Genomic DNA, 44,375 nt, shown 5'->3' with positions numbered 1-44,375 from the left:
TTTTGTGGCCTTGTTGGTGTTGGGCGGGGGGTGGGACCGGCTCGAGGGGGGTTTTGTGTTCGCGCCCGTGATAGTTGGTGCTGGCCCGCCCCGCCCCCCGCCCCCGCCCGGGCAGCGGGCCCGGCCGCCCCGGCCCCCCCCCGCCGGGCCCCCCCGGACCGGGGGGCGCGGGGGCGTCAGGCGGAGGCGGGGGCGGTCCCGGTCCGCCGGCGCCGCTCCCAGGCCAGGGCCAGGCCGGTGAGCACGGCGCCCACGCCCTCCCAGATGCCGACGCCCAGGAAGCCGGACGGCGCCCGGCCGGTCACCACGGCCACCGTGAACACGGTGAAGGTGAGCAGCCGGAAGGGCACGGTCCAGAGGAAGAACGCCTTCCAGTCGGCCATCGCGGCCAGGACGTAGTAGGCGCCCATGTTCACCGCGGCCATCGAGGAGGCCGTGATGAAGGTCAGGGTGCCATCGTTGTCGGCGCGCTCTGCGGCGGGCACCGGGTCGAAGCCCATGCCCGAGATCATCGTGTCGGGGGAGACGAGCCCCACGACGCCGAGCGCCGCGGCGATCACGCCGAAGACGGCCATGGTCCAGCCGGACAAGGAACGGGGCAGCCGCACTGAAGTTCTCCGTACGCAAGGGACTTTGACGTGCCCCTGCATATCGTGCGCGCCGCCCCGCCCCGTCACCGGGGTCCGGTTGAAGCTTCTACTTCCGCCGGATTCCCCCGGTTCGGTCCCGACTTGGGACGGGCCTACTTGAGGTAGGCCTTCATCATCTTCTGGGCGACCGGCGCGGCCAGGCCGTTGCCGCTGACCTCGGCGCGGGCGGCGCCGGAGTCCTCGATGAAGACCGCCACCGCCACCTCCTTGCCGTCCGAGCCCTTGGCGTACGAGGTGAACCAGGCGTACGGCGTGTCCTTGTTGTTCACACCGCGCTGGGCCGTACCCGTCTTGCCGCCGACCTCGGCGCCGTCGATCTTGGCGCTGGATCCGGTGCCCTCGTTGACCACCGTCTGCATCGCGCTGCGCAGCTGCTCGGCGGTGCCCTCGGAGACGATCCGCTTCTCGCCGGTCTTCTCCTGCTCGACGGTGTCCCCGTCGCCGTCCAGGACCTTCTCCACCAGGTGCGGGGTCTTCATGACGCCGCCGTTGGCGATCGCCGCGGAGACCATCGACATCTGCAGCGGGGTCGCCGTGACGTCGAACTGGCCGACGCCGGTGAGCGCGACCTGCGGGCGGTCGGCCTTCTCCGGGTAGACGCTCGCGTAGGCGCGGATCGGCACGTCCTGCTTCTGGTCGTTGAAGCCGAACTTCTCGGCCATCGCCTTCAGCTTCTCCTTGCCCAGGTCGTCGGCCATCTTGGCGAAGACGTTGTTGCAGGAGTACTGCAGGCCGACGCGGATCGTGGCGTTCTCGCAGGGTGCCGACTTGTTCTCGTTCGTCAGCGGGGTGCGGGTCGTCGGGAGCATGTACGGCAGCGGGCTCTTGGTGGGGGTGTTCACGTCCTTGTAGAGCCCGTCCTCCAGGGCGGCCGCCGCGACGACCAGCTTGAAGGTGGAGCCGGGGGCCACCGGCTGCCGGATGGCGCGGTTGACCATCGGCTTGTCCTTGTCGGTGGTCAGCTCCTTCCACGCCTTGCCGTCGTTGATCGAGGCGATCTTCGACGGGTCGTACGAGGGGGTGCTCACCATGCCGAGGATGCGGCCGGTCTTGGGGTCGATGGCGACGGCGGCGCCCTTCTTGTTGCCGAGCGCCTTGTAGCCGGCCTTCTGGACCGCCGGGTCGATGGTCGTCAGGACGTCGCCGGGGGAGGCCTGCTTGTTGGTGAGCAGGTCCAGCGGGTCCTTGGTCTTGTTGTCGGTGCCGTCCAGGATGCCCGAGTAGATGCCTTCCAGCTGGGTGGTGCCGAAGGCCTGGGAGCTGTATCCGGTCACGGCCGCGTACAGGTCGCCGTCCTTGTAGACGCGCTTGTACGCGAGGTCGCTGCCCTCCGTCTTCTTGGAGCCGGTGACCGGTGAGCCGGCCACGATGATGTCACCGAGCGGCTGCGCGTACTGCGCGATGATCTTCCGCCGGTTGTGGTCGTCGTCCGCGAGGGCCTGGGCCTGGTACGCCTGCACCCAGGTCGCACGCACCAGCAGGGCGAGCACCAGGAGCAGGCAGAAGACCGAGGCGTTCCTGATCGTCTTGTTCATCCCACAGGTGGGACGAGGGAGGCGGGGTGAATCGTTCCGCTCTCCGGCCCCTTCTTAGGAAATCCTCAGAGTGTGCAGGTCAGGGGCGTGCGTGGGCTATGTCACTTACCGGCCCCGTGTCCGGTTTCCGGCCCCCGTGCGGGCCGTCCGCGGGCCGTGCACCGGACCCGTGTCCCCGTGTCCCGGGCCCGCGCCTCAGAGCCGCCGGGTCGCCAGCGTCAGCCGGTCGCGGGCGTCGAACAGCGCGTCCTTGATCATCTGCTCGTGGCCCGGGGTGAGTCGCGCCACCGGCACCGAGCAGCTGATCGCGTCGCGCGCCGGGGTGCGGTAGGGCACCGCCACGCCGAAGCAGCGCAGCCCGAGGGTGTTCTCCTCGCGGTCCACCGCGAAGCCCTGCTCGCGCACCAGGCGCAGCTCCTCGATCAGCCGCTCGCGGTCGGTGATGGTGTGCTCGGTGAGCGCGGGCAGCGTCTCGGGCAGCATCTTGCGCACCTGCTCGTCGGTGTGGGTGGCCAGCAGGGCCTTGCCGAGCGAGGTGGAGTGGGCGGGCAGCCGCCGGCCGACCCGGGTGAAGGGCCGCAGGTAGTGCTGCGACTGGCGGGTGGCCAGGTACACCACGTTCGTGCCGTCCAGGCGGGCGAGGTGGATGGTCTCGGTGGTGTCGTCGGAGAGCCGGTCCAGGGTCGGGCGGGCCGCCGCGACGACCTCGTCGCCGTCGATGTACGAGGTGCCGACCAGCAGCGCCCGCACGCCGATCCCGTACCGCGTCCCGGTCGCGTCCGTCTCCACCCAGCCCAGCTCCACCAGGGTGCGCAGCAGCATGTACAGGCTGGACTTGGGGTAGCCGACGGCTTCCTGGACCGCGGCGAGGGAGTGCATCCCGGGGCGCCCGGCGAAGTACTCGAGCAGTTCCACCGTCCGTACCGCGGACTTGACCTGTGCTCCGCCAGAATCGGTAGCAGACATCGCCCTTGACCCCTTCGAACGCCCGTTAATAGAGTCCCCACGCATTCATCAACAGGAACCGTGTTCAGAATAGCGAACAAGGGGCGTCGCGGTGGCAGCAGAACCAGTGTGGAGTGTGGACCCCCGGACGGGGAAGCCGCGGGAACAGGTCGCGATCGAGGCCACGGCCGCCGAGGTCGACCGGGCCGTACGGGCCGCGCACGCCGCGCTGCCCGCGCTGGCCGACCGGCCGGTGCGCGCCGCGTTCCTGCGCACCGCCGCCGACCTGCTCGACGGGGCGCGCGCCCACGTGATCGAGGCCGCCGACGCCGAGACCGCCCTCGGGCCCACCCGGCTCACCGGTGAACTCGCCCGCACCACCGCCCAGTTGCGGGCCTTCGCGGACGCCGTCGAGGAGGGCGCCCACCTCGACGTGCGCATCGACCACGCCGACCCGGCGCGCACCCCGCCGTGGCCCGACCTGCGCCGCTGGAAGGTGCCGCTCGGCGTCGTCGCCGTCTACTCCGCCGGCAACTTCCCGCTGGCCTTCTCGGTGCCCGGCGGCGACACCGCCAGCGCCCTGGCCGCCGGGTGCCCGGTCGTGGTCAAGGCCCACCCCGACCACCCGGCCACCTCCGAGCTCTGCGCCTCGGTGCTGCGCCGGGCCGCCGCCCGCCACGGGCTGCCCGAGGACGTGGTCTCGCTGGTGCACGGCTTCGCCGCCGGGGTCGAGCTGGTGCGCCACCCGCTGGTGTCCGCCGCCGGGTTCACCGGCTCGGTGCGCGGCGGCCGGGCGCTGTACGACGCGGCCTGCGCCCGCCCGGTGCCGATCCCGTTCCACGGCGAACTCGGCTCCCTCAACCCGGTGGTGGTCACCGGGGCCGCCGCCGAGGAGCGCGCCGCGGAGCTCGGGGCCGGGCTCGCCGGGTCGATGACCCTGGGCGCCGGGCAGTTCTGCACCAAGCCCGGCCTCGTCCTGGTACCGGACGGCGAGGCGGGCGAGCAGCTGCTCAAGTCCCTCGCCGACGCGGTCAGCCAGGGCGAGCCCGCGGTGATGCTGGACCACCGGATGCGCGACGCCTTCGTCGAGGGCGTACGGGAACGGGCCGCGCTCCCGGACGTGGCGGCGCCCGTCACCCCCGGGGCCGGTGGCGAGCACACCGTCAGCGCCGGGTTCCTCACCGTCCCCGCCGCCCGCCTGACGCGCGCCGGGCGCCACGACGCGCTCCTGGAGGAGTGCTTCGGCCCGGTCACCGTCGTCGCCCGCTACGCCTCCCGCGAGGAGGCCCTCGCCGTCCTCGCCCGGCTGCCCGGCAACCTCACCGCCACCCTGCACGCCGCCGACGGCGAGCCCGGCGCCCCCGAGCTGCTCGCCGCGCTCACCCCGCTCGCCGGGCGGGTCCTGGTCGGCGGCTGGCCCACCGGCGTCGCGGTCGCCCCCGCCCAGCACCACGGCGGCCCCTACCCGGCGGCCACCTCCACCGCCACCTCGGTCGGCATCACCGCGATCGAGCGCTGGCTGCGCCCGGTGACGTACCAGAGCACGCCCGAGTCCCTGCTCCCGCCGGAGCTCCACGACGCCAACCCGCTGCGGGTGCCGCGCCGGGTGAACGGGGTCCCGGACCCGGCACGGTGAGCGGCGGTGCCACGGGCCCCGGCCTCCTCAGCTGGCGGTGACGGCCCCGGCCTCCTCAGCGGCGCGGCAGCCGCGTCGAGGCCAGGGCCGTCACCGCCAGCAGCACCGCGCTGACCAGCAGGCTCGCCCGCACACCGGTCGCGAACCCGCCCGCCACCAGGGACCCGAACACCGCGATGCTCAGGCCCCCGGCCGTCTGCCGCACCGCGTTCAGCAGGCCCGCCGCCGTGCCCGCGCGCTCGGCCGGGACGGCCTCCATCATCGCGGCGATCAGCGGCGGCAGCGCGAAGCCGACGCCCAGCGAGAGCGGCACCATCAGCACCGCGAGCAGGGGGCGGGACAGGTCCGGGTCCCCGTAGTCCACGCCGAGCAGGGCCAGCAGGCCGAGCACCGCGACGGCCTGCCCGGTGACGATCGGCAGGCGCGGGCCGCGCCGGGCGGCCACCCGCGCCGACAGCAGGTTCACCCCCGCGAGGAGCGCGGTCATCGGCAGGAACATCAGCCCCGCGCCCAGCGCCGACAGGCCGAGCACCTGCTGGAAGTAGAGGCCGAGGACGAAGACCATGCCGTAGAACGCCACGCTCGCCGCCGCCCCGGCCGCCAGCGGCACCGCCACCCCCGCCGAGCGCAGCAGGCCCGGCGGCACCAGCGGGTGCGGGCTCCGCGCCTCGGCCACCAGGAACGCGGCGAACGCCACCACGGCCACCCCCAGCGCCCACAGCCCCGCGGTGCCGCCCTCGATCGCGGCGTACGTCAGCGCGCCCAGCCCCACCACCGCCGCCAGCTGCCCCGGCACGTCCAGCGGCGCGGGCCTGCGCTCCGAACGGGCCACCCGGCCCAGCAGCACCAGTGCCAGCAGCCCCAGCGGCAGGTTGATGAAGAAGATCCCCCGCCAGCTCCAGGCGCTGGTCAGCGCCCCGCCCGCGACCGGCCCCAGGGCCACCGTGACGGTGCCGCCCGCGGCCCACAGCGACACCGCGCGCCCGCGCCGCGCCGGATCGGCGTACGCCTCGCGCACCAGGGCGAGCGACGCGGGCAGCATCACCGCCGCCGCCACGCCCTGCACCACCCGGGCCGCGACCAGCGAGGACAGCCCGGGGGCCAGGCCGCAGGCGGCCGAGGCCAGGGTGAAGACGACGACCCCGGCCGCGTACGCCCGGCTCGCGCCGACCCGGTCGGAGAGCGCGCCGGTGGACAGCAGCAGCGCGGCGAACGCCAGGGTGTAGGCGTCCACCACCCACTGCAGCCCGCTGAGGCCGGTGCCCAGGTCGGCGCCGATCGCCGGCAGCGCCACGTTCACCACGGACGTGTCCAGGGTGATCAGGGCGAAGCCGAGCATCGCGGTGGTCAGCGCGACGGCGGGGGAGCGCCCGCCGGGGGCGGGAGCGGGAGCGGGACGGTTGCGGGCGGTCGTCGTAGGCATGACACCCACCCTCGCGATCCTGGCGGCCGTACAGTAGTGGCCCGAATGCCAGATGACCGGAGGTTCTGGCCATGTCACGTCCACAGCGGGTCGCGGTGATCGCCGCGCCCCCCGTGTCGATGTTCAACCTGTCCATCCCGGAGATGCTCTTCGGCAAGGCCGAGACCGGTGGGCGGCCGGGGTACGAGACCGTCATCTGCGCGCCCGAACCGGGCCCCGTCGCCACCACCGGCGGCCTCGACCTGGTCGTCCCGCGCGGCCTCGACGCCGTCGACGAGGCGGACACGGTGATCCTCGCGGGCTCCGGCGCGCAGCCGGGGGAGCCGGACCCGCGCATCCTCGACGCGCTGCGCCGGGCCGCCGCGGCGGGCAAGCGGATCGCCTCCATCTGCACCGGGGCCTTCGCGCTCGCGGCGGCCGGGCTGCTCGAAGGGCGGGCCGCGACCACGTACTGGACCTACCGCGACGCGCTCGGCGAGGCGCACCCCGGCGTGCGGCTCCAGGGCGACGTCCTCTACGTCCAGGACGGCCCGATCCTCACCTCCTCCGGCTACGCGGCGGGCATCGACCTGTGCCTGCACATCATCCGCACCGACCACGGCGCCGCCGTCGCCAACACCGTCGCCCGGCTCGCCCTGGTCGCCCCCGTGCGTCCCGGCGGCCAGACCCAGTTCACCCAGACCCCGCTGCCGCCCGAGCGCGGCGCCTCCTTCGCCGCCACCCGCGCCTGGACGATGGAGCACCTCGACGAGCCGCTCACCCTCACCGACCTGGCCCGGCACGCGGGGGTGTCGGTGCGCACCCTCTCGCGCCGCTTCCACGCCGAGACCGGCGTCAGCCCGCTGCAGTGGCTGCTGCACCAGCGCGTCGAGCGGGCCAAGGAACTCCTGGAGACCACCGGTCTCGCGATGGACCGGGTGGCCCGCGCCAGCGGCCTGGGCACCGCGGACTCGCTGCGCCTGCACCTGCTGCGCCGCTCCGGGCTGACCCCGAGCGCCTACCGGGCGCAGTTCAGCCGTCTGGTGCTCCCGGTCACAGCCGGTGCCGGGGCGGAATGAGGCGGGGCGGGGCGGTGTTGCCAGGGGCGTAGGAGCGTACGAAGGAGAAGAGCTGACCATGCGCGTCGAGATCTGGAGCGACATCGCCTGCCCCTGGTGCTACATCGGGAAGGCCCGCTTCGAGAAGGGCCTCGCGGCGTTCGCGCACCGCGACGAGGTCGAGGTGGTGCACCGCTCCTTCGAGCTCGACCCGGGCCGCGCGAAGTCCGACACCGGGCCGGTCCTCGAGATGCTGGCGAGCAAGTACGGCCGCACCCTGGACGAGGCCCGCGCCATGGAGGAGCACGTCGCCTCCAACGCCCGCTCGGAGGGGCTCGGCTACCTGACCGAGGGCCGCGACCACGGCAACACCTTCGACATCCACCGCCTGCTGCACTTCGCCAGGGAGCGCGGCCTGCAGAGCGAGCTGCTCGACGTCGCCTACCGGGCGAACTTCGCCGAGGAGCGCTCCGTCTTCACCCCCGAGACCCTCCTCGCCCTCGGCGTCGAGGCCGGTCTCGACGAGGCCGAGGTCCGCGCGGTGCTCGCCGACGAGGACGCGTACGCCGACGCGGTGCGGGCCGACGAGCGCGAGGCGGCCGAACTGGGCGCCAACGGCGTGCCGTTCTTCGTCCTCGACCGCCGCTACGGGGTCTCCGGCGGCCAGCCCGCCGAGGTCTTCACCCAGGCCCTCGAACAGGCCTGGCAGGGCCGCGCCCTCCAGCCCGTCACCGGGGACGCCGCCGCGCCCGCGTGCGACGTGGACGGCAACAACTGCTGAGTGCCGGGCCGGGCCGAGGAGCGCCGGGCGCCGTACGGAGACGTGCGGCGCCCCTCAGCGGCAGCCGGCGTCCTCCGCCGCCTCCCGGCACAGGTTCCCGGCCGCCTTGTCGAGCAGCCGGCCGAACTCCGCGCGCTCCCGCGCGGTGAAGCCGGCCAGCGTGCGGTCCTCCAGCTCGGCCCAGGCCGCCTCCACCTGGCGGTGCAGGTCGCAGCTGTCCTCGGTCGCCTCCACCAGGACCGCGCGCCGGTCGGCCGGGTCCGGGGTGCGCCGCAGGTGTCCCGCCTGCTCCAGGCGCTGCACCATCTTGGTCACCGTGGACGGGTCCAGGTCCATCGCCTTGATCAGCTCCGACTGGCGCACCGGCCCGGCCCCCCACAGGCGCATCATCAGCAGTTCCTGCCCGGGGTACACGCCCAGCTCGCGCAGCAGCCGCCCGGCGGCGATGCGGTGCAGCCGGGCCGCCACGGACAGCGAGTAGCTGACGGGCCCGCCCCGCGCGGTCTCGGGCAGCCCGCTACAGAGGGGGTCCGGCGAGGCGGTGGCCTCGGCGCGCTGCACGGTCATGGCGGGCTCCTCGGTGCTTCCGCGGCCGACGGTGAACGGCCGTGTCCCCCAGCGTACGTCTGCCCCGGGCCGCCAGACGAGATGCTCCTTGGTCGGCCAAGGAACTTAATTGGCCGACCAAGGAATGAGCTACAGTGGCCGCGCGTTGAATGCTTGGCCGACCACACATCGGCGAGCGCACATCGACGACCACCTAGCGCCCCGGGAGCCCTCATGACCACCGCCTTCGACCCCCTGGACCTCTCCGGCACCCCGCTCGCCAACCGCATCGTGATGGCGCCGATGACCCGCAGCCGCGCCTTCGGCCCCGGCCTGACGGTCACCGACGACACGGTGGAGTACTACGCCCAGCGCGCCGGCGCCGGGCTCATCGTCACCGAGGGCGTCCAGCCCTCCGAGATCGGCCAGGGCTACCCCGACACCCCCGGCCTGCACACCGACGCGCAGGTCGAGGCCTGGCGCAGGGTGACCGACGCCGTGCACGCCGAGGGCGGCCGGATCTTCGCCCAGCTGATGCACGCGGGCCGCATCGGCCACCCCACCCTGTGGCCCGAGCGCGAGCTGGTCAGCGTCGCCCCCTCCGCCGTCACCCCGGCGGGCAAGCTCTACACCACCGGCGGCATGGTGGAGTTCCTGGAGCCGCGCGCGCTGAGCGCCGAGGAGGTCCGCGCGACCGTCGGCGACTTCGCCGACGCCGCCCGGCGGGCGATCGAGGCGGGCTTCGACGGCGTCGAGCTGCACGGGGCCAACGGCTACCTGATCCACCAGTTCCTCACCGAGGCCACCAACCGGCGCACCGACGAGTGGGGCGGCTCCGTGGAGAACCGCATCCGCTTCGCCGTCGAGGCCGCCACCGCCGTCGCCGAGGCCATCGGCGCCGACCGCACGGCCATCCGGATCTCGCCCGGGAACCCGTACAACGACATGGCCGAGACCGACACCGAGGCGCTCTACCCGGCGCTGGTCGACGCCCTGGAGCCGCTGGGCCTCGCCTACCTGCACGTCACCGAGAACGTGCCGGACCACCGCGACCTGACCCTCGCCCTGCGCAAGCGCTTCTCGGGCACCTTCGTGCTCAACCCGTACACCGAGGGCCGTCCCACCGGCCACCAGGAGCTCTCGCTCGTCGAGGACGGCACCGCCGACGTGCTCGCCTTCGGCGCGCTCTTCCTGGCCAACCCGGACCTGCCGCGGCGCCTGGCGTCCGAGGGCCCGTACAACGCCCCGGACCCGGCGACGTTCTTCGGCGGCGGCGCCAAGGGCTACACGGACTACCCGGCGCTGTAGGGGAGTTCGTACGCGTACGGGGAGGGGCCCCGCCGGACGATTCCGGCGGGGCCCCTCCCCGTACGACCTCTCACCACCGGCTCACCGCACGGGAGTGAAGTCCCGCGCCCCGATGAACTCCGGTCGGCGCACCGGCGCCGCGAACGGCTCCCGCGCCTCGTTCTCCACGCTGTTGAACACGATGAAGACGTTGCTGCGCGGGAACGGGGTGATGTTGTCCCCCGAGCCGTGCATGCAGTTGCAGTCGAACCAGGTGGCCGAGCCGGCCCGGCCGGTGAACAGCCGGATGCCGTGCGCGTCCGCCAGCTTCGTCAGCGCCTCGTCCGACGGCGTGCCCGCGTCCTGCATCTGCAGCGAGCGCTTGTAGTTGTCCTTCGGCGTGGCGCCCTCGCAGCCCAGGAACGTGCGGTGCGAGCCGGGCATGATCATCAGCCCGCCGTTGGTGTCGTGGTTCTCGGTCAGCGCGATCGACACCGACACCGTGCGCATCCGGGGCAGACCGTCCTCGGCGTGCCAGGTCTCGAAGTCGGAGTGCCAGTAGAAGCCGCTCGCCCCGAAGCCCGGCTTGACGTTGATCCGCGACTGGTGGACGTACACGTCCGAGCCCAGGATCCGGCGGGCCAGGCCCACCACGCGCTCGTCGCGCACCAGGCCCGCGAACACCTCGCTCATCCGGTGCACTTCGAACACCGAGCGCACCGCGCCGCTGCCCGGCTCCACGACGGAGCGGTCGTCGGCGCGGACCGCCGGGTCGGCGACCAGCCGGTCCAGCTCGCGCCGGTAGACGTCCACCTCGTGGTCGGCCAGCAGCTCCGGCTGGACCAGGAAGCCGTCCCGCTCGAAGGACTCCAGGCCCGCCGGGTCGCCCCAGAGCACCGGGTCCTGACGGGGCGTCATCACCTCGGAGGCGCCGCGTGAGGGGTAGAGGTCGACAGCGGTGGCCATCTCAGTCCTCCTCCGTCAGCAGCGGGTAGACGCCGTTCTCGTCGTGGTCCTCCCGCCCGGTGACCGGAGGGTTGAAGACGCACACGCAGCGGAAGTCCGTCTTGGGCTTGAGCGTGTGCCGCTCGTGCCCGTCGAGCAGGTACATCGTGCCCGGCTCGATCCAGTGGGTCTCGCCCGTCTCGTGGTCGGTGAGCTCGGCCTCGCCCTCCACGCAGAGCACGGCCTCGATGTGGTTGGCGTACCACATGGACGTCTCGGTCCCCGCGTACAGGGTCGTCTCGTGCAGCGAGAAGCCGACCTTCTCCTTGGCGAGCACGATGCGCTTGCTCTCCCAGGTGCCGGACGCGGCCTTCACGTGCCGGTCGGTGTTCTCGATCTCCTTGAACGAACGGACGATCACGGTGGTGCAACTCCCTTTATCTGTTTGCCTGTTCGAGGTCGGGTCCCGGGTTCACCGGGCCCCGGTCAGGCGGTCTCGCGGACGGCGCGGGCCAGCGTGCGCAGGCCCTCGTCCAACTCGTCGGGGGTGATGGTCAGCGACGGCAGCAGCTTCACGACCTCGCTCTGCGGGCCCGAGCTCTCCACCAGCAGCCCCAGGTCGAAGGCGCGGCGGCAGACCGCGTTCGCGCGGGTCTTGTCGGCGAACTCCAGGCCCCAGACCAGGCCGCGGCCGCGGTAGTGGGCGCCGTAGGCGGAGTTCTCGTCGCAGATCGACAGCAGGGCCTGCTCGACCTGCTCGCCGCGCACCAGGGTCTGCTTCTCCATCTGGCCGTCGGCCCAGTAGGTGTCCAGCGCGGCGGTCGCGGTGACGAAGGCCGGGTTGTTGCCGCGGAAGGTGCCGTTGTGCTCACCCGGCTCCCACACGTCCAGCTCGCCCTTGAACAGGCAGAGGGACATGGGCAGTCCGTAGCCGCTGATGGACTTGGAGACGGTGACGATGTCCGGCACGATCCCCGACTCCTCGAAGGAGAAGAAGGCGCCGGTGCGGCCGCAGCCCATCTGGATGTCGTCGACGATCAGCAGCATGTCCTGCCGGTCGCACAGCGCGCGCAGGGCGCGCAGCCACTCGGGCCGGGCCACGTTGATGCCGCCCTCGCCCTGCACCGTCTCCACGATCACGGCGGCGGGCTTGTTCAGGCCGGAGCCCTGGTCCTCCAGGAGCCGCTCGAACCACAGGAAGTCCGGGGTCTGGCCGTCCAGGTAGTTGTCGAACGGCATCGGGGTGCCGTGCACCAGCGGGATGCCGGCGCCCGCGCGCTTGAAGGCGTTGCCGGTGACGGCCAGCGAGCCCAGCGACATGCCGTGGAAGGCGTTGGTGAAGGACACGATCGACTCGCGGCCCTTGACCTTGCGGGCCAGCTTCAGCGCCGACTCCACGGCGTTGGTGCCCGTCGGCCCCGGGAACATGACCTTGTACGGCAGGTCCCTCGGGCGCAGGATCACGTTCTGGAACGACTCCAGGAAGGCGCGCTTGGCGGTCGTCGCCATGTCGAGCCCGTGCGTGATCCCGTCGCGCTCCAGGTAGTCGATGAGCGCCCGTTTCAGGACCGGGTTGTTGTGGCCGTAGTTGAGCGAGCCGGCGCCCGCGAAGAAGTCGAGGTAGCTGTGGCCGTCCTCGTCGGTGAGGCGGGCGCCCTGCGCGCGGTCGAACACGGCGGGCCAGCCGCGGCAGTAGCTGCGGACCTCGGACTCGAGGGACTCGAAGACGGACAGGGCGGGCGGGGTGATGGTCACTTGGTGTCTCCCGTGCGGTGGAGGGGGCCGATGCGGTAGAGGACCTCGGGCTGGTGCGCGCCGTCGGGGAACAGCCCGCCGTCGAAGAGGACTTCGCGGGTGAGCGGTACGTCATGCCGCCGCGCGTACGCCCGGAAGAGCCGGTCGGAGGCGGTGTTGTCCGGGGTGACGGTCGTCTCGACGGTGTGCGCCCCGCGCTCGGCGGCGCGCATGGTCAGCGCGTCGAGCAGGGTCCCGGCGAGGCCGGTGCCCCGCTGGGCGGCGTCGACGGCGATCTGCCAGACGACGAGCGTGTGGGGCCGCTCGGGCCGGATGTAGCCGGTGACGAACGCGACCGGCTGCCCGTCCGCCCCGCGCGCCACCAGCGAGGTGGCGGCGAAGTCGCGGCACCACAGGAGGTAGCTGTACGAGGAGTTCAGGTCCAGGACCTCGGAATCGCGCGCGATCCGCCAGATCGCGGCGCCGTCCTCCACTCCTGGGCTTTCGAATACGAGGGCTGCTTGTGCGGCGGTCATGGGGATGCCACTTGCCCGGGGGAGATCGAATATGCGTGGGGGTGGGGGGTGGGGGAGGAGGTGCGGATGTGTTATCCGCGCGAGCGCGGGGTGACCTGAAATGCCCCTTTCGGGGTGGTCATATGGGGGTAAATCGCCTTCGATGTGGGGTCGGTCACAGGGGTGCTGGTCGGGGGCGACTTTGTTTGGGGCGGGGGAGGGGCGGGAAGCAGCGCCTCGGGAATGTGGGGGAATGTGGGTGGGGGGTGGGGGTGTTAAGGGTGCGGGAATTCGGGGTGAAGGGGGTTTACGGAAATGGGGCGCGGGTTTCTCGCCGCTGCGGCTCTGGAATCCCCCACCCCACCCCTTCCCGAAAGCCTCCGGCGGTGGAAGGCGGAAGGATGTTCCGGGGGCTTCGCCCCCGAACCCCCGGCGGGGCTGCGCCCCTGCACCCCACTTCGGGGCTCCGCCCCGGACCCAGCTCCTCAAGCGCCGGAGGGGCTGGAAAGTCAGGCTGAGGCAGATGAATCCAGCCCCGCCGGCGTTTGAGGCGCGGGGGTGCAGGGGGCGGAGCCCCCGCAAGGCCCGCACCGCACGGTGTCGCCCCCCGCCGCCGGAGGCTTTCGGGAAGGGGTGGGGAGGGGCGCCGAAGCCCCGCACCCCGAGCCGGGTGCCGTAAAGGGGACGGGGGCCGCAGGGACCCGGGTCCCAAGGGGGCGGGCCCCCATGCCCCCGGGGTCAGGAGGTCCAGGCTTCGCCGGCCGTGCGGAGGGCCGCCTCCAGGTCCACCCGCACCCCCGCCTCCCCCAGCGCCGCCCCCAACCCCGTCAGCGACGACAGCACCGCCCCCCGCGTGGCATCCACCCCGTAGTGGTTCACCCGGATCATCGTCCGCGACAGCGCCCCACCCCCGGCGATCAGCGGCAGCGACGGGTCCGCCGCCAGCGCCTTCGCCACCAGAGCCGACGCGTCCTGCCCGAGCGACTCCGGCACGCGCAGCGTCGTCGCGACCGGAGCCGCGTCCGCCGCCTCGTACACGTACGGCTCAAGACCGCCCAGCGCCCGCGCCCCCGCCCGGGTCGCCGCCGCCGCGGAGGCGTGCCGCGCCATCAGGGCCGGCAGCCCCTCCGACTCGATCCGGTCCAGGCACGCCTCCAGGGCCAGCATCTCCAGCTGCGCAGGGGCGTGCAGCAGCGCCTTGCGGCCGCCGTCGATCCAGCGCTCCTTCCAGTCCAGGAGGGAGAGGTACGAGCGCCGGGGCGCCGCCGGGTTCGCCGCGAAGCGCTCCCAGGCCCGCTCGCTCACCGACACCGCCGAGACGCCCGCCGGACCGCCCATGGCCTTCTGCGCGCCGATGATGCACATGTCCACGCCCCAGGCGTCGGGCAGCACCGGCTCCGCGCCGATCGAGGCGACCGCGTCCAGGTAGAAGAGCGCGCCGTGCGCCCGCACGACCTCGCCGATCTCCGCGACCGGGTTGGTGTTGCCGGTGGCCGCCTCCGCGTGCACCAGCGACACGAAGTCGATCTCGGGGTGCTCGGCGAGCGCCCGCTCCACCTGCTCGGCGGTGACCGCCGCGTGGAAGGGCACCTCCAGGTCCACCACGGCCGCCCCGCAGTCGCGCAGCCAGTTGCCGAAGGTCTGCCCGTAGGGGCCGGTCACCACGTTCAGCGCGGTGGACCCGGCGCGCGCGCCGCTGCGGATGCACCCCTCCAGCGGCAGCAGCGCCTCGCCCTGCGTGATGATCACGTCCTGTCCGGTGCCGAGCAGGGCGGCCACCCGGCGCTCGATGTCCGCGAAGTGCGCGGCGGTCAGCGGGGCGAGGTCGAGGAACGGGTGCGTCACGGCGGTGCCTCTTCAGTCTGGTCCAGAAGCCCGTGTTCGGGCTGGTGCTCGAACACGAGCGTACCCAGCCCTTCCGGCCACCCCCGGGACCCGCCCCGCACCCCCCTCGTACAGTGCTGCCCATGAGCGATCACGTGGTGCTGCGGGTGAAGGGGCGGGTGCTCGCCGGTCCGGGGGACGTGCGGGGCGAACTCTGGTGCGTGGACGGGCGGATCACGTACGAGCGGCCGCCGGGGGCGCTCGCCGACGGCGCCGTGACCGTCACCGGCTGGGCGCTGCCCGGCCTGGTCGACGCGCACTGCCACGTCGGGCTCGACCAGCACGGCGCCGTGGACGCCGCCACCAGCGAGAAGCAGGCGCTGACCGACCGCGACGCGGGCACCCTGCTGATCCGCGACGCGGGCTCGGCCGCCGACACCCGCTGGATCGACGACCGCGAGGACCTGCCGAAGATCATCCGGGCGGGCCGGCACATCGCCCGCACCCGCCGCTACATCCGCAACTACGCGCACGAGATCGAGCCGGGCGACCTCGCCGCGTACGTCACCCGGGAGGCCCGGCGCGGCGACGGCTGGGTGAAGCTGGTCGGCGACTGGATCGACCGGGCCGAGGGCGACCTGACCGCCTGCTGGCCCCGCTGGGCGGTCGAGGAGGCGATGGAGGCCGCGCACCGCGAGGGCGCCCGGGTGACCGCGCACTGCTTCGCCGAGGACTCGCTGCGGGACCTGGTGGAGGCGGGCATCGACTGCGTCGAGCACGCGACGGGGCTCACCGAGGACACCATCCCGCTGTTCGCGGAGCGGGGCGTCGCGATCGTGCCGACGCTGGTCAACATCGCCACGTTCCCGCACCTCGCGGACGGCGGCGAGGCCAAGTTCCCCCGCTGGTCGGCCCACATGCGGCGGCTGCACGAGCGCCGTTACGACACCGTGCGCGCCGCGTACGACGCGGGCGTCCCGGTCTTCGTCGGCACCGACGCGGGCGGCTCGCTGGCCCACGGCCTGGTGGCCGCCGAGGTCGCCGAGCTGGTGAAGGCGGGCATCCCGGCCCTCGACGCGCTCTCCGCCACCGCCTGGGGCGCCCGCGCCTGGCTGGGCCGCCCGCTCCTGGAGGAGGGCGACCCGGCCGACCTGGTCGTCTACGACAGCGACCCGCGCGCCGACGTGCGGGTGCTCGCGGCCCCGGCCCGGGTGGTCCTGGCGGGCCGGGTGGTCGCCTGAGCCCGGCCCGGCCCGGGCGCCCTCACGGGCCCGCCGGCTCCCGCGTCAGGAAGGTGAGCCGGGCCCGCTTCGCCGGGATGTGGACCTCGGGCAGGTCCACCTCGGGCAGCACCACGAGCGGCCCCAGCGTGAAGCCGCAGCGCACCAGCCGGGCGATCGCCTTGGCGTTGGCCGCGTCCGGCTCCGCCACCAGCCGGGTGCGGTCGCGCAGCGCGAAGGCGAACAGCGCCCCGAGCAGCGCGCCCGAGTAGCCGGGGCGCGGCGTGGCGGCGGGCCCGACCATCAGGTGCACCCCGAGGTCGCCGGGGAGCGGGTCGTAGCACTCGCTGACCCGGTCGGCCTCCGGTTCGTACGTCTGGAACAGCGCGGCCGGCTCCCCGTCGAGCCGGGCCAGGAACCCGTGGTGCGTGTCGAGCGAGTCCAGGTGGGCGTACACCTCGCGGACCTCGTCCGGGCTCGCGCCGCGCATGCCCCAGAAGCGGGCCCGCTCGGCGCTCACCCAGGAGTGGATCAGCGGGGCGTCGGCATCGGGGTCGACGGGGTCGACCCGGACCGTGCCGAGGCCCTCGACCTCCTGCACGTACAGCGGTCCGGCGGCGTACCGGGGGTCAGAGGCCATCGTGGTGCTCCTCGCGCAGTCGGTTCCAGTCGGTGACCACCGGGGCGAGTCCGCCCCGCAGCCACAGCGGCAGCTGATCGCGCCGGTGCGGGTCGCCGGGCACCCCGGACGCCCCGAACGGCACGATCCACGCACTGTTCTGACGGTCCGCCAGGTCCCAGACCCAGCGCGCCGCCGACGCCCGGGCGGCCCGGTCGGTGAGCCCGGGCACGCTGGACGCGGACATCACGCAGTCGTGGTCGCCGGGCAGGGCGGGCCACCGCGCGTCGTCCCCGTCGGGCAGCGCCTGCCACGGGGCGAGGCGGTGGGTGGCGCCCCAGACGGCCGCCGGGGCGGCGGCCGCCTCCTCCAGCGCCGCGCGGACCAGGGCGGTCCGGTCGGCGGCGGGCAGCAGGTCCGCGGTCAGCAGCGACTCCACCGCGTAGGCGACCCGCGCGGTCAGCGACAGCCAGGGGCGCAGCACGGAGGGGTACGCGGGCGGGTCGGCCAGCTCCGCGAACGCCGGGTGCGCGGCCAGCCGCCGTACCACCCCGGACCGCAGGGCCGCGTACGCCGCAGCGTCCGCGCTGTCCGGCTCCATCGTCCGGTCCCAGGCGAGCAGCCGGTCGCGCAGCCCGGCCGCCGCGGCGCCCAGGTCGTCGAGGGTGCCCAGGAGTCCGAGCAGCGGACCTGCGGAGGGCAGCCGGGTGTCGCGGTGCACGGCGGCCATGTCGGCGACGGTCGCCGCCCGCGCGCCGGCGAGTAGCGCCCCGATCCGCTCGGCGCGGTACGGGGGAGCGAACTCCACGCCCAACTCGCCGGCGATCCCGCGTGCGTTGGCCATCACGGCGACCTCGCCGACCACCGCGCGCGGCATCTCGTGCCAGCCCCGCCAGGCGTGTCCGGCCTCCCAGGCGGGCACCACCCGCAGCCGGTTGTCCCGGTGGCGCACCGGCACCCGCCCGGCCACCCGGTGCAGCAGCCCGCCCGAGGTGTCGGCGGCCAGCACCACGTTCACCGGCTCCACCCAGGCGTCGAACGCCCGGTCCACGTCACCGACCGTGCGGGCGGCCAGCAGCGCGGGCAGCGCCTCGAAGCCCGACTCCCCGGTGACGCGCGGCGGGTAGCGCAGGCTGAGCGCCTCGATGCCGTTGCCGTCCACGACCACCGGGCCGCGTTCGGTCTCCACGACCTCCACGGACACCGGGGCGCCGCCCGCCACCTCGACCGTCTCGGTGTGCGCGCTCGCGGGCCGCCAGCCGTCGGGGCCGAGCGCCTCCACGCCGTCGGCGGTGCGCCGCAGCCGCTCCCGGTAGAGGTCCTGGTAGTCGGCCATCGCGTTGGTGATGCCCCAGGCGACGGCGCCCGCGTGGCCGAAGTGGCCGAGGCCGGGCACCCCGGGCACGGCCAGGCCGAGCACGTCGTACTCCGGGCAGGACAGCCGTATCTGCTGGTAGACGCCCGGGTCCTCGATGAACCGGTGCGGGTCGCCCGCCAGCAGCGCGGCCCCCGTGGCGGTGCGCGCGCCGGACAGCAGCCAGCCGTTGGAGCCCGCCGTGCCGGGGCCGTCCGTGGCGAACAGCTCCACCGCCGCGTCGCCCAGGACCCGGGCGACCTCCTCGCGCCAGAGCTTGGCCGGGAACCCGGCGAACAGGATGTGGGTGGCGAGCCAGACGCCCAGCGGGGTCCACGGCTCCCAGCGGCCCGGAGCGAGGCCGGTGGCCGCGAACTCGGGTGCGCGGGCGGCCCCGCGGGCCAGCCCCGCGTTGACCCCGTCGACGTACGCCGCGAGCCAGCGGGCCGTGCCGGGGGAGAGCGAGGCGTGGCAGCGCCGGGCGGTGTCGTCGAGCCGGGCGCGCCGCGCGAACACGTCCCAGTCGACGGCCCCGGGCCCGAGGAAGGCGGCGGTGGTGCCGCGCGAGCGGTGCCGCTCGACCTCCAGCTGCCAGGCCCGGTCCAGGGCGGTGACGTACCCCTGGGCGCGGGCGAGTCCGAGCGGGTCGTCCGCCTTCACGTGCGGGACGCCCCAGGCGTCCCGGTGGACCTCGATGCTCACTCTGCGACGCTCGCTCTGCACACGGTGACCGCCCTCGGGATCGGCGGACCACACTCCGGAGCCCTTCCCTTTTTTAGGTTAGGCTGACCTAACTTATACGGGTCGGGGCGGCCGGGGAGCAATCCCGGGCCCGAGGGAGGGAGACCGCGGTGGGGCATGGCTGGGAGGGCGTCGTCCTCAAGCTCTTCAGGGGCAAGGACTTCACGTTCACGGTGACCGGCGCCGAGCAGGTGACCGAGCACTTCCGCCGGGTGGAACTGACCGACGGCGGACTGCTCGCCGCGGCCGGCACGCACCCGACGATGTGGGTGCGCCTGTGGTTCGACGACGGCGGCAAGCCGCACCAGCGCGCCTACACGCTGGTCGACCCGGACCCGGAGAAGGGCACGTTCGGCCTGGAGTTCGCGCTGCACGACGGGGTCGCCAGCGACTGGGCGCGCACCGTGGAGCCCGGCGCCACCATCGACGCCACCCTCCAGGGCACCGGCTTCAGCGCCCCCGACCCGGCGCCCGGACGGCTCTTCGTCGTCGGCGACCCGGCCTCGCTGCCCGCCGTCAACTCCCTGCTCGCCGCGCATCCCGGGGTGCCCGCCACGCTCTGGTTCGAGACCCGGCACCCCGGCGACGCCGACCTCCCGCTGCGGATCGACCCCGAGCTGCACCAGCTGCGCACCGTGCCGCGCGGGGACTCCGGCGGCGCACTGGTCCGCGACGTGCGCGAGACGCTGCCCGGGCTGCTCGACGGGGTGGAGCGGCCGTACGTGTGGATCGCCTGCGACACCGCGACCACCCGCGCCCTCTCCGCGTACGTCCGCAAGGAACTCGCGCTCCCCAAGGACCGGGTGAACGCGCTCGGCTACTGGCGCGCCGCGTGACGCCGGAGCCCTCACGGGACGGCTGGGGCGCGGGAATCGAATGAGCGGGCGGTAGTGCCCCGTTGGGGTGAACTCACGTTGGGCGCACGCCGGTTCACTCATTGTGCGTAAGGATTCCGGTGTCCCGGTCGCCGCCGACGACGAACGCGTGTCCCCGCGTTCCCCCGTGCGCGGCGGCGACACCGTGCCTCTCGTGGGGGTTCCACCACCTTGAACAGCAACACCTTCCGCACGCCCGCACGCCGTCTCGCCGCCACCTCGGCGGCCGCGGCACTCGCCACCGGGCCCCTCCTCCTGTCCGCCCCCGCGGCGCACGCCACCGGTGGCGAGGGACGCGCCAGTGCGGTCGTCCTGCGCACCGGGCTCGACGTCGACCTGCTCAACAAGACCGTGCAGGTGCCCCTGAAGGTCACCCTCAACGAGGTCCAGGCGCCCGCCAGTTCGGACAGGACCGCGCTCACCGTCAAGCTCGACGGCGTCGACCAGGGCCGTCCCGTCAGCGTCCTCAAGGCCGACGTCGCCACGGCGCGCGCCACCGTCGGCGGCGGCCGCGCCGAGGGGTACGCCAACCTGGCCCGGGCCCGGCTGCACGTCCCCGGCCTGCCGCTGCTCTCGCTGGTGGAGGTCGAACAGGTCACCTCCAAGGCGGTCTGCGTCGCCGGGAAGAAGCCGGTCGCCGAGTCCAACCTGCTCGGGCACGTCACCGTCCTGGGCAAGAAGGTCACCCTGAGCGCCGGCGGCCCGACCCGCGTCGAGGTCCCGGGCGTCGGAGAGGTCCGGCTCGACCTCTCCACCACCCGCACCACCTCCACCACGGCGGCGGCCACCGCGCTGCGGCTCGGCGTCGCGGTCAACCCGCTGAAGCTCAACGTCGCCGAGGTGAACGGCGAGGTCACCCTCGCCGAGGCCACCTGCCGCACCCCGGAGGAGAAGCCCGAGGTCCCCCGCGAGGAGAGCTCCGGCGGCACCGGGCCGAAGACCCAGGTGGAGGCCGCCCGCCCGGCGGAGGCCAACCTCGCGGAGACCGGCGGCAGTTCCACCACCCCGTACCTGGTGGCGGGCGCGGCGGCGCTGCTCGCGGCGGGCGGCCTGACGCTGACGGTGCTCCGCCTGCGCGCGCGGCGCTAGCGGCGACGGGGGCAGGGGGGACCGGGCGTCGGCCTCCGGGCCGGCGCCTCGTAGACCGGGGGAACGCCCCCGAAGGGCCGGGCCGCCCGTGCGACTGGGGAGGAACGCGGGCGGTCCGGTCCGGGGGCGGGGGAAGACGGGGGCGGGGGGAAGAGGCGGGGGAGTACGGGGACACGGGGGATCCGGGGGGATCCCGAGGGGGGATCGAGGGGGCAGGGGGGCAAGGGGGGCGGGAGAGCGGTGCTCACACGTACGAGCACCGCTCTCCCGCCGTGCGGTGCCGTGCCGCGCTCTGCGGTGCCGCCCCACGGCCCACCGCCCCGAGCCGCCCCACCAAGCCGAGAGCGGCGCTCACTTGCGCGAGCGCCGCTCTCACTTCCTCCGCCGCTTCCGCCGCTTCCTCGACGGCGCCGCGCCTCAGCCTCGTCCGCAGGGCCCGCAGGGCCCGCGTCCCGCCCTCAGCGCGTCGCGTACCCCGAAGCCACCAGCGCCTGGTCCAGCGCCTGCAGGAAGCGGTTCGTCGTGGCCCGGTCCCGCACCGCAAGGCGCAGCCAGTCGCGGTCGAGCCCCGGGAAGGTGTCCCCGCGCCGCGCCGCGAACCCCAGCGCCCGCAGCCGCTCCCGCACCACGTCCGCCCGCTCCACCCGGATCAGCACGAACGGGCCCTGCGCCGAATCCACCGCGCGGACCTCCTCGAACTCCGCGAGCCCCGCGAGCAGGTGGTCCCGCTCCACCCCGATCCGGTACGCCGCGTGCTCCGCCTCCGCCAGCGCGGCCCGCGTCATGCACGCCTCCGCCGCCGCCAGCGCGGGCGTCGACACCGGCCACAGCGGCTGCGCCCGGCCGAGCAGGGCGATCGTCTCCGGGTGCCCGAGCACGTACCCGATCCGCAGCCCGGCGAGCCCCCAGGTCTTGGTGAGGCTGCGCAGCACCACGAGCCCCGGCACGTCGGTGCGCCCGGCCAGCGACTCCCGCTCGCCCGGCACCGCGTCGATGAACGCCTCGTCGACCACCAGCGTCCGCCCGGGCCGCGCCAGCGAGGCGATCGTCCCGGCCGGGTGCAGCACGGACGTCGGGTTCGTCGGGTTGCCGACCACCACCAGGTCCGCGTCCTCGGGCACCGCCGCCGGATCGAGCCGGAAGCCGTCCGCCTCCCGCAGCAGCACCCGCTCCACCTCGTGGCCCGCGTCCCGCAGCGCCGACTCCGGCTCCGTGAACTGCGGGTGCACCACCACCGGGCGGCGCACCGGCAGCGCCCGCGCGAGCAGGACGAACGCCTCGGCCGCGCCCGCCGTCAGCAGGACCCGGTCGGCGGGCAGTCCGTGCCGCTCGGCCACCGCGGCCCGGGCGGTCCGCCCGTCGGGGTAGGCGGCCAGGCCGGTCAGCGAGTCGGCGATGCGCTCGCGCAGCCAGTCCGGCGGGGTGTTCGCGCGGACGTTGACCGCGAGGTCGGTCAGCTTCTCGTCCCGTACCTCCGCGTCGCCGTGGTGGCGCAGGTCGTGGGGTGCGGGGTCGTGGACGTCTGGGTGCGTATGCATGGCCGCCGTGGTGTGGGTGAAGTGGGGGGTTGACGGTGCGTGCGGTGCGGATGGGGGCGGGGACCCGTGGGGTACGGGAGGGGACGCGTGAGGCGTCGACGGGGCGGGGGATCCGGTCAGGGGTGCGAAGGGTGCCTCCCCAGCGGTGTACCCGGGTCCCTCGGCCAACAACCGCCCGCCACCGCCCGGTTCACGGCCACCGGCCTCCCCGCACGGGGACCCGCCCGAGGACCCGCGGGAGCGCGCGCCGTCGCCGCCGGGCCCCTCGCCCGGGGCCGCCGCCGGGCCGCGGGCGTCCGCCGGTCCCGGCCCCGCCCCCGCCCGGTCGTCGTCCAGCCGCGCCACCGCGCAGGTGGCCCCGGCCCAGGCCGAGCGCCGCTTGGGCACCAGCAGGACGCCGCCGCGCACCAGCGCCGCCGCCTCCGCGACCGACGCCGTGCCGGCCGCCCGCAGCACCCGCTCCGACGGGTCCGGCACCGTGACGGCCGCCAGCTCCTCGGGCGGGTGCGCCCGCAGCGGCACGCCGAGCCGCGCCGCCGCCGCGACGATCCCCGGCTCCGCCGCCTTGGCCGCCGCGGTCGCCAGCTCCACGCCCTCGCCCGGGCGCGGCCCCGCCTCCCGCAGCGCCTCGCCCACCAGCTCCAGGACCTCCTCGGCCGACACGCCGCGCCGCGCGCCGACCCCCACCACCAGCGTGCTCACGGCACCTCCGTCCGCCGCGCCCGGACGTGCGGACCGGCATGATCATCGGATAGCAAGGGCCCATGGCCGTAATCGTCGCGCTCGGCGCGTTCCTCATGACGCTCGTCGGTGGCTGGACCGCCCAGCGCGTCACGGACCGGCGCCACCTGGTGCTCGGGCTCGCCGGCGGGCTGATGCTCGGCGTGGTCGGGCTCGACCTGCTGCCGGAGGCGGTGGACGCCGCCGGGGACGAGGTGTTCGGCGTCCCCCAGGCGCTGCTGCTGTTCGTCGGCGGCTTCCTCTTCGCCCACCTCGTGGAGCGCCTGCTGGCGGTCCGCCGGGCCGCCCACGGCGCGGACCCGCAGGAGCGGGTGCCCCAGGTGGGGCTCACGGCCGCGGCCGCCATGGTGGTGCACAGCCTGATGGACGGCGTGGCGCTCGGCGCGGCCTTCCAGATCGGCGGCGGCATGGGCGCGGCCGTGGCGCTCGCGGTGATCACGCACGACTTCGCGGACGGCTTCAACACGTACACGATCACGAGCCTGTACGGGAACGAGCGGCGCAAGGCGCTCGCCATGCTGTTCGCCGACGCGCTGGCCCCGGTCGTCGGCGCCGCCTCGACGCTGGTGCTCACCCTTCCGGAGCAGTTGCTCGGCAGCTATCTCGGGTTCTTCGGCGGCGCCCTGCTCTACCTGGCCGCCGCCGAGATCCTGCCCGAGGCGCACCACGACCACCCGGCCCGCTCCACCCTGCTGTGCACGGTGGCCGGTGCCGCCTTCATCTGGCTGGTGGTGGGCATCGCCGACTGAGCTCACGCGCTCACGCCCGGGAGCGCCCGCAGTGCTCGACGAACCGCCGCGCGGTGCCCGGCGCGCCCGCCCAGTGCGTGTGGACATAGCTCGCGTGCACCCCCTGCCGTACGAATCCCTCGACCCGGCGCTCCGGCTGGCGCAGCCCCCAGGCGGGCGCCTCCCCGGCGCCCGGTTCGATCACCGTACGGTGGAACTCGTGGCCGCGCATCCTCGTACCGGCCGCGGCCAGCGCGCTGTCACCGAGGGCGACGGCGTCCCGGTAGCCCAGGGTGAGCCGCTCGGTCATCCGCGCGTCGGCGTCCAGCACCCCGCACATGGGCCGGCCGTCCAGCGACCGCGCCAGGTACAGCAGTCCGGCGCACTCGGCGGCCACCGGGGCGCCGGAGCGGGCCAGTTCGGCGACGGCCTTGCGCAGCCGGGCGTTGGCGGACAGCGCCTCCCCGTACACCTCGGGGAAGCCGCCCCCGATGACGAGCCCGGCGGTGCCCTCGGGCAGCTCCTCGTCGCGCAGCGGGTCGAACGGCACCACCTCGGCCCCGGCGGCGGTGAGCAGTTCGGCGTGCTCGGCGTAGGAGAAGGTGAACGCGGCGCCGCCCGCGACCGCGACCACGGGCCGCGGCGTCCCGGCGGCCCCGGACGCGGCGTCGGACGCGGGCGTCCAGGGCTCGGCGTCCAGCGGGGGAGCGGACCGGGCCAGGGCCAGCAGCCCCTCCAGGTCGCACCCGGCGCGCACCTGCTCGGCCTGGGCCGCCACCGCCTCCACCGCGGCGGCCTGCCGCTCGGCCACCGGCACCAGGCCCAGGTGCCGCGACGGCGTGGCCACGGCCGGGGCGCGGCGCAGCACGCCGAGCACCGGCACCCCGGAGCCGCCGAGCGCCTCGCGCAGCAGGTGCTCGTGCCGGTCGGTGGCCACCTTGTTGAGGATCACCCCGCCGATCCGCACCTCCGGGTCCCAGGAGGCGAAGCCGTGCACCAGCGCGGCCACCGACCTGGACTGCGAGGAGGCGTCCACGACCAGCACCACCGGTGCCCGCAGCAGCTTGGCGACCTGGGCGGTCGAGGCGAGCTCGCCCTGGTCGGCGGCGCCGTCGTACAGGCCCATCACCCCCTCGACGACGGCCAGGTCGCAGCCGGCCGCGCCGTGCGCGAAGAGTGGCGCGACCAGGCCCGTGCCGCACATGAACGCGTCGAGGTTGCGGCCCGGGCGGCCGGTGGCGAGCGCGTGGTAGCCCGGGTCGATGTAGTCGGGCCCCACCTTGTGCGGGGACACCTTCAGGCCGCGCCCGGCGAACGCGGCCATCAGGCCGGTCGCGACCGTGGTCTTGCCCGCGCCGGAGGACGGTGCGGCGATGACGAGACGTGCTACCACTCGATGCCCCGCTGGCCCTTCTGACCGGCGTCCATGGGGTGCTTCACCTTGGACATGTCGGTGACCAGGTCGGCGAACGCGCAGAGCTCCTCGGGGGCGTTGCGGCCGGTGACGACCACGTGCTGGGTGCCGGGACGGTTGCGCAGCACCTCGACGACCTCGGCGACGTCGACCCAGCCCCAGTGCAGCGGGTAGGCGAACTCGTCCAGGACGTAGAACGCGTACGTCTCCTCGGCCAGGCAGCGCTTGACCTGCTCCCAGCCCTCGCGCGCCTTGTCCTCGTTGGACATCTCGCCGTCACGCTGGATCCAGGACCAGCCCTCGCCCATCTTGTGCCAGTCCACGGTGCCGCCCTCGCCGGAGGCGCCGAGCACCTTCAGGGCGTTCTCCTCGCCGACCTTCCACTTGGCGGACTTCACGAACTGGAACACCCCGACGGGCCAGCCCTGGTTCCAGGCGCGCAGCGCCATCCCGAAGGCGGCCGTCGACTTGCCCTTGCCGACGCCCGTGTGGACCATCACCAGCGGCCTGTTGCGCCGCTGACGGGTCGTCAGGCCGTCCTGGGGCACCACGCTCGGCTGTCCCTGCGGCATCAGGCCGCCCTCCTCTGCGACGTCGCGGTCGCGTCCCGGACCAGACCCGCGATCGAGTCGGCCCTCAGTTCGTCCAAGGTCACTGCCGTACCGCCCAGTTCACGGGCGAGGTCGGCCGCCAGGCCGAGCCGCACGTGGCCCGACTCGCAGTCCACCACGACCGCCGCGACGCCCTCGGCCGCGTGCAGCCGGGCCGCCCGCGCGGCCAGCGCCACCGGGTCCGGGCCGCTGCCGGTCGCCCGCCCGTCGGTCACCACCACGAGCAGCGGCCGGCGCGCGGGGTCGCGCAGCCGCTCCACCCGCAGCACGTCGTGGGCCTTGAGCAGCCCGGCGGCCAGCGGGGTGCGCCCGCCGGTCGGCAGCCGCTCCAGGCGGGCGGCGGCCGCGTCCACCGACGACGTCGGAGGCAGCGCCACCTCGGCGTCCCGGCCCCGGAAGGTCACCAGGCCCACCTTGTCGCGCCGCTGGTAGGCGTCGAGCAGCAGCGAGAGCACCGCGCCCTTCACCGCGCTCATCCGCTGCCGGGCCGCCATCGAGCCCGACGCGTCGACGGCGAACAGCACCAGGTTGCCCTCGCGGCCCTCCCGGGTCGCCTGGCGCAGGTCGTCGCGGCGGACGACCAGGCCGGGCCCCGAGCGCCCGCGGGCCCGCTGGTGCGGCGCGGCGGCCCGTACCGTGGCGGCCAGGTGCAGCTTGGTCAGGGTGCCCCGGGGCCGCTGGGACCCGGTGGTGCGCCCGTGCTCGGTGCGGGCCCGCGAGCGCCGCCCGGAGGCCCCGTCGCCCAGGCCGGGCACGGTGAGCACCTTCGTACGGAACGGCTCGGCCGCCCCCACGGCGGCGCGCTCGCCAGGCCCGCCGCCGGACCGCGGCGCCTGCGGGGCCTCGGCCGGGGCCTCGGAGGGCCCGCCGGAATCCGGCCCCGCGTCCGGCCCCGCGTCCGACGGCGACTCCGGCTGCGACTCCGCGGCCGGCGCGTCGCCCTGCGGCGGCACCCCGCCGCCCCCGGGACCGCCGCCCCCGTCGGGACCCGGGTCCGGGTCGTCGTCGCCGCCCCGCTCGTCCTCGAACGGCTCCAGGGTGTCGTCGAGCTTGTCCTCGTCAAGACCGGGCGCGTCGAACGGGTTGCGGCGGCGGCGGTGCGGCAGCGCGAGCAGCGCGGCCTGCCGGACGTCCTGCGACGTCACCTCCGTACGCCCGTCCCAGGCGGCCAGCGCGGCGCAGGTGCGCGCCATCACGATGTCGGCGCGCATCCCGTCGACCTCGAACGCGGCGCAGGTGGCCGCGATCTGACGCAGTGTCACGTCGTCCAGGACCACCTCGGGGAGCAGCGCGCGGGCGGCGACGATGCGGGCCCGCAGGGCGCCCTCCTCGGCGGCCCAGCGCGCCGAGAAGCCGGCCGGGTCGTCGTCGTACCCGAGCCTGCGCCGCACCACCTCCACCCGCTGCTCCGGATCGCGCGACGCGGCGACCTCCACGGTCAGCCCGAAGCGGTCCAGCAACTGCGGGCGCAGCTCGCCCTCTTCGGGGTTCATGGTGCCCACGAGCAGGAAGCGCGCCGCGTGCCGTACGGAGACGCCCTCGCGCTCCACGTACGACGAACCCATCGCCGCCGCGTCCAGCAGCAGGTCGATCAGGTGGTCGTGCAGCAGGTTGACCTCGTCGACGTACAGGATCCCGCGGTTGGCCGCCGCCAGCAGGCCCGGCTCGAAGGACTTCACGCCCTCGGCGAGCGCCCGCTCGATGTCGAGCGCGCCCACCAGGCGGTCCTCGGAGGCGCCGACCGGCAGCTCGACCATGGCGGTCGGGCGCGCGGCCCCCGCCCCGGCTTCGTGCGGCCCGTCGGGGCACCGCGGGTCCGGCGCGCCCGGGTCGCAGGCGAACCGGCAGCCGGGCACCACGTCGATGTCGGGCAGCAGCGCCGCGAGCCCGCGCATGATGGTCGACTTGGCGGTGCCCTTCTCCCCGCGCACCAGCACGCCGCCGATGGCCGGGGAGACGGCGTTGAGCAGCAGGCTCAGCCGCATGTCGTCCATCCCCACCACCGCGGTGAAGGGGTACTGCGCGGTACCTGTCATCCCAGTGCCTGTCATCCGAACCTTTCCTCCCGCAACGCCTCGTCCCTCTCCCGGCGGGCCCCCGCCCGCCCGTGTCCCGCTCACGGCGCCCCCGGCGGCACGAACGGCAGCCCGGCGGGCACCCCGTCCTCGATCAGCCGCAGCAGGGCGTCCGTGTCCGCGTGCTCCTCGATCAGGTCCCCGAGCCGGTCCAGCTGCTCCTCGCGCAGCGCCCCGAACGAGGTGTCGGGCGCCGGCACGAACCGCCGCCCCGCGTCCCGCGCGACCCGGGCCAGGAACGCCCGCCGGAACGCGTCGCCCTCCAGCGACCCGTGCCAGTGCGTCCCCCAGACCGCGCCCACCCGGCAGCCGTCCAGGAACGGCTCGCCGCCCAGCACCTCGGCGACCCCGTGGTGGATCTCGTACCCCTCCACCGGCTCGCCCAGGGCCGAACCCACCGGCCGGGCCAGCGTCTTGTCCGCCGCGAACCGCACCCGTACGGGCAGCAGCCCGAGCCCTTCGACGGTGCCGGCCCGCGACTCCACCTCGTCCTCGATCCGCTCGCCGAGCACCTGGAAGCCGCCGCAGATCCCGAGCACCGGACGCCCCTCGGCGGCCCGCCGCAGCAGCGCGTCCGCGAGCCCCCGCGAGCGCAGCCACTCCAGCGCCCGCACGGTGCCCCGGGTACCGGGGACCACCACCAGGTCCGCGTCCACCAGCTCCTCGGGCCGGTCCACGAACCGCACCACGACGCCCGGTTCGGCCGCCAGCGCGTCCACGTCCGTGAAGTTCGACATCAGCGGCACCGCGCACACCGCGACCCGCAGCACGTCCTCGCCGACCGGCGGCGCCACCACCGACTCGCGCACCGCGCCCCGCAGCGACACCCGCAGGCCGTCCTCCTCGTCGATGCCGAGGCCGTGCGCGTACGGCAGGACGCCGAAGGTGCGCCGCCCGGTCAGGCCGCGCAGCATCTCCAGGCCCGGCTCCAGGAGCGTCACGTCACCGCGGAACTTGTTGACCAGGTAGCCCGCGACCAGCTCCTGGTCCTCGGGGGACAGCAGCGCCGTGGTGCCGAAGAACTGGGCGAACACCCCGCCGCGGTCGATGTCGCCGACCACCACCACCGGGAAGCGCGCGGCCCGCGCGATGCCCATGTTGACGATGTCGGTGCGGCGCAGGTTGATCTCGGCCGGGCTGCCCGCGCCCTCGCAGATCACCGCGTCGTAGTCGCGCCGCAGCTCGGCCAGGCACGCGGTGACCGGCTCGAACAGCTCCTTCTGCCGGTTGCCGTGGTAGCCGCGCGCGCTCATCTCGCCCACCGGGCGGCCCATCAGGACCACCTGGCTGGAGCGGTCGGAGCCGGGCTTGAGCAGCACCGGGTTCATCAGCGCCGTCGGCTCGACCCGGGCGGCCTGCGCCTGCATGGCCTGGGCCCGCCCGATCTCGGCGCCCCCGCGGGTGACGAACGAGTTCAGGGACATGTTCTGCCCCTTGAACGGCGCCACCTTCGCGCCCTTGCGCGCCAGCCAGCGGCAGATGCCCGCCGTGACGACGCTCTTGCCCGCGTCCGACGTGGTCCCCGCGACCAGGAGCCCGCCACTCATGCCTGCCTCCGCTTCCGCGGGGCGCGCGCGGCGAGCAGCCGGGCCCCCGCACACACCACCAGGGTCAGCGCGCCCACCCGGCGCGACAGCCGTACGGCCCGTTCGACGTCCGCCACTTCCACGTCCCGCCCCTCCGCGTTGAGCACCGGCCGGTGCTCGACGCGCCCGCCGTACGCGAGGGTCCCGCCGAGCCGCACGCCCAGGGCCCCCGCGAAGGACGCCTCCACCGGGCCCGCGTTGGGGCTCGGGTGCTTCCCCGCGTCGGCCCGCCAGGCCCGTACGGCTCCGCGCGCGTCGTCCCCGGCGAGCGCGGCCAGCACCGCGGTGAGCCGGGCCCCGGGCCAGCCGGCCACGTCGTCCAGGCGGGCCGAGGCCCAGCCGTAGCGGAGGTGGCGCGGGGACCTGTGGCCGACCATCGCGTCCAGGGTGTTCACGGCCCGGAAGGCGAGCAGCCCGGGCACCCCGGCGACCGCGCCCCAGACCAGCGCGCCGACCACGGCGTCGGAGGTGTTCTCGGCGACGGACTCCACGACCGCGCGGGCGATCCCGGGCCCGTCCAGCGCCTGCGGATCGCGCCCGCACAGGTGCGGCAGCCGCTCCCTGGCGACCTCGACGTCCCCGGCGGCCAGCGCCCCGGCGACGGCACGCGCCTCGCGGCCCAGCGTCGTACCGCCGACGACGGCCCACACGGACGCGGCGGTCAGCGCGGCGGCGGCCACGGGGCGGTCGCGCACGGCGCGCGACGCCAGGACGCCCGCGCCCGCGGCTCCACCGGCGCACACCACCGCGTGCAGTACGCCCCAGCCGCGGTGGTCGTGCCACAACGCGCCCTCGACGCTCTGGGCCGCCCTCCCGAAGAGGGCCACCGGGTGTCCGCGCCGGGGATCGCCGAGGATCCGGTCGGCCACCAGTCCGGCGGTGGCCCCGTAGACGAAGGCAGGCGTGGTCGAACGGCGGCCGGGCATGGCGCTGTGTCCTCACTCAGGGTCCGCGCCCTGGCTCGACGTGACCGGCGGCGAGAGTTCCTGGCTCGTCCGGCACTCGGCCGGACTGACAGTGGCGGGACCGCGCCGGATTCCCACCGGCTTCCTCTGCTGCCGCCGTAAACGGCCCCGGCAGTCCACCACGCAGCGCGAATGCCCGTCAACTCGCCTTGACCTGCGACGAAGGACGCAAGGAGCGCCGCACGCGGCCGATTTGCGCGCACGCGCCGTGCGTCCGCCCTTCCTCTGCCGGGAAGACTGCCCCATACAGAACCGAACAACAGAGCGCCCGCAGGACGTTCGACGTCGGGGTGCTGACACTCGAGCAGGGGGAGATCAGTGTGTTCGACGACCAGCCGGGCGCACGGACCTGGTTCAAGAGCAGTCACTCCGCGGGCGGCGAGAACGACTGCGTGGAAGTCGCACGGGGGCGCGCCTCGGTGTCCGTGCGCGACTCGTGGCACCGCCGGGGGCCCGTACTGGTCTTCCCCGCCGACGCCTGGCGTGGTTTCCTGGCGGGACTCGCGTCACCGGGCGGTGCCTGTGAGTGACGATGATCCACCCGCAGAGCAGGAGGTGGACGGCAGATGCCTGATCCGGCCAGTGGTTCGGTCCCGCAGCGGACGAGCCCACCAGCGGAAGCCCGGGGGTCCGGGCTCTCCGAGGCGGGCGAACTGGGTCTGTACGGGATGGTGAGCGGCGTGCTCGCGGTGGGCGCGGGGGCGGCCCTCGCCCTCCTGGTGCCCGGCGTCGAGGCCCGGCTCGCCGTGTGGATGGTGGTCACGGTGCTGATCTCGGTGGCGGCCGGGCTGTGGTGGGGGTTCACCCCGGTCACGGTGCGTTCGCGGGTCCTGGGCCGGGTCCTGTCGCCGGGCGAGAAGCGGAATCCGTAGCCGCCGGGCTCCCCGGCGGAGCCTGGTCGAGACGGGCGCCCAGCGCCCGGCCCACCCGCGCGGCGGCGACGCTGGTCAGCGCCGCCCCGGTGACGCCCGCCGCGGCGGTCCACACGGGACCGCCGCCCAGTCCGACCCGCAGGGTCGACGCGGTGTGCACGGCCAGCGCCAGGCAGAGGAAGAGCAGGCTGCCGCAGGCGGTGCCCAGCAGCAGCCGGACCTTCAGCAGCCGTATCTCCCCGTCGCGCCGGGCGGTCTCGATCCGGATCAGGGCGTCCGTCCAGTCCGGGCTCTGCATCGCGTACGCCTTGAGCGTGGTGTCCTCGACGCCGTCGGGCTGGTCCGGTCCGGAGGAGGCGTCCGCGTCGCCGACCGTGACGGGCCGGGCCGTGCGGAGCCGTTGCCACCATTCGCGCCACTCGGAGACCGTCATCGGCCCTCCCTGGTCCTGCCGGGTCGTCCCCCGGGAAATCAGTCGTCTGCGGGGTCGCCGCCCAGGGCGGCGATGCGTGCGTCGAGCAGGGCGGTCAGGTCGTCGCCCCGTACGGAGAGCTTGGTCATGGTGGCGAACGTCTCCTGGTACCGCGCGGTCAGGTCCAGGTCGTCGCGGTTGGTGAGGCTGCCCATCGCCGTCTCCAGGTAGAGCAGGTCGTCGTCGTCCCGGAAGGTCAGGACGATGAACGGGCTCGACGAGCCGAAGAGGGCGCCGACGGCGAAGGGCAGCACGCTCAGCCGCACCCGCGGGTCCCCGGCCCGCCGCTTGAGTTCCTTGAGCTGGCGGCGCAGCACGTCGGCACCGCCCACCTGCCGGTACAGCGCCGACTCGTCGACGACGAAGTGGGTCTCGGGCCCCTCGTCGTTGTCCAGGATCCGTTCCTGACGGGTCGTGCGCAGCTCGACCGCGCGCCGCAGCTGGCTGCCGTCCGCCTGGCGGGAACCGAGCAGGGCGGAGGCGTACTCGTCGGTCTGGAGCAGCGCCGGGACCAGCACGGGGTGGAACGTCAGCAGGGTGTGCGAGGCGCCCTCGTACCCCAGGTACTGCGCGAACTGGGGGTGCAGGAAGTCGTTGTAGTGCGCCCACCAGGAGGGCCCCTTGGAGCCCCGGGCGGCGGTCTCCAGATCGGCGACGTCGGCCGGGTCCGTCACCCCGTACAGCTGGAGCATCGCCCGCAGGTCGGTCACGGTCAGCGAGACGGAACCCGCTTCGATCCGCAGCACCTTGCTGAGCGACCACTCGAGCGCGGCACAGGCGTCCGCCTGCGTGAGGCCGGCCTCTTCGCGGGCACGGCGCAGCGCGATGCGCAGTCGCCGGCGGTTCAGGCTCGGATCCACGTCCCGGGTCATGGCGTTCCTACTTCCTTGCTGTTCGGCAGTTGGCTTCCAGGCCGGTGTCGAAAGGCCAAGTGCGAACAGGCATAGGTAGGTTGGACGCTATCTAGCTGACGTACGCCAGTATGACACATGTCTTTTCGAGACTGGTCCCTCTGTGACGCAGACCATAGCAAGGCGTGACGGGACCGCGCCTGACGAGCGGCGGAGCACACGGAAGCGCCCACGGAACGAGGAGCGTTCCGTGGGCGCCGGTGTGGTGCCGGAGGCGTGGGGTCAGGCCACGATCAGGTAGATCCCGTACGCGACCGCCGCCGCGCACAGCGCGAAGCAGGCGTACGCGCCGGTGCGGGCCAGCGGGGCCGAGCCGCCGGTGGCGGAGGCCGACTCCTGCTTGGAGAGGCCGACGATGCCCAGGGTGAACAGGCCCACCAGGGCGACGGTGATCACGAGGCTGACGCCGAAGACGGAGCCGAGGGCTGCCCAGTCGATCTTCATGCTGGTCTTCTTTCCTTACACCGTGGCCGGGCGCGCCGGGTCGGCGGCGGCCACCGGGGTCGCGGCCGGGGCCGGGATGGTGGTCTTGAGGGCGTCGGCCGGGGCGACGACGACGCCGGCGGGCGGGGGAGTGACGGCCGCGATGGCGGTGGTCACCACGCCCGCGGGCTCGGCGTGCTCGTCGGCGGTGACGTTGGTGTGGTCGACCGGCTGGCGGCGCGAGAGCGCCCAGATGACGCCCGAGCCGGCCACCAGGAGGACCGCTACGGCCACGATGCCCCAGGTGCCCTGCTTGGTCAGGAACTCGGCGCCCGCGCCGACCAGGCCGGCGGCCGGCAGGGTCAGGCCCCAGGCGACGAACATCCGGGTCGCGGTCGACCAGCGGACCACGCCGCCCTTGCGGCCCAGACCCGCGCCCATCACGGCGCCGGAGCAGGACTGCGTGGTGGAGAGCGAGAAGCCCAGGTGGGAGGAGGCCAGGATGACGGTCGCGGCGCTGGTCTGGGCGGCGAAGCCCTGCGGCGGACGCAGGTCGGTCAGGCCCTTGCCCATGGTGCGGATGATGCGCCAGCCGCCCAGGTAGGTGCCGAGCGCGATGGCCAGGCCGGCCGCGACGATGACCCACATCGGGGGGTTGGAGCCGGGGGCCAGGACGCCGCCGGTGACCAGGGCCAGGGTGATGACGCCCATGGTCTTCTGCGCGTCGTTGGTGCCGTGCGCCAGGGAGACCAGGCCCGCGGAGGCGATCTGGCCGGCGCGGTAGCCCTTGGCCGTGGCCTTCTCGTCCGTACGGGAGCCGATCCTGTACGTCAGCCGGGTGGCGGCGGTGGCGGCCAGGCCGGCGACGATCGGGGCGGCGATCGCGGGCAGCAGCACCTTGGTGACCACGGTGCTGCCGTTGACGGAGGACCAGCCGGCCGACATCACGGCGGCGCCGATCAGACCACCGAACAGGGCGTGGGACGAGCTGGACGGCAGGCCGAGCAGCCAGGTCAGCAGGTTCCACAGGATGGCGCCGACGAGCGCCGCGAAGATCACTTCTGTGCGGATGCCCTCTTCGTTGATGATCCCGCCGGAGATCGTCTTGGCGACCTCCACGGACAGGAACGCGCCGACGAGGTTGAGCACGGCGGACATGGCCACCGCCGTCTTGGGCTTCAGGGCGCCGGTCGAGATGGTCGTCGCCATCGCGTTGGCGGTGTCGTGGAAACCGTTCGTGAAATCGAACACGAGAGCTGTCACGACCACAATCGCGAGCAGCAGCGTGATGTGTTCCATTTACCCAGGCAATCGTTTGACGTCAGTGGCGCGCCGAACGTAGGCAACCTGAGTGAACGGAAGGTGAACTGGGACGGGACTGGTGGTTTACGCAACCGGGTTCGGCTGATTCCGGTTGATGCCCGCGAAGGTTTCCGTGACATTCGTGTTCGACCGCCGAAAGGGCTTCCGGGCCTGATTTCCCGGGCCCGGAAGGACCCGGTTCGTCCCCCGCCGCATCCGTCACAGGACCTTCGCCTCCCACCCGGAGGGACCCCGCGGGCCCGTTGAAGAGATCCTCGTCACCCGGGAGGATCGCCGCATGACCCGACAGCAGCACCGGTACGAGCGCGAACGGCGGCGCCAGGACGTCGAGGGCGCCTGGCGCGAACTGGTCGCCGAGGCCCGCAGGACCGTCGCCGAGGGCCTCGTCGTCGGCACCTCCGGCAACGTCTCCGTCCGCGTCGGCGACCTCGTCCTGGTCACCCCCAGCGGCGTCCCCTACGACCGGCTGCTCACCGAGGAGCCGGTCGCCGTCGACCTGGCGGGCGAACAGGTCCTCGGCGCCCTGGCGCCGACCAGCGAGGTGCCCCTGCACCTGGCCGTCTACCGGAGCACCGGCGCCTCCGCCGTCGTGCACACCCACGCCGTGCACGCCACCGCCGTCTCCACCCTCGTCGACGAGCTGCCGGCCGTGCACTACATGACCGCCGCGCTCGGCGGCCCCGTCCGCGTCGCCCCGTACGCCCTCTACGGCACCGAGGAGCTGGCCGCCCACATGCTGCGCGCCCTGGAGGGCCGCTCCGGCTGCCTGCTGCGCAACCACGGCTGCGTCACCTACGGCGACACCCTGGACCAGGCCCACGACCGCACCGCCCAGCTGGAGTGGATGTGCCGGGTCTGGCTCGCGGCGGCCTCCGTCCCGGGCGCCGCCCCCACCCTGCTCGACCCGGACCAGCTGGCCGAGGCGGGCGCCAAGCTCAAGGGCTACGGCCAACGCGCCTGACCCACCCGCCCCGCCTGCCCCGGCCGCCCCGCCCGCCCCGGGGAACGGGGCCGGTCGCGCGGCCACGGGAACGGGCACGTGCCGCCCGACCGGCCCCGTCCACTGGCCCGGGACCGGATTCGAACGGAGACTGGAGCGGTGCGCCCGGCTAAAGCGACGGCAGCGGCCGTCACCACCCTGATCGGTGTCGGCGCGGCCGCTCTCGCGGCCGGCCGGTACGCCAGCGACGCGGCCCTCAAGGCGCCGCCCGGCCGGCCCCTGCCCGGGGACCCCCGGCTCACCGTGCACGCCACGGCGCCCGGCCGGGTCACCCTGACCCGCTGCCTGGCCTCCCTGCGCCCCGGCAGCTACGGCCTGGAGGGCCCCGGCGTCCACGCCGTCGTCGGCCCCGTCCTCGACGACGCCCCGCACACCGCCGACACCGTGGTCCGCCGCCTCGACCGGGTCGTCCACGGCGCCCTGGAGCCCGGCGGCCGGGTCCGGCTCACCCCGGCCCTGCACACCGGCCCGGACGACCTCGGCCTGCCCCACCGGGACGCCGAGGTCCAGGGCGAGCTCGGCCCGCTGCCCGCCTGGTTCTTCCCGGCCGTGCGCCGCACCTGGGTCATCACCGTCCACGGCCTCGGCGCGACCCGCGCCCACCCCCTCAACGTCACCGGCTTCCTGCACGGCCTCCAGCTGCCCGTGCTCGACCCCGCCCACCGCGGCGACCCCGGCGCGCCCCGCTCCCCGGACGGCCTGGGCCACCTCGGCGACTCCGAGTGGCGCGACCTGGACGCCGCCATCCGCCACGCGGTACGGGAAGGGGCCGAGCGGGTCGTCCTCTACGGCTGGTCCACCGGCGCCACCATGGCCCTGCTGGCCGCCGCCGACTCCGGGCTGCGCGACCGCGTCGCCGGACTCGTCCTGGACTCTCCGGTCCTCAGCTGGGAGACCACCCTGCGGGCCGTCGCCGCCGCCCGCCGCACCCCCGCGCCGCTGCTCCCGCTCGCGGTCCGCGCCGCCCAGGGCAGGACCGGCCACCGCGGCGACCGGCTGCGCGCCGCCACGGACCCGGCCGCCCTGCGGGTGCCCACCCTGGTCCTGCACGGCCCCGACGACGGCCTCGCCCCCTGGGGCCCGTCCCGCGAGCTGGCCGCGCGCCGACCGGACCTCGTGACCCTGCACACCGTCCACGGCGCCCCGCACGCCGCCATGTGGAACGCCGGTCCGGCGGCGTACGAAGAGGTCCTGCGCCGCTTCCTCACCCCCCTCATGTGACAGGTGCTTTCGATTCCGTTTGGGCTTTCGGGCCGTCAGCGGGAAGACTGCACCCGTGACGTCTCGAAAGCCTGATGAGCAACTGGCGCGCAACTCCAGACTCCGACTCGTCCGCCCGCGGCCCCTGACCACCGCCCGGCGGGCCGTGACCACGCGGCGGAGCAGGCCCGCGCCCCGGCCGCCCGAGGGCACCCCGCCCCCGGCCGTGCTGGCCGGGCAGGCGCGCGCCCTGCTCGCCGACGCCGTCCGGGTGGCCCGCTGGGCCGCCGCGGGCCGCACCGGCACGGCCGGCCGCGATCCGCTCGCCGCCGCCGAACGGGCCGCCGCCGCCCTGGAACTGACACCGGACCAGGTGCGCGCCGGCTGGGACCGGGCGCGCCTCGCCGGCCTCGTCGAGCTGCACGGCGGCACCGCCCGCCCCGGCTGGCGGCTGCGCGCCTGGGACCGCGACGACACCGCCGTGCTGCGCGGCTGGGTGGCGCTGTTCGACGCCTGGTCCCTGGTGCACCCCGTGCCGGCCGGCGTCGCCTCCCCGGCCGCCTCCGAGGTCGTGGAAGCCGTCCCCCAGCTGCTCTCCCTCCTCCAGCTCTCCGCCGGCCCCGTCCTCGTACCCGCCCTGCTCGACCTCCTGGACCAGCGCGTCCAGGAGCTGCGCGAGGAGCGCTGCGAGGTGCCCCTCGATCCCGGCGGCCAGCCGGCCCCCCGCCCGGCCGTCCCGCTCGCCCCGCTGCTCGACTGGGCCCTGGAGGGCCTCGCCGCGGTCGGCGCCCTGACCCTGGACGCCGGCCCCGGCGACGAGGGCCAGGCGACCCTCACCCCGCTGGGCAACTGGGCGGTCTGGGTCAAGCTGGAGCAGATCTGCGTCGCCGCCCAGTCCCCGGCCGGGAACATCGAGCAGTCCGCCGAGGACATGCTGCGCGGCTGCGCCCGCCTCACCCCGGGCCCGGCCCGCGCCGAGTACCGGGCCTGGCTCGCCGCCCGCACCCTGGGCAGCGCGGTCACCGAACTGCTCACCGTCGCCCGCGGCGAGGACGCCCTGCTGCGCGCCCTGTCCTTCGAGGCGCTCCGGGTGGTCGGCGCGCCCGCCGAGGCCGAGGTCAGGGCCGCCGCCCTGGAGACGGCCCTGCGCCCCTACGCCCTGCTCTGGCTCGCCGAGTTCGAGGGCGCCGACGCGGAGGAGGCGCCGGAGGTGCTCACCCGCGAGGAGGCGACCTGGCTCTGGGTCGACACCGCCGCGGCCGTCACCGACCACGGCGAGGCGGACCTGCTGGTGCGCCACCTGGACTCGGCGGTGCAGGGCACGGTCCCCGCGCTCCTGGAGGAGGTCACGGCCGTCGGCCACCCGCGCACCGTGCAGGTCCTGGTCGCCCTCGCCGCCGCCCACCCGGACCCGACCCTGGCCAAGGCCGTGCGGCGGGCGGCCTTCAAGGTCCACACGGGCGGCGCCTGACGCCCCGCGCGGGGTAGGGCTCCCGGCCCCGGCGGCCCTACCCCGCGCCCCCCGGCGCGTACGTCCCGAAGCTCCACACGTTGCCCTCCGGGTCGCGCGCCATGTAGTCGCGGGAGCCGTAGTCCTGGTCGGTCGGCGGCATCAGGACCTCCACCCCGTGCTCCACGGCCCGGGCGTGGTGCGCGTCGGTGTCCTCCACCACCACGTACACCCCCGACGGCCCCGCGTCCGCCATGGACTTCGCGAACACGCCCCCGCGCCCCTTGGACCCCAGCATCACCATGCCGTTGCCGTACGCCAGCTCGGCGTGCAGCACGCTGCCGTCCTCGCCCTCGTACACACTGACCTCGGTGAAGCCGAAGGCGTCCTTGAGCAGCCTGATGGCCGCCTTCGCGTCCTCGTACAACATCGTCGGGTAGACGCTCGGAACTCCGGCCACGACGATCACCCCTTCCACTTCCGGATCCTCGAATGTGACCTGGATCTCAGTCTGGCACCCGGCACTGACAACGCCCCGGGAACGGGACCCGGCGGCCCCGCGCCGGGCCCAGCGCGGGGCGGAAGGCGCCCGGTGGAAGGCCCTCGGTAGAAGGTGCCCAGCGGAATGGGCCGAGCGGAAGGCCCGGCGCAAGGGGCGTGGTGCAAGGGGCCCGGCGCAAGGGCTCAGCGGAAGGTGTTGCAGCGGGCCATGTCCCCGGTCTGGTAGCCGGTGTAGAACCACTGCTGGCGCTGCTGCGCCGACCCGTGGGTCCAGCTCTCCGGCGTCACCCGCCCCTGGAACTTCTCCTGGATCCGGTCGTCGCCCACCGCGGCCGCCGCGTCCAGGCCGTCGCGGATGTCCTCGTCGGTGAGCTTCGTCAGCAGCGGCCGTCCGGTCGACTCGTCCGGGGTGCTCGTGGCGTGCCGCGCCCAGATCCCCGCGTAGCAGTCCGCCTGGAGCTCCACCCGGACCGCGTTGCTGTCGGCGCCCTGCCGCCCGTCCTGGGACCTGCCGAGCGTGCCCATCAGGTTCTGGATGTGGTGGCCGTACTCGTGCGCCACCACGTACGCCTGCGCGAACGGGCCGCCGCTCGCGCCGAACTTGGTCCGCAGCTCGTCGAAGAAGCCCAGGTCCAGGTAGACCTTGCGGTCGCCGGGGCAGTAGAACGGGCCGACCGCCGAGGTGGCCGCGCCGCACGCGGTGTTCACCCGGCCGGTGAAGAGCACGGTCCTGGCGTCCGTGTAGCGCCCCTGGCGGCGGTTGAACTCGCCGCGCCAGTAGTCCTGCACGCTGTTGACCACCGCGACGATCCGGCAGTCCTCCTGCGCGTTGGCGTTGCTGCCCTTCTTGCACGCCTGGTCCACGTTGGGGACCGTCGAGGCGCTGTTGGCGGGCTGGGAGTCGCCGGAGGAGAGCCCCAGCTGCTCCGGGCCCACCCCGAAGAGCACGCCCAGGATCAGCGCGATGATGCCGGCGATGCCGCCGCCGATGGTGGCCTTGCCGCCCGGGATGCGGCTGCCCCGCACGTCCTGGACCTCCGAGGTGTCCAGGTTGGCGTCGTCGTCGAACTGCATGGGGGCCACCACCCTCTGCCTGATCCGTGGTCGGCGCGGCGTCGGCCCGCCGCCCTGCGCCGAGTATCGATCACTCCGGTGCGTCCCGCCCCTTTTGCGCCACCGCCGCCGCTACGCTCTGCGCCTGGTCCAGGGCGGCCGGTCGCCGACCGTGACGCCGTGGTGATTGGACAGAGGGAAGGTCTCGCCCCCGTTGTCGACAGATCCACCGGTACGCACCGCCCCGGCGGCCCCCGCGCGCCCCGCCCGCCTGGCGCTCGCCGTGCTCTCCGCCGTCCTCACCGTCCCCCTGGTCACCGCCGCGCACCACTCCCGCGCCACCCCGTTCGGCGACCGCCTCACCGCGCACGTGCTGCACGCCCCCGCGCGCACGCGGCCGGCGGCCGGGCACGCGCCGGGGGCCGAACCGGCCGTACGGGTGCGCGGCGCCGTCGTCGAGGCGTACGACCGCGCCAGCGGCCGCGGCCGGTGGACCCACGCACGCGACGGCCGCCGCGCCCTCGCCGTGCTGCCCGTCCCCGGCCACGCCGTCGCCCTGTGGAGCGACGGCTTCGTCACCGACACCGACCGCGCCGACGGCCGCCGGGTGCGCTGGCACCGAGCGATTCCGGACTTCCGCGGACGCGGCACGGGCGTGCTCCAGGCCCTCGACCCGTACGGGCGGATGGTCGCCGTGGTCACCCCCGACCGGGTCGCCGCCTACCGGTCCGCCGACGGCGACCTGCGCTGGACCCTGCCGGCCCGCCCGGGCTGCGCCTTCGCCCCGGCGCGGCAGGTCCGCGCGCGCGGCGCGCTGCTGATCGCCCAGCCCTGCGCGGGTCCCGAGGCCTGGTCGGAGGAGCTGGTCGCGGTCGACGACCTGGGCCGGATCGTGCCCGGCAGGCAGCCGCTGGGCAACGCGCTGCCGGGCGAACGCGGCCGAAAAGCAGTTGCAGGAGCCCGTTAGACTGGCCTCATGGCCATTCTCCTCGCGCATTAAACGGCGTCGAAGCCCTGCGCCCGTCGTCCTTCCGCCGTCCATACCGCCCTGGAGTCTGTCCGTGATCACCGCTTCCGGCATCGAGCTGCGCGCCGGTGCCCGAGTCCTCATCGAGTCCGCGTCCTTCCGCATCGCCAAGGGCGATCGCATCGGCCTGGTCGGCCGGAACGGCGCGGGCAAGACCACGCTGACCAAGTGCCTCGCGGGCGAGGGCCAGCCCGCCGCCGGCACCATCACCCGCTCCGGCGAGGTCGGCTACCTGCCGCAGGACCCGCGCACCGGCGACCTCGAGGTGCTCGCCCGCGACCGCATCCTGTCCGCCCGCGGCCTGGACGTGCTGATCCGCAAGATGCGCCAGAACGAGGAGCGCATCGCCAGCGGCGCCGGCGCCACCCGCGAGAAGGCGCTGCGCCAGTACGAGCGCCAGGAGACGGAGTTCCTCACCAAGGGCGGGTACGCCGCCGAGGCCGAGGCCTCCACCATCGCCGCCGCCCTGGGCCTGCCCGACCGGGTGATGGGACAGCCGCTGCACACGCTCTCCGGCGGTCAGCGCCGCCGCGTGGAGCTGGCCCGGATCCTCTTCTCGGACGCCGACACCCTGCTGCTCGACGAGCCGACCAACCACCTCGACGCCGACTCGATCGTCTGGCTGCGCGACTACCTCAAGACCTACCGCGGCGGCTTCATCGTGATCTCCCACGACGTCGACCTGGTCGAGACGGTCGTCAACAAGGTGTTCTACCTGGACGCCAACCGCTCCCAGATCGACGTCTACAACATGGGCTGGAAGCTCTACCAGCAGCAGCGCGAGGCCGACGAGAAGCGCCGCAAGCGCGAGCGCCAGAACGCGGAGAAGAAGGCCGCCGCGCTCAACGCGCAGGCCGACAAGATGCGCGCCAAGGCCACCAAGACCGTCGCCGCGCAGAACATGGCGAAGCGCGCCGACCGGCTGCTGTCCGGCCTGGAGGCGGTCCGCGTCTCCGACAAGGTCGCCAAGCTGCGCTTCCCCGACCCCGCGCCCTGCGGCAAGACCCCGCTGACGGCCGAGGGCCTGTCGAAGTCGTACGGCTCGCTGGAGATCTTCACGGACGTCGACCTCGCGATCGACAAGGGCTCGCGGGTGGTCATCCTCGGGCTCAACGGCGCGGGCAAGACGACCCTCCTGCGGCTGCTCGCCGGTGCGGAGAAGCCCGACACCGGGCAGGTCGTCGAGGGCCACGGTCTGAAGATGGGCTACTACGCGCAGGAGCACGAGACCCTCGACCCCGAGCGCTCGGTCCTGGAGAACATGCGCTCCTCGGCGCCCGACCTGGACCTGGTCGAGGTGCGCAAGGTGCTCGGCTCGTTCCTGTTCTCCGGCGACGACGTGGACAAGCCGGCGGGCGTGCTCTCCGGCGGCGAGAAGACCCGTCTCGCGCTGGCCACGCTGGTGGTCTCCGCGGCCAACGTGCTGCTGCTCGACGAGCCCACCAACAACCTCGACCCGGCCAGCCGCGAGGAGATCCTCGGGGCGCTGCGCACCTACAAGGGCGCGGTCATCCTCGTCACCCACGACGAGGGCGCGGTGGACGCCCTGGAGCCCGAGCGGATCATCCTGCTCCCGGACGGCGTGGAGGACCTGTGGGGTCCGGACTACAAGGACCTCGTGGCCCTCGCCTGATCATCCCGCGATAGATCATTCGGCTTACGAGTGATCCTTCATCTGAGTGAGAGCGTCTCGTACTGCGGCGTGGCGCCCGGCATATTCCCTTGGCCGGGTGCCACGCCGTAGCCGTTTCGGCGGTGCGGCGCTGACCTGCCGATTTATTCCCGAGGCCGCCGAGACGTAGTGAACGCCACGTTCGGAATCATGCGTTCCGATCGCGTTCGCGCCTTCTCCGGCGGCCAAGCCGGTCCCACGGACCTTGTCGAATGGGTGGCCAGGAAGCTCTGGAGGGGTGATCATGAGAGTCCAGAGCGCACTTCCCATGAGGAGGCACGGGTGGCCGAGACTCTGAAGAAGGGCAGCCGGGTGACCGGCGCCGCGCGCGACAAGCTCGCGGCAGACCTGAAGAAGCAGTACGACTCCGGTGCGAGCATCCGGGCGCTGGCCGAAGCGACCGGCCGCTCCTACGGATTCGTACACCGGATGCTCAGCGAGTCCGGCGTCACGCTGCGGGGACGCGGCGGGGCGACGCGGGGCAAGAAGGCCTCCTCGGCCTGACCCTCCCCGGGGCGAAGCCCGTCCGGCCCGCCGGTTCCGGCAGTGGCCACCCGGTCGTTCCACCGATCGACCGGGTGGTTACTGTGCAGTCACTTAGCACCTTCCGCTGACTGCACCCGAACCGGAGGCACCCCATGGCTTCGCCCGACTCTGTGCTCGACAAGGACGGCGTACGACTCACCGTCGAGGACGCGGTTGCCACGGTGACCCTGACCAATCCGGCCAAGCGCAACGCCCAGTCTCCCGCTCTGTGGCGGGCGTTGGCGCAGGCCGGACGGTCGCTGCCGGGCAGCGTGCGGGTCGTGGTGCTGCGCGGCGAGGGCAAGTCCTTCTCCGCCGGCCTCGACCGGCAGGCGTTCACGCCCGAGGGCTTCGACGGGGAGCCGTCGTTCCTCGACCTCGCGCGCGGCTCCGACGCGGAGCTGGACGCGGCCATCGCCGAGTACCAGGAGGGGTTCACCTGGTGGCGCCGCAACGACCTCGTGTCGATCGCGGCCGTCCAGGGGCACGCCATCGGTGCCGGATTCCAGCTCGCCCTCGCGTGCGACCTGCGGGTCGTCGCGCCGGACGTGCAGTTCGCCATGCGCGAGACCAGCCTGGGCCTGGTGCCCGACCTCACCGGCACCCACCCCCTGGTCTCCCTCGTCGGCTACGCCCGCGCCCTGGAGATCTGCGCCACGGGCCGCTTCGTGCACGCCGAGGAGGCCGAGCGCATCGGCCTGGCCAACCTCGTCGTCGACCACGACGAGCTCGACGCCGCCGTACGCGACCTCTCCGCCGCACTGCTCGCCGCCCCGCGCGACGCGGTCATCGAGACCAAGGCGCTGCTGCGCGGTGCCCAGGAGCGCACGTACGAGGACCAGCGCACCGCCGAGCGCGCCGCCCAGGCCCGCCGCCTGCGCGACCTCGCCGGCCTGTCCGACTGACCCCGGGGGCGCTCCCGCCCGCCGCGTCCCCCGGTCGGAGCAGCCGGGCCACGGGATTCCCCGGCCGCCCGGCACCCCGCCCACCCGATCGCCCGTCCGCAGCGCGCCCGGCACCCCGCCGGGCGCGCTGCCGCGTTCCGGGCCCGGGTACCCGCTCCTCCCTCCGCCCACCCCCGGCGCGGTATCGGACATAGCGCCCTAATGTGGGCATGCGACAGCCCCAGCGGGCAGACCGGATCCCGTCCGGAAGGGACGCAGGCGATGACCGACAGCGCACAGGCCAAGGCACACCCGGACACCGAGACCAAGAAGACGAGCACGCCAGGCAAGGCCGGCGGCGGCGCCCCGGCCGAACGCGGGCGCACCACCATCGCCGACGGCGTGGTGGAGAAGATCGCCGGGCTCGCCGCCCGCGACGTCGTCGGCGTCCACGCCATGGGCAGCGGCCTCTCCCGCACCTTCGGCGCCGTGCGCGACCGGGTGCCGGGCGGCAAGCCCAGCGTCACCCGGGGCGTCAAGGCCGAGGTCGGCGAGGTGCAGACCGCCCTCGACCTGGAGATCGTCGTCGACTACGGGGTGTCCATCGCCGACGTGGCCCGCGCCGTGCGCGAGAACGTGGTCACGGCC

The 44,375-nt window shown here is 74.5% G+C and carries 42 protein-coding genes and 1 riboswitch (1 of these 43 cut by a window edge); of the genes, 18 read left to right on the top strand and 24 right to left on the bottom strand.

Annotated elements, in window-relative coordinates; genetic code table 11:
* Window positions 1-176 precede the first annotated feature (176 nt).
* The 3 genes from ABT160_RS21375 to ABT160_RS21365 form a co-directional block, all read right to left on the bottom strand.
* On the bottom strand, window positions 177-575 hold the full coding sequence (locus ABT160_RS21375) for a hypothetical protein (RefSeq protein ID WP_351649291.1): 399 nt from the start codon (window positions 573-575) through the stop codon (window positions 177-179).
* A 167-nt stretch (window positions 576-742) separates the two neighbouring features.
* A complete protein-coding gene (locus tag ABT160_RS21370) occupies window positions 743-2,185 on the bottom strand; it encodes a peptidoglycan D,D-transpeptidase FtsI family protein (RefSeq protein ID WP_351649285.1) in 1,443 nt (480 codons plus the stop codon).
* Between the two features lie 195 nt (window positions 2,186-2,380).
* Complete coding sequence (locus ABT160_RS21365; RefSeq protein ID WP_351649284.1) at window positions 2,381-3,151, bottom strand: IclR family transcriptional regulator; 771 nt, start codon at window positions 3,149-3,151, stop codon at window positions 2,381-2,383.
* Between the two features lie 91 nt (window positions 3,152-3,242).
* Between ABT160_RS21365 and ABT160_RS21360 the strand changes: the two genes are divergently transcribed.
* On the top strand, window positions 3,243-4,766 hold the full coding sequence (locus ABT160_RS21360; protein WP_351649283.1) for an aldehyde dehydrogenase (NADP(+)): 1,524 nt from the start codon (window positions 3,243-3,245) through the stop codon (window positions 4,764-4,766).
* Window positions 4,767-4,821: 55 nt separating this feature from the next.
* On the opposite strand, the gene ABT160_RS21355 is transcribed toward ABT160_RS21360, so the two are convergent.
* Window positions 4,822-6,189, bottom strand: coding sequence for an MFS transporter (locus ABT160_RS21355; RefSeq protein WP_351649282.1), 1,368 nt, complete (start codon window positions 6,187-6,189; stop codon window positions 4,822-4,824).
* 71 nt (window positions 6,190-6,260) lie between these two features.
* Between ABT160_RS21355 and ABT160_RS21350 the strand changes: the two genes are divergently transcribed.
* Together ABT160_RS21350 and ABT160_RS21345 are read left to right on the top strand one after the other, a co-directional pair.
* Window positions 6,261-7,247 carry a GlxA family transcriptional regulator gene (locus tag ABT160_RS21350; protein WP_351649281.1) on the top strand — a complete coding sequence of 329 codons (987 nt, stop codon included), beginning with the start codon at window positions 6,261-6,263 and terminating at the stop codon, window positions 7,245-7,247.
* 58 nt (window positions 7,248-7,305) lie between these two features.
* Window positions 7,306-8,007 carry a DsbA family oxidoreductase gene (locus ABT160_RS21345; protein ID WP_351649280.1) on the top strand — a complete coding sequence of 234 codons (702 nt, stop codon included), beginning with the start codon at window positions 7,306-7,308 and terminating at the stop codon, window positions 8,005-8,007.
* Window positions 8,008-8,061: 54 nt separating this feature from the next.
* Here the strand turns inward: ABT160_RS21345 and ABT160_RS21340 are convergent, their stop codons facing one another.
* Window positions 8,062-8,574 (bottom strand): MarR family winged helix-turn-helix transcriptional regulator, encoded by a 513-nt coding sequence (locus ABT160_RS21340; RefSeq protein WP_351649279.1) that lies wholly within the window; start codon window positions 8,572-8,574, stop codon window positions 8,062-8,064.
* A 213-nt stretch (window positions 8,575-8,787) separates the two neighbouring features.
* Here ABT160_RS21340 and ABT160_RS21335 point away from each other — a divergent pair, with 213 nt between their 5' ends.
* Window positions 8,788-9,861 (top strand): alkene reductase, encoded by a 1,074-nt coding sequence (locus tag ABT160_RS21335; protein ID WP_351649278.1) that lies wholly within the window; start codon window positions 8,788-8,790, stop codon window positions 9,859-9,861.
* Between the two features lie 81 nt (window positions 9,862-9,942).
* On the opposite strand, the gene thpD is transcribed toward ABT160_RS21335, so the two are convergent.
* The 5 genes from thpD to ABT160_RS21310 all read right to left on the bottom strand — a co-directional run bounded on the left by thpD (window position 9,943) and on the right by ABT160_RS21310 (window position 14,879).
* Window positions 9,943-10,806 (bottom strand): ectoine hydroxylase, encoded by an 864-nt coding sequence (gene thpD, locus ABT160_RS21330; protein WP_351649277.1) that lies wholly within the window; start codon window positions 10,804-10,806, stop codon window positions 9,943-9,945.
* A 1-nt stretch (window position 10,807) separates the two neighbouring features.
* Window positions 10,808-11,206: an ectoine synthase gene (locus tag ABT160_RS21325; protein ID WP_351649276.1), complete on the bottom strand. Its 399-nt coding sequence runs from the start codon at window positions 11,204-11,206 to the stop codon at window positions 10,808-10,810.
* A gap of 65 nt (window positions 11,207-11,271) precedes the next feature.
* A complete protein-coding gene (ectB, locus tag ABT160_RS21320) occupies window positions 11,272-12,540 on the bottom strand; it encodes a diaminobutyrate--2-oxoglutarate transaminase (RefSeq protein WP_351649274.1) in 1,269 nt (422 codons plus the stop codon).
* Window positions 12,537-13,055: a diaminobutyrate acetyltransferase gene (gene ectA, locus ABT160_RS21315; protein WP_351649273.1), complete on the bottom strand. Its 519-nt coding sequence runs from the start codon at window positions 13,053-13,055 to the stop codon at window positions 12,537-12,539. The genes ectB and ectA overlap by 4 nt, the downstream gene beginning before the upstream one ends.
* A gap of 717 nt (window positions 13,056-13,772) precedes the next feature.
* Window positions 13,773-14,879, bottom strand: a complete 1,107-nt coding sequence (locus ABT160_RS21310) for a pyridoxal-phosphate-dependent aminotransferase family protein (protein ID WP_351649272.1) — start codon at window positions 14,877-14,879, stop codon at window positions 13,773-13,775.
* 122 nt (window positions 14,880-15,001) lie between these two features.
* Here ABT160_RS21310 and ABT160_RS21305 point away from each other — a divergent pair, with 122 nt between their 5' ends.
* The gene (locus ABT160_RS21305) at window positions 15,002-16,099 is read left to right on the top strand and encodes an amidohydrolase family protein (RefSeq protein WP_351649271.1); all 1,098 of its coding nucleotides are present in this window, start codon (window positions 15,002-15,004) and stop codon (window positions 16,097-16,099) included.
* A 22-nt stretch (window positions 16,100-16,121) separates the two neighbouring features.
* Here the strand turns inward: ABT160_RS21305 and ABT160_RS21300 are convergent, their stop codons facing one another.
* Together ABT160_RS21300 and ABT160_RS21295 are read right to left on the bottom strand one after the other, a co-directional pair.
* Window positions 16,122-16,718: a GNAT family N-acetyltransferase gene (locus ABT160_RS21300; RefSeq protein ID WP_351649270.1), complete on the bottom strand. Its 597-nt coding sequence runs from the start codon at window positions 16,716-16,718 to the stop codon at window positions 16,122-16,124.
* Window positions 16,708-18,753 (bottom strand): penicillin acylase family protein, encoded by a 2,046-nt coding sequence (locus ABT160_RS21295; RefSeq protein WP_351649269.1) that lies wholly within the window; start codon window positions 18,751-18,753, stop codon window positions 16,708-16,710. Before ABT160_RS21295 ends, ABT160_RS21300 begins: the two co-directional genes overlap by 11 nt.
* A gap of 149 nt (window positions 18,754-18,902) precedes the next feature.
* On the opposite strand from ABT160_RS21295, the gene ABT160_RS21290 reads away from it, so the two are divergent.
* Window positions 18,903-19,628 (top strand): siderophore-interacting protein, encoded by a 726-nt coding sequence (locus ABT160_RS21290; protein WP_351649268.1) that lies wholly within the window; start codon window positions 18,903-18,905, stop codon window positions 19,626-19,628.
* Between the two features lie 210 nt (window positions 19,629-19,838).
* A complete protein-coding gene (locus tag ABT160_RS21285; RefSeq protein WP_351649267.1) occupies window positions 19,839-20,756 on the top strand; it encodes an SCO1860 family LAETG-anchored protein in 918 nt (305 codons plus the stop codon).
* Between the two features lie 458 nt (window positions 20,757-21,214).
* Here ABT160_RS21285 and cobC read toward each other — a convergent pair whose 3' ends face one another.
* A complete protein-coding gene (gene cobC, locus ABT160_RS21280; RefSeq protein ID WP_351649266.1) occupies window positions 21,215-22,996 on the bottom strand; it encodes an Rv2231c family histidinol phosphate aminotransferase CobC in 1,782 nt (593 codons plus the stop codon).
* Window positions 22,997-23,058: 62 nt separating this feature from the next.
* On the opposite strand from cobC, the gene ABT160_RS21275 reads away from it, so the two are divergent.
* Window positions 23,059-23,784: a ZIP family metal transporter gene (locus ABT160_RS21275; protein ID WP_351649265.1), complete on the top strand. Its 726-nt coding sequence runs from the start codon at window positions 23,059-23,061 to the stop codon at window positions 23,782-23,784.
* A gap of 10 nt (window positions 23,785-23,794) precedes the next feature.
* Here ABT160_RS21275 and ABT160_RS21270 read toward each other — a convergent pair whose 3' ends face one another.
* The 5 genes from ABT160_RS21270 to ABT160_RS21250 all read right to left on the bottom strand — a co-directional run bounded on the left by ABT160_RS21270 (window position 23,795) and on the right by ABT160_RS21250 (window position 30,375).
* Window positions 23,795-25,156, bottom strand: a complete 1,362-nt coding sequence (locus ABT160_RS21270; protein WP_351649264.1) for a cobyrinic acid a,c-diamide synthase CobB — start codon at window positions 25,154-25,156, stop codon at window positions 23,795-23,797.
* Complete coding sequence (cobO, locus tag ABT160_RS21265; RefSeq protein WP_351649263.1) at window positions 25,150-25,749, bottom strand: cob(I)yrinic acid a,c-diamide adenosyltransferase; 600 nt, start codon at window positions 25,747-25,749, stop codon at window positions 25,150-25,152. Before cobO ends, ABT160_RS21270 begins: the two co-directional genes overlap by 7 nt.
* Entirely contained in the window at window positions 25,749-27,824 is a 2,076-nt protein-coding gene (locus ABT160_RS21260) for a putative cobaltochelatase (protein ID WP_351649262.1), read from the bottom strand. Before ABT160_RS21260 ends, cobO begins: the two co-directional genes overlap by 1 nt.
* Before the next feature lie 80 nt (window positions 27,825-27,904).
* The gene (locus ABT160_RS21255; RefSeq protein WP_351649261.1) at window positions 27,905-29,410 is read right to left on the bottom strand and encodes a cobyric acid synthase; all 1,506 of its coding nucleotides are present in this window, start codon (window positions 29,408-29,410) and stop codon (window positions 27,905-27,907) included.
* A complete protein-coding gene (locus ABT160_RS21250) occupies window positions 29,407-30,375 on the bottom strand; it encodes a cobalamin biosynthesis protein (RefSeq protein WP_351649260.1) in 969 nt (322 codons plus the stop codon). The genes ABT160_RS21255 and ABT160_RS21250 overlap by 4 nt, the downstream gene beginning before the upstream one ends.
* A 35-nt stretch (window positions 30,376-30,410) precedes the next feature.
* Window positions 30,411-30,550: riboswitch (cobalamin riboswitch) on the bottom strand.
* Window positions 30,551-30,704: 154 nt separating this feature from the next.
* Between ABT160_RS21250 and ABT160_RS21245 the strand changes: the two genes are divergently transcribed.
* Together ABT160_RS21245 and ABT160_RS21240 are read left to right on the top strand one after the other, a co-directional pair.
* The gene (locus ABT160_RS21245) at window positions 30,705-30,944 is read left to right on the top strand and encodes a DUF397 domain-containing protein (protein ID WP_351649259.1); all 240 of its coding nucleotides are present in this window, start codon (window positions 30,705-30,707) and stop codon (window positions 30,942-30,944) included.
* Between the two features lie 36 nt (window positions 30,945-30,980).
* On the top strand, window positions 30,981-31,286 hold the full coding sequence (locus ABT160_RS21240; RefSeq protein WP_351649258.1) for a hypothetical protein: 306 nt from the start codon (window positions 30,981-30,983) through the stop codon (window positions 31,284-31,286).
* Here ABT160_RS21240 and ABT160_RS21235 read toward each other — a convergent pair.
* The 4 genes from ABT160_RS21235 to ABT160_RS21220 form a co-directional block, all read right to left on the bottom strand.
* Window positions 31,225-31,719: a hypothetical protein gene (locus ABT160_RS21235; protein ID WP_351649257.1), complete on the bottom strand. Its 495-nt coding sequence runs from the start codon at window positions 31,717-31,719 to the stop codon at window positions 31,225-31,227. The two genes, ABT160_RS21240 and ABT160_RS21235, sit on opposite strands and share 62 nt — an antisense overlap.
* 38 nt (window positions 31,720-31,757) lie before the next feature.
* Window positions 31,758-32,630 (bottom strand): helix-turn-helix domain-containing protein, encoded by an 873-nt coding sequence (locus ABT160_RS21230; RefSeq protein WP_351649256.1) that lies wholly within the window; start codon window positions 32,628-32,630, stop codon window positions 31,758-31,760.
* A gap of 261 nt (window positions 32,631-32,891) precedes the next feature.
* Complete coding sequence (locus ABT160_RS21225; RefSeq protein WP_351649255.1) at window positions 32,892-33,113, bottom strand: hypothetical protein; 222 nt, start codon at window positions 33,111-33,113, stop codon at window positions 32,892-32,894.
* Between the two features lie 15 nt (window positions 33,114-33,128).
* The gene (locus ABT160_RS21220; RefSeq protein ID WP_351649254.1) at window positions 33,129-34,391 is read right to left on the bottom strand and encodes an inorganic phosphate transporter; all 1,263 of its coding nucleotides are present in this window, start codon (window positions 34,389-34,391) and stop codon (window positions 33,129-33,131) included.
* 301 nt (window positions 34,392-34,692) lie between these two features.
* Between ABT160_RS21220 and ABT160_RS21215 the strand changes: the two genes are divergently transcribed.
* The 3 genes from ABT160_RS21215 (at window position 34,693) to ABT160_RS21205 (ending at window position 38,086) form a co-directional block, all read left to right on the top strand.
* Window positions 34,693-35,376 carry a class II aldolase/adducin family protein gene (locus tag ABT160_RS21215; protein WP_351649253.1) on the top strand — a complete coding sequence of 228 codons (684 nt, stop codon included), beginning with the start codon at window positions 34,693-34,695 and terminating at the stop codon, window positions 35,374-35,376.
* A gap of 138 nt (window positions 35,377-35,514) precedes the next feature.
* Window positions 35,515-36,636 (top strand): alpha/beta hydrolase, encoded by a 1,122-nt coding sequence (locus ABT160_RS21210; protein ID WP_351649252.1) that lies wholly within the window; start codon window positions 35,515-35,517, stop codon window positions 36,634-36,636.
* A gap of 55 nt (window positions 36,637-36,691) precedes the next feature.
* Entirely contained in the window at window positions 36,692-38,086 is a 1,395-nt protein-coding gene (locus ABT160_RS21205) for a hypothetical protein (protein WP_502984277.1), read from the top strand.
* Window positions 38,087-38,123: 37 nt separating this feature from the next.
* Here ABT160_RS21205 and ABT160_RS21200 read toward each other — a convergent pair whose 3' ends face one another.
* Together ABT160_RS21200 and ypfJ are read right to left on the bottom strand one after the other, a co-directional pair.
* Entirely contained in the window at window positions 38,124-38,495 is a 372-nt protein-coding gene (locus ABT160_RS21200; protein ID WP_351649289.1) for a VOC family protein, read from the bottom strand.
* 254 nt (window positions 38,496-38,749) lie between these two features.
* Window positions 38,750-39,640, bottom strand: coding sequence for a KPN_02809 family neutral zinc metallopeptidase (gene ypfJ, locus ABT160_RS21195; protein ID WP_351649251.1), 891 nt, complete (start codon window positions 39,638-39,640; stop codon window positions 38,750-38,752).
* Between the two features lie 193 nt (window positions 39,641-39,833).
* Between ypfJ and ABT160_RS21190 the strand changes: the two genes are divergently transcribed.
* The 5 genes from ABT160_RS21190 to ABT160_RS21170 all read left to right on the top strand — a co-directional run.
* Window positions 39,834-40,586, top strand: a complete 753-nt coding sequence (locus ABT160_RS21190) for a PQQ-binding-like beta-propeller repeat protein (RefSeq protein WP_351649250.1) — start codon at window positions 39,834-39,836, stop codon at window positions 40,584-40,586.
* A 94-nt stretch (window positions 40,587-40,680) separates the two neighbouring features.
* Entirely contained in the window at window positions 40,681-42,279 is a 1,599-nt protein-coding gene (locus ABT160_RS21185) for an ABC-F family ATP-binding cassette domain-containing protein (protein ID WP_351649249.1), read from the top strand.
* 321 nt (window positions 42,280-42,600) lie between these two features.
* Window positions 42,601-42,822, top strand: a complete 222-nt coding sequence (locus ABT160_RS21180; RefSeq protein WP_351649248.1) for a helix-turn-helix domain-containing protein — start codon at window positions 42,601-42,603, stop codon at window positions 42,820-42,822.
* 134 nt (window positions 42,823-42,956) lie between these two features.
* Window positions 42,957-43,748: an enoyl-CoA hydratase/isomerase family protein gene (locus tag ABT160_RS21175; RefSeq protein ID WP_351649247.1), complete on the top strand. Its 792-nt coding sequence runs from the start codon at window positions 42,957-42,959 to the stop codon at window positions 43,746-43,748.
* Window positions 43,749-44,009: 261 nt separating this feature from the next.
* Window positions 44,010-44,375: the 5' portion of an Asp23/Gls24 family envelope stress response protein gene (locus tag ABT160_RS21170; protein ID WP_351649246.1), read on the top strand. Its footprint extends 105 nt past the window's final position; only the first 366 of its 471 coding nucleotides appear in the window; its start codon is at window positions 44,010-44,012; the stop codon falls past the right edge of the window.

Source organism: Streptomyces sp. NPDC001941, from assembly GCF_040296945.1.
Lineage (GTDB): Bacteria > Actinomycetota > Actinomycetes > Streptomycetales > Streptomycetaceae > Streptomyces.
The sequence above is the reverse complement of the archived record's forward strand: the minus strand, read 5'-3'. Positions and strand labels throughout refer to the sequence as shown.

Excerpts from the sequence above, each read along its gene's own strand:
- ABT160_RS21375 (WP_351649291.1), bottom strand. The coding sequence starts at position 575 with ATGGCCGTCTTCGGCGTGATCGCCGCGGCGCTCGGCGTCGTGGGGCTC.
- ABT160_RS21370 (WP_351649285.1), bottom strand. The coding sequence starts at position 2,185 with ATGAACAAGACGATCAGGAACGCCTCGGTCTTCTGCCTGCTCCTGGTG.
- ABT160_RS21365 (WP_351649284.1), bottom strand. The coding sequence starts at position 3,151 with ATGTCTGCTACCGATTCTGGCGGAGCACAGGTCAAGTCCGCGGTACGG.
- ABT160_RS21355 (WP_351649282.1), bottom strand. The coding sequence starts at position 6,189 with ATGCCTACGACGACCGCCCGCAACCGTCCCGCTCCCGCTCCCGCCCCC.
- ABT160_RS21350 (WP_351649281.1), top strand. The coding sequence starts at position 6,261 with ATGTCACGTCCACAGCGGGTCGCGGTGATCGCCGCGCCCCCCGTGTCG.
- ABT160_RS21345 (WP_351649280.1), top strand. The coding sequence starts at position 7,306 with ATGCGCGTCGAGATCTGGAGCGACATCGCCTGCCCCTGGTGCTACATC.
- ABT160_RS21340 (WP_351649279.1), bottom strand. The coding sequence starts at position 8,574 with ATGACCGTGCAGCGCGCCGAGGCCACCGCCTCGCCGGACCCCCTCTGT.
- ABT160_RS21335 (WP_351649278.1), top strand. The coding sequence starts at position 8,788 with ATGACCACCGCCTTCGACCCCCTGGACCTCTCCGGCACCCCGCTCGCC.
- thpD (WP_351649277.1), bottom strand. The coding sequence starts at position 10,806 with ATGGCCACCGCTGTCGACCTCTACCCCTCACGCGGCGCCTCCGAGGTG.
- ectA (WP_351649273.1), bottom strand. The coding sequence starts at position 13,055 with ATGACCGCCGCACAAGCAGCCCTCGTATTCGAAAGCCCAGGAGTGGAG.
- ABT160_RS21305 (WP_351649271.1), top strand. The coding sequence starts at position 15,002 with ATGAGCGATCACGTGGTGCTGCGGGTGAAGGGGCGGGTGCTCGCCGGT.
- ABT160_RS21300 (WP_351649270.1), bottom strand. The coding sequence starts at position 16,718 with ATGGCCTCTGACCCCCGGTACGCCGCCGGACCGCTGTACGTGCAGGAG.
- ABT160_RS21275 (WP_351649265.1), top strand. The coding sequence starts at position 23,059 with ATGGCCGTAATCGTCGCGCTCGGCGCGTTCCTCATGACGCTCGTCGGT.
- cobO (WP_351649263.1), bottom strand. The coding sequence starts at position 25,749 with ATGCCGCAGGGACAGCCGAGCGTGGTGCCCCAGGACGGCCTGACGACC.
- ABT160_RS21260 (WP_351649262.1), bottom strand. The coding sequence starts at position 27,824 with ATGACAGGTACCGCGCAGTACCCCTTCACCGCGGTGGTGGGGATGGAC.
- ABT160_RS21255 (WP_351649261.1), bottom strand. The coding sequence starts at position 29,410 with ATGAGTGGCGGGCTCCTGGTCGCGGGGACCACGTCGGACGCGGGCAAG.
- ABT160_RS21250 (WP_351649260.1), bottom strand. The coding sequence starts at position 30,375 with ATGCCCGGCCGCCGTTCGACCACGCCTGCCTTCGTCTACGGGGCCACC.
- ABT160_RS21240 (WP_351649258.1), top strand. The coding sequence starts at position 30,981 with ATGCCTGATCCGGCCAGTGGTTCGGTCCCGCAGCGGACGAGCCCACCA.
- ABT160_RS21235 (WP_351649257.1), bottom strand. The coding sequence starts at position 31,719 with ATGACGGTCTCCGAGTGGCGCGAATGGTGGCAACGGCTCCGCACGGCC.
- ABT160_RS21230 (WP_351649256.1), bottom strand. The coding sequence starts at position 32,630 with ATGACCCGGGACGTGGATCCGAGCCTGAACCGCCGGCGACTGCGCATC.
- ABT160_RS21225 (WP_351649255.1), bottom strand. The coding sequence starts at position 33,113 with ATGAAGATCGACTGGGCAGCCCTCGGCTCCGTCTTCGGCGTCAGCCTC.
- ABT160_RS21220 (WP_351649254.1), bottom strand. The coding sequence starts at position 34,391 with ATGGAACACATCACGCTGCTGCTCGCGATTGTGGTCGTGACAGCTCTC.
- ABT160_RS21215 (WP_351649253.1), top strand. The coding sequence starts at position 34,693 with ATGACCCGACAGCAGCACCGGTACGAGCGCGAACGGCGGCGCCAGGAC.
- ABT160_RS21200 (WP_351649289.1), bottom strand. The coding sequence starts at position 38,495 with ATGTTGTACGAGGACGCGAAGGCGGCCATCAGGCTGCTCAAGGACGCC.
- ypfJ (WP_351649251.1), bottom strand. The coding sequence starts at position 39,640 with ATGCAGTTCGACGACGACGCCAACCTGGACACCTCGGAGGTCCAGGAC.
- ABT160_RS21175 (WP_351649247.1), top strand. The coding sequence starts at position 42,957 with ATGGCTTCGCCCGACTCTGTGCTCGACAAGGACGGCGTACGACTCACC.